Annotated in this window: 55 protein-coding genes and 1 riboswitch (2 of these 56 cut by a window edge); of the genes, 16 read left to right on the forward strand and 39 right to left on the reverse strand. The window is 68.0% G+C overall.

Features of this window, described 5'->3' with window-relative positions; translation table 11 throughout:
* From L3V85_RS29740 to L3V85_RS29765, 6 genes are all read right to left on the reverse strand, one after another.
* Positions 1–458 carry the 5' end (the start) of an acyl-CoA dehydrogenase family protein gene (locus tag L3V85_RS29740; protein WP_237676218.1) on the reverse strand. The gene continues 712 nt to the left of window position 1, outside the view, so 458 of the gene's 1170 nt are visible here — the first part of the coding sequence; its start codon is at positions 456–458; its stop codon lies off the left edge, out of view.
* The gene (locus L3V85_RS29745) at positions 455–1678 is read right to left on the reverse strand and encodes a CaiB/BaiF CoA transferase family protein (protein WP_237676219.1); all 1224 of its coding nucleotides are present in this window, start codon (positions 1676–1678) and stop codon (positions 455–457) included. Before L3V85_RS29745 ends, L3V85_RS29740 begins: the two co-directional genes overlap by 4 nt.
* Before the next feature lie 127 nt (positions 1679–1805).
* Positions 1806–2828, reverse strand: a complete 1023-nt coding sequence (locus tag L3V85_RS29750; protein WP_237676220.1) for a Bug family tripartite tricarboxylate transporter substrate binding protein — start codon at positions 2826–2828, stop codon at positions 1806–1808.
* 33 nt (positions 2829–2861) lie between these two features.
* Positions 2862–3257, reverse strand: coding sequence for a cupin domain-containing protein (locus tag L3V85_RS29755; protein WP_237676221.1), 396 nt, complete (start codon positions 3255–3257; stop codon positions 2862–2864).
* Complete coding sequence (locus L3V85_RS29760) at positions 3254–4003, reverse strand: IclR family transcriptional regulator (protein WP_237676222.1); 750 nt, start codon at positions 4001–4003, stop codon at positions 3254–3256. Before L3V85_RS29760 ends, L3V85_RS29755 begins: the two co-directional genes overlap by 4 nt.
* A 93-nt stretch (positions 4004–4096) precedes the next feature.
* Positions 4097–5017, reverse strand: a complete 921-nt coding sequence (locus tag L3V85_RS29765; RefSeq protein ID WP_237676223.1) for a 2-hydroxyacid dehydrogenase — start codon at positions 5015–5017, stop codon at positions 4097–4099.
* Positions 5018–5098: 81 nt separating this feature from the next.
* On the opposite strand from L3V85_RS29765, the gene L3V85_RS29770 reads away from it, so the two are divergent.
* Entirely contained in the window at positions 5099–5413 is a 315-nt protein-coding gene (locus L3V85_RS29770) for an EthD family reductase (RefSeq protein ID WP_237676224.1), read from the forward strand.
* A gap of 6 nt (positions 5414–5419) precedes the next feature.
* Here L3V85_RS29770 and yfcF read toward each other — a convergent pair whose 3' ends face one another.
* The 10 genes from yfcF to L3V85_RS29820 all read right to left on the reverse strand — a co-directional run bounded on the left by yfcF (position 5420) and on the right by L3V85_RS29820 (position 16749).
* Positions 5420–6040: a glutathione transferase gene (yfcF, locus tag L3V85_RS29775; RefSeq protein WP_237676225.1), complete on the reverse strand. Its 621-nt coding sequence runs from the start codon at positions 6038–6040 to the stop codon at positions 5420–5422.
* A 44-nt stretch (positions 6041–6084) separates the two neighbouring features.
* Positions 6085–7050, reverse strand: a complete 966-nt coding sequence (locus L3V85_RS29780; protein WP_237676226.1) for a DUF4349 domain-containing protein — start codon at positions 7048–7050, stop codon at positions 6085–6087.
* A gap of 58 nt (positions 7051–7108) precedes the next feature.
* Positions 7109–9112, reverse strand: a complete 2004-nt coding sequence (locus tag L3V85_RS29785; RefSeq protein ID WP_237676227.1) for an acetyl-CoA carboxylase biotin carboxylase subunit — start codon at positions 9110–9112, stop codon at positions 7109–7111.
* Between the two features lie 110 nt (positions 9113–9222).
* The gene (locus L3V85_RS29790) at positions 9223–9897 is read right to left on the reverse strand and encodes a DUF4126 domain-containing protein (RefSeq protein WP_237676228.1); all 675 of its coding nucleotides are present in this window, start codon (positions 9895–9897) and stop codon (positions 9223–9225) included.
* Positions 9898–9912: 15 nt separating this feature from the next.
* A complete protein-coding gene (locus L3V85_RS29795) occupies positions 9913–10416 on the reverse strand; it encodes an SMI1/KNR4 family protein (RefSeq protein ID WP_237676229.1) in 504 nt (167 codons plus the stop codon).
* A gap of 1 nt (position 10417) precedes the next feature.
* Complete coding sequence (locus tag L3V85_RS29800; RefSeq protein WP_237676230.1) at positions 10418–11224, reverse strand: enoyl-CoA hydratase/isomerase family protein; 807 nt, start codon at positions 11222–11224, stop codon at positions 10418–10420.
* A gap of 16 nt (positions 11225–11240) precedes the next feature.
* Positions 11241–12107, reverse strand: a complete 867-nt coding sequence (locus tag L3V85_RS29805) for an alpha/beta hydrolase family protein (RefSeq protein WP_237676231.1) — start codon at positions 12105–12107, stop codon at positions 11241–11243.
* Positions 12108–12128: 21 nt separating this feature from the next.
* Positions 12129–13757: a carboxyl transferase domain-containing protein gene (locus tag L3V85_RS29810; RefSeq protein ID WP_237676232.1), complete on the reverse strand. Its 1629-nt coding sequence runs from the start codon at positions 13755–13757 to the stop codon at positions 12129–12131.
* Positions 13754–15433: an AMP-binding protein gene (locus L3V85_RS29815; RefSeq protein WP_237676233.1), complete on the reverse strand. Its 1680-nt coding sequence runs from the start codon at positions 15431–15433 to the stop codon at positions 13754–13756. The genes L3V85_RS29810 and L3V85_RS29815 overlap by 4 nt, the downstream gene beginning before the upstream one ends.
* 143 nt (positions 15434–15576) lie before the next feature.
* Positions 15577–16749: an isovaleryl-CoA dehydrogenase gene (locus L3V85_RS29820; protein WP_237676234.1), complete on the reverse strand. Its 1173-nt coding sequence runs from the start codon at positions 16747–16749 to the stop codon at positions 15577–15579.
* A 140-nt stretch (positions 16750–16889) separates the two neighbouring features.
* Between L3V85_RS29820 and L3V85_RS29825 the strand changes: the two genes are divergently transcribed.
* Positions 16890–17918, forward strand: coding sequence for an AraC family transcriptional regulator (locus tag L3V85_RS29825; RefSeq protein ID WP_237676235.1), 1029 nt, complete (start codon positions 16890–16892; stop codon positions 17916–17918).
* Here the strand turns inward: L3V85_RS29825 and L3V85_RS29830 are convergent.
* The 7 genes from L3V85_RS29830 to L3V85_RS29860 form a co-directional block, all read right to left on the reverse strand.
* On the reverse strand, positions 17915–18370 hold the full coding sequence (locus L3V85_RS29830; RefSeq protein WP_237676236.1) for a putative immunity protein: 456 nt from the start codon (positions 18368–18370) through the stop codon (positions 17915–17917). The genes L3V85_RS29825 and L3V85_RS29830 overlap by 4 nt on opposite strands.
* Entirely contained in the window at positions 18367–19362 is a 996-nt protein-coding gene (locus tag L3V85_RS29835; protein ID WP_237680683.1) for a D-2-hydroxyacid dehydrogenase family protein, read from the reverse strand. The genes L3V85_RS29830 and L3V85_RS29835 overlap by 4 nt, the downstream gene beginning before the upstream one ends.
* A 107-nt stretch (positions 19363–19469) precedes the next feature.
* On the reverse strand, positions 19470–19796 hold the full coding sequence (locus tag L3V85_RS29840; protein WP_237676237.1) for a thioredoxin family protein: 327 nt from the start codon (positions 19794–19796) through the stop codon (positions 19470–19472).
* 54 nt (positions 19797–19850) lie between these two features.
* Positions 19851–20543, reverse strand: a complete 693-nt coding sequence (locus tag L3V85_RS29845; RefSeq protein WP_106936710.1) for an HAD family hydrolase — start codon at positions 20541–20543, stop codon at positions 19851–19853.
* 32 nt (positions 20544–20575) lie between these two features.
* A complete protein-coding gene (gene thiC, locus L3V85_RS29850; RefSeq protein ID WP_237676238.1) occupies positions 20576–22459 on the reverse strand; it encodes a phosphomethylpyrimidine synthase ThiC in 1884 nt (627 codons plus the stop codon).
* 91 nt (positions 22460–22550) lie between these two features.
* Positions 22551–22656: riboswitch (TPP riboswitch) on the reverse strand.
* Between the two features lie 26 nt (positions 22657–22682).
* Positions 22683–23117, reverse strand: a complete 435-nt coding sequence (locus tag L3V85_RS29855; protein ID WP_237676239.1) for a YchJ family protein — start codon at positions 23115–23117, stop codon at positions 22683–22685.
* 55 nt (positions 23118–23172) lie between these two features.
* Positions 23173–24960, reverse strand: a complete 1788-nt coding sequence (locus L3V85_RS29860) for a hybrid sensor histidine kinase/response regulator (RefSeq protein ID WP_237676240.1) — start codon at positions 24958–24960, stop codon at positions 23173–23175.
* Between the two features lie 147 nt (positions 24961–25107).
* Between L3V85_RS29860 and L3V85_RS29865 the strand changes: the two genes are divergently transcribed.
* The gene (locus L3V85_RS29865; protein ID WP_237676241.1) at positions 25108–25872 is read left to right on the forward strand and encodes a helix-turn-helix transcriptional regulator; all 765 of its coding nucleotides are present in this window, start codon (positions 25108–25110) and stop codon (positions 25870–25872) included.
* 19 nt (positions 25873–25891) lie between these two features.
* On the opposite strand, the gene iaaH is transcribed toward L3V85_RS29865, so the two are convergent.
* From iaaH to L3V85_RS29900, 7 genes are all read right to left on the reverse strand, one after another.
* Positions 25892–27412, reverse strand: coding sequence for an indoleacetamide hydrolase (gene iaaH / locus L3V85_RS29870; protein WP_237676242.1), 1521 nt, complete (start codon positions 27410–27412; stop codon positions 25892–25894).
* 117 nt (positions 27413–27529) lie between these two features.
* The gene (locus L3V85_RS29875; protein WP_237676243.1) at positions 27530–28660 is read right to left on the reverse strand and encodes an acyl-CoA dehydrogenase family protein; all 1131 of its coding nucleotides are present in this window, start codon (positions 28658–28660) and stop codon (positions 27530–27532) included.
* 49 nt (positions 28661–28709) lie between these two features.
* Complete coding sequence (locus L3V85_RS29880; protein WP_237676244.1) at positions 28710–29960, reverse strand: glutamate carboxypeptidase; 1251 nt, start codon at positions 29958–29960, stop codon at positions 28710–28712.
* A gap of 86 nt (positions 29961–30046) precedes the next feature.
* On the reverse strand, positions 30047–31231 hold the full coding sequence (locus tag L3V85_RS29885; protein ID WP_081269637.1) for an acetyl-CoA C-acyltransferase: 1185 nt from the start codon (positions 31229–31231) through the stop codon (positions 30047–30049).
* 59 nt (positions 31232–31290) lie between these two features.
* On the reverse strand, positions 31291–33111 hold the full coding sequence (gene aceK / locus L3V85_RS29890) for a bifunctional isocitrate dehydrogenase kinase/phosphatase (protein ID WP_237676245.1): 1821 nt from the start codon (positions 33109–33111) through the stop codon (positions 31291–31293).
* A 40-nt stretch (positions 33112–33151) separates the two neighbouring features.
* The gene (gene can, locus L3V85_RS29895) at positions 33152–33892 is read right to left on the reverse strand and encodes a carbonate dehydratase (protein WP_237676246.1); all 741 of its coding nucleotides are present in this window, start codon (positions 33890–33892) and stop codon (positions 33152–33154) included.
* 30 nt (positions 33893–33922) lie between these two features.
* A complete protein-coding gene (locus L3V85_RS29900) occupies positions 33923–34318 on the reverse strand; it encodes a MerR family transcriptional regulator (RefSeq protein ID WP_237676247.1) in 396 nt (131 codons plus the stop codon).
* 120 nt (positions 34319–34438) lie between these two features.
* On the opposite strand from L3V85_RS29900, the gene L3V85_RS29905 reads away from it, so the two are divergent.
* From L3V85_RS29905 to L3V85_RS29920, 4 genes are all read left to right on the forward strand, one after another.
* Complete coding sequence (locus L3V85_RS29905) at positions 34439–35509, forward strand: MBL fold metallo-hydrolase (protein WP_237676248.1); 1071 nt, start codon at positions 34439–34441, stop codon at positions 35507–35509.
* 29 nt (positions 35510–35538) lie between these two features.
* Complete coding sequence (locus L3V85_RS29910; protein ID WP_237676249.1) at positions 35539–36849, forward strand: leucine-rich repeat-containing protein kinase family protein; 1311 nt, start codon at positions 35539–35541, stop codon at positions 36847–36849.
* The gene (locus tag L3V85_RS29915) at positions 36846–37766 is read left to right on the forward strand and encodes a pseudouridine synthase (protein ID WP_237676250.1); all 921 of its coding nucleotides are present in this window, start codon (positions 36846–36848) and stop codon (positions 37764–37766) included. The genes L3V85_RS29910 and L3V85_RS29915 overlap by 4 nt, the downstream gene beginning before the upstream one ends.
* Positions 37767–37834: 68 nt before the next feature.
* Positions 37835–38605 carry an SDR family oxidoreductase gene (locus L3V85_RS29920; RefSeq protein WP_237676251.1) on the forward strand — a complete coding sequence of 257 codons (771 nt, stop codon included), beginning with the start codon at positions 37835–37837 and terminating at the stop codon, positions 38603–38605.
* A 21-nt stretch (positions 38606–38626) separates the two neighbouring features.
* Here L3V85_RS29920 and L3V85_RS29925 read toward each other — a convergent pair whose 3' ends face one another.
* From L3V85_RS29925 to glyQ, 7 genes are read right to left on the reverse strand one after another with little or no spacing between them, the layout of a single operon-like run.
* Positions 38627–39607 (reverse strand): M48 family metallopeptidase, encoded by a 981-nt coding sequence (locus L3V85_RS29925; RefSeq protein ID WP_237676252.1) that lies wholly within the window; start codon positions 39605–39607, stop codon positions 38627–38629.
* Between the two features lie 17 nt (positions 39608–39624).
* The gene (locus L3V85_RS29930) at positions 39625–40395 is read right to left on the reverse strand and encodes a lysophospholipid acyltransferase family protein (protein WP_237676253.1); all 771 of its coding nucleotides are present in this window, start codon (positions 40393–40395) and stop codon (positions 39625–39627) included.
* Entirely contained in the window at positions 40395–40973 is a 579-nt protein-coding gene (gmhB, locus tag L3V85_RS29935) for a D-glycero-beta-D-manno-heptose 1,7-bisphosphate 7-phosphatase (protein ID WP_237676254.1), read from the reverse strand. Before gmhB ends, L3V85_RS29930 begins: the two co-directional genes overlap by 1 nt.
* A complete protein-coding gene (locus L3V85_RS29940; protein ID WP_237676255.1) occupies positions 40970–41524 on the reverse strand; it encodes a DUF6036 family nucleotidyltransferase in 555 nt (184 codons plus the stop codon). Before L3V85_RS29940 ends, gmhB begins: the two co-directional genes overlap by 4 nt.
* A complete protein-coding gene (locus L3V85_RS29945; protein ID WP_237676256.1) occupies positions 41493–41822 on the reverse strand; it encodes a hypothetical protein in 330 nt (109 codons plus the stop codon). Before L3V85_RS29945 ends, L3V85_RS29940 begins: the two co-directional genes overlap by 32 nt.
* Before the next feature lie 25 nt (positions 41823–41847).
* A complete protein-coding gene (gene glyS, locus L3V85_RS29950; protein ID WP_237676257.1) occupies positions 41848–43980 on the reverse strand; it encodes a glycine--tRNA ligase subunit beta in 2133 nt (710 codons plus the stop codon).
* A 15-nt stretch (positions 43981–43995) separates the two neighbouring features.
* Entirely contained in the window at positions 43996–44904 is a 909-nt protein-coding gene (glyQ, locus tag L3V85_RS29955) for a glycine--tRNA ligase subunit alpha (protein WP_042582889.1), read from the reverse strand.
* A gap of 182 nt (positions 44905–45086) precedes the next feature.
* Between glyQ and L3V85_RS29960 the strand changes: the two genes are divergently transcribed.
* Entirely contained in the window at positions 45087–45899 is an 813-nt protein-coding gene (locus tag L3V85_RS29960) for a phosphatase PAP2 family protein (protein WP_237676258.1), read from the forward strand.
* A gap of 87 nt (positions 45900–45986) precedes the next feature.
* Here L3V85_RS29960 and L3V85_RS29965 read toward each other — a convergent pair whose 3' ends face one another.
* Positions 45987–47057 (reverse strand): asparaginase, encoded by a 1071-nt coding sequence (locus L3V85_RS29965; protein WP_237676259.1) that lies wholly within the window; start codon positions 47055–47057, stop codon positions 45987–45989.
* Between the two features lie 148 nt (positions 47058–47205).
* On the opposite strand from L3V85_RS29965, the gene L3V85_RS29970 reads away from it, so the two are divergent.
* Both L3V85_RS29970 and L3V85_RS29975 read left to right on the forward strand, forming a co-directional pair.
* Entirely contained in the window at positions 47206–47898 is a 693-nt protein-coding gene (locus L3V85_RS29970; protein WP_295173901.1) for a TetR family transcriptional regulator C-terminal domain-containing protein, read from the forward strand.
* Positions 47899–48051: 153 nt separating this feature from the next.
* Complete coding sequence (locus L3V85_RS29975) at positions 48052–49170, forward strand: hypothetical protein (RefSeq protein WP_237676260.1); 1119 nt, start codon at positions 48052–48054, stop codon at positions 49168–49170.
* 23 nt (positions 49171–49193) lie between these two features.
* Here the strand turns inward: L3V85_RS29975 and L3V85_RS29980 are convergent, their stop codons facing one another.
* Positions 49194–49517 (reverse strand): hypothetical protein, encoded by a 324-nt coding sequence (locus L3V85_RS29980; protein ID WP_237676261.1) that lies wholly within the window; start codon positions 49515–49517, stop codon positions 49194–49196.
* Positions 49518–49686: 169 nt separating this feature from the next.
* On the opposite strand from L3V85_RS29980, the gene L3V85_RS29985 reads away from it, so the two are divergent.
* The 6 genes from L3V85_RS29985 to L3V85_RS30010 form a co-directional block, all read left to right on the forward strand.
* A complete protein-coding gene (locus L3V85_RS29985; protein ID WP_237676262.1) occupies positions 49687–50274 on the forward strand; it encodes an NAD(P)H-dependent oxidoreductase in 588 nt (195 codons plus the stop codon).
* A complete protein-coding gene (locus tag L3V85_RS29990; RefSeq protein WP_237676263.1) occupies positions 50271–51548 on the forward strand; it encodes an amidohydrolase family protein in 1278 nt (425 codons plus the stop codon). Before L3V85_RS29985 ends, L3V85_RS29990 begins: the two co-directional genes overlap by 4 nt.
* 17 nt (positions 51549–51565) lie before the next feature.
* Positions 51566–52429: a creatininase family protein gene (locus L3V85_RS29995; RefSeq protein ID WP_237676264.1), complete on the forward strand. Its 864-nt coding sequence runs from the start codon at positions 51566–51568 to the stop codon at positions 52427–52429.
* A 75-nt stretch (positions 52430–52504) separates the two neighbouring features.
* Positions 52505–53488: an ABC transporter substrate-binding protein gene (locus L3V85_RS30000; protein WP_237676265.1), complete on the forward strand. Its 984-nt coding sequence runs from the start codon at positions 52505–52507 to the stop codon at positions 53486–53488.
* A 64-nt stretch (positions 53489–53552) separates the two neighbouring features.
* Positions 53553–54389 carry an ABC transporter ATP-binding protein gene (locus L3V85_RS30005; RefSeq protein WP_237676266.1) on the forward strand — a complete coding sequence of 279 codons (837 nt, stop codon included), beginning with the start codon at positions 53553–53555 and terminating at the stop codon, positions 54387–54389.
* Positions 54386–54778: the beginning of an ABC transporter permease gene (locus L3V85_RS30010; protein WP_237676267.1), read on the forward strand. The gene runs 414 nt beyond the window's last position; only the first 393 of its 807 coding nucleotides appear in the window; its start codon is at positions 54386–54388; the stop codon falls past the right edge of the window. The genes L3V85_RS30005 and L3V85_RS30010 overlap by 4 nt, the downstream gene beginning before the upstream one ends.

Below are 54778 nucleotides of genomic sequence, written 5' to 3' on the forward strand. Positions count from 1 at the left end.
TGCAGCAGATAGCCGCCGCCGGGCTGGCGCACCGCCTGCGTCTTGAGGCTGGTGGTGTCCAGCCCCGCGTCGGGCTCGGTTACCGCGAAGCAGGCTTTCTCGGTGCCCGCGATGAGCGGCGGCAGGAACCGCTGGCGCTGCGCCTCGCTGCCGAACACAACCACCGGGTTGAGCCCGAAGATGTTCATGTGCACCGACGACGCGCCCGACATGCCCGCGCCCGACGCGCTGATGGCGCGCATCATCAGCGCCGCCTCGGTGATGCCGAGCCCCGCGCCGCCCTGCGCCTCCGGCATGGCGATGCCGAGCCAGCCGCTTTCGGCCACGGCGCGGTGGAACTCGTGCGGGAACACGGCGCGGTCGTCGTGGTCGCGCCAGTAGTCGGCGGGAAAGTCTTCGCACAGCCGTTCGATGGCCGCGACCAGCGAGCGCTGGTCTTCGTTCAGTGAGAAATTCATTCGCTGTCTTTCGTTGGTTCCGGTTGCAGCGTGACGCCGCGCGCCAGCATGCGTTCGATGGCTTCTTCGTCGTAGCCCGCCTCGCGCAGCAGCTCCACGCTCTGTTCGCCGATGCGCGGCGCGGGCCGGCGGATGGCCGTGGGCGTGGCGCTGTAGCGGCCCACCGGCGCGAGGGTGCGGATGCGGCCCTCGCTCGGATGGTCGAACTCCGGGTAGAAGCCGACGGCGCGCAGGTGCGGGTCGTCCAGCAGGCTGTCGGTGCTGTGCAGCCGCGCCACCGGAATGTCGGCGGCGGCCAGCGCGGCAAACCACTCGTCGCTGGTGCGCGTGGCCATCACTTCGGCCACGAAGGCATACACCGCGCCGATGTTCGCGGCGCGCGCGGTGTGCGTGCCGAACATCGGCGAGTCGCGCAGTTCGGGCCGGCCGATCACGTCGAAGAAGGCCTGCCAGTGCTTGTCGTTGTAGATCAGCACGCTGAGGTGCCCGTCCGACGTGGCGTAGGGCTTGCGGTGCGGCGCGAGCAGCCGTGCGTAGCCGGTGGGTCCGAGCGGCGGCTCGAAGCTGTGGCCGCCGAGGTGGTCGCCCATGACGAACTGCGAGAGCGCCTCGAACATCGGCACCTCGACCGCCTGGCCCTTGCCGGTGCGCTGCGCATGCAGCACGGCGGCGAGCAATGCGATGGCCGCCTGCAGCCCCACGGCGCGGTCGGCCAGCGTGACGGGCGCGTAGCGCGGCTCGCCGCCGCTTTGCTGCGCGAACAGCGAGGCGATGCCGGCCGCGCCCTGGATGAGATCGTCGTAGGCGGGCTTGCCGGCGTAAGGCCCCTGCTCGCCGTAGCCGAAGGCGCCGAGGTAGACGATCTTCGGGTTGACGGCCGCCACGGCCTCGTAGCCGAGCCCGAGCCGCGCCATCGCCTGCGGTCGCGTGTTGTAGATCAGCGCATCGCAGTCCGCCGCCAATCGCAGGCAGGCTTCGCGGCCCTCGGGCTGCTTGAGGTCGAGCACGATCGAGCGCTTGTTGCGGTTGAGGTGCATCGCCATCGCGCCCATACCGGCATGGCGCATCGGGCCGACGGCGCGCAGGTTGTCGCCGCCGGGCGGCTCGACCTTCACGATGTCGGCGCCGAGGTCGCCGAGCGTCTGCGTGGCGTAGGGGCCCATCACCACGGCCGTGAGGTCGAGGATGCGGATGCCTTGGAGAGGTCCGGAGGTATTCATGTCTTGGTCTTCGCTCCTTCCCCCTCTGGGGGAAGGCTGGGATGGGGGCAGGCAGAGCGCGCATCGGGTACGCCGCTTGCCCCCACCCCTGCCCTCCCCCAGCGGGGGAGGGAGAAATTCAGCTCGCTCATTCGGGTTGAATGCCGGCCGCCTGGATCAGCTTCTTCCACTTCGCCAATTCGGACACGGTGAACGCGCCCAGCTCTTCCGGCGTGCTGCCGAAGGCATCGAAGCCCAGTTTCGCCACGCGCTCGCGGAAGACCGTGCCGTTGGCCATGTCGGCCAGCACCTTGTTGAGCTTGCGCACGATCTCGCGCGGCGTTCCGGCCGGTGCGAACACGCCGTTCCAGGAAGTGATGTCGAAGCCCTTCAGCTCCGGCGTGTCGGCCAGCGGCGGCAGTTCGGGGAAGAGCTTGGTGCGCTCCTGCGTGGTGACGGCAATCGCGCGCATCTTGCCGGCCTTCACCGTGGCAAGACCCGCGGCCAGGTCGACCACCATCATCGACACCTGCCCGCCGATCAGGTCGGCAATGGCGGGCGGCGTGCTCTTGTAGGGCACGTGCAGCATCGGCACGCCGCTCATGCGCGACAGCGTGGCGCCGCAGACGATGCCGGTGCTGTTACCGCTCGCGTAGGTCAGCTTGCCCGGATGCGCCCGGCCCCAGGCCAGCAGCTCGGCCACGTTCTTCACGGGCAGCTCGTTGTTCACCACCAGCATGAACGGCAGGTTGCCCATGCGGCTCACCGGCGCGAAGTCCTTCACCGGGTCGTAGGGCAGCGACTTCATCAGGCTCGGGTTGGCCGAGTGCGTGGTGTTGGTGGTCATGAACAGCGTGTAGCCGTCGGGCGGCGCCTTGGCCACCGCCTCCGCGGCGATCACGCCGTTGGCGCCCGCCTTGTTGTCCACGATGACCGAGCCCTTGAGCGCGTCGCCGAGCATCTGGCCGGTGATGCGCGCCACCGCGTCGGTGCCGCTGCCGGCGGCGAAGGGCACGACGATGCGTATCGGCTGCTTCGGGTAGCCGCCGCTGTCCTGCGCGAAGGCCCAGGGCATGGTGCCCGCGAGGCCCGCGGCGGCGCCGATGGAAATGAAACGGCGACGGTTCGCCATCGCGGCCGGTTGCCCGGTCGCGTTCTTCGTTGTCTGCATGTGGTTTGTCTCCGGTTGTAGTGCTGTCGGTTCTCAGGGCCGGATCACGCGCTCCGGCGATTCCTCGTACGGCGGGCTGTAGATCACCAGCACGCGCACCGGCTCGTCGCTCACCACCGTGAAGGTGTGCATTGCGTCGGCCGGGAAAAAGCAGCTGTCGCCTGGGTGCAGCTCCTGCCGCTGGCCGCCCACCTCGGCCACCGCGCGGCCTTCGAGCATGTAGCAGACCTGCTCGATGCCCGGGTGCGCATGCGGCAGCGCGCCCTTGCCCTTCTGGATGTGGCCGACCAGCACCTCGAGCTGCTTCGCGCCCACCGTCTCGGGGCCGATCAGCCGCTTGTTCAGCGTGCCGGTGTGGTTGGCGGGGTGGTAGCCGGCGATGTCGGCTTCCCGGACGAAGTAACGGGCGGTGGTGGAGGTGGTGGTCATCGGGGGTTCTCGGTCTTGGGTTCGATGGCGAGGCAGGCGGAGCGCAGCATCGCGGCGATGTCTTCGATGCGCGGCTCCATGCGGTAGCGCGGCCCCGCGACCGAGATGGCGTAGGCCTCGCCGCCGATGCGCAGCGGCCAGGCCAGGCCGATCAGGTCGGGAATGCTCTCGCCGAGGTTTCCGTACCAGCCGCGCGCGGCGCCGCGCTGCAGCTCGGCCTCGATGGCTTCGGCGGTGGTGAGCGTGGCTTCGGTCAGCGGCGCGAGCGCCATGCCCTGCAGCAGCTGGCGGCGTGCTTCGGGCTCCAGCGTGGACAGCAGCGCGCGGCCCAGCGAATTGGCGTAGGCCGGGCGGGTTTCGCCCGACTCGGCGGAATAGCGGATGGCCTGCGGCGCGCTCAGCACCTCCAGGTACACCACCTGCCCCGCGTCGCGGAACTTGCCGAAGACCACCGTCTCGCGCGCCGCGTCGCGCAGCTCTTCCAGCGTGGCCTTCACCCGGTCGAGCACCGGGTCGTGGGCGGCGATGACCTGCGCCATCGCCAGCAGCCGGCCGGTCGGGTAGTAACCCTGGCGGCGGCCGGTTTCGTACATGTAGCCCTGCTCCTCGAGCGTGCGGATCAGGCCCAGGCAGCTCGACACCGGCATGTCGAGCAGCCGCGCCATCTCGGAGAGCGCCAGCGGCTGCTTCTCCCTGGCGAACAGTTCGACGATCTCGATCACCCGAAACGCAGTTTTCACAGTCATGAAAAGATTTTCATACTTGTGAAAAACTCGCGCTTCAGGGTTTCCCCTGCCCGCGCCGCATTCCGGCGGGGCCGGAAGCGGTGGCGCGTGCCGTCAGTAGCCGCGTGCCGGATCGACCACGCCGGCGATCGGCAGGCCCTGCTCCATCGCGCGGATCTTCCCGGCGATCTGCGCAATCGACTCCTCGCGCAGCGTGCGCGCCGAGCCGTGCGGCGTCACGGTGATCTTCGGATGGCGCCAGAAGGCGTGATCGGCCGGCAGCGGCTCGACCTGGAACACGTCGAGCGTGGCGCCCGCGAGCTGGCCGGCGTCGAGCATCGGGATCAGGTCGTCTTCCACCAGATGGCCGCCGCGCGCGATGCTGATCAGGTAGCCCTCGGGCTTGAGCTTGCCGAGCGTCTTGCGGTTCAGGATGCCGCGCGTGGCCTCGGTCAGCGGCAGCAGGTTGACCAGCACGCGCGTGGACGACAGGAACTCGTCGAACTGCGACTCGCCGCTGAACACCTGCACGCCGTCGATGTCCTTGGACGAACGGCTCCAACCCAGCACCGGGAACTCGAACTGCGCCACGGCCTTGGCCACGCGCTCGCCGAGCACGCCCAGGCCCATGATGCCGACCGGGAAGTCGCGCCGCATCCTGGGCTTGCGGTAGCTCCACTTGCCCTCGCGCGCGTCGGCCTCGTAGGCGTCGAACTCGCGGAAGTGGCGGATGAGCGTGTGGCACACGTATTCGGCCATCTGCACCGACATGCCCGCGTCGTCGAGCCGCACGATGCGCGTGTGCGCCGGCACCTTCAGCTTGAGCAGCGCATCGACGCCCGCGCCGATGTTGAAGATGCCGCGCAACTGCGGCTGCTCGTCGATGAGTTCCTGCGGAGGCGCCCACACCACGGCATGGTCGGCCTGCGGCGCGCCGGGCTTCCACGGCTCGATGACGGCATCGGGGAGTTCGGCCTTCAGGCCTTCGATCCAGGGGTCTGGGCGGTTGTCGGTGAGGTAGACGGTGATTCGCATGGGGGCGAATCTTAGTGAAGCCGCTGACGCGGCGCGCGCGGATGGCTATGCTCGGACGACCCACCCCATCAGGAGACACCCATGATCAAAGTCAGCGTGATGTACCCCTACGCCCCCGGCGCGCGCTTCGACCACGACTACTACCGCGACAAGCACATGCCGCTGCTCAAGGCACGCATGGGCGACGCCTGCCTCTCGTACACCATCGACAAGGGCCTGGGCGGCGGCGCGCCGGGCTCGCCGCCCACGTACGTCGGCATGTGCCACGTGTTCAGCGAATCCGTCGATGCCTTCCAGAAGGCCTTCGGCCCGCACATGAAGGAGATCATGGGCGACGTGAAGAACTACACCGACATCGCGCCAGTGATGCAGATCAGCGAAGTGGTGGTGGGCTGACGCGGGTCAGCGCGCCAGCTTCACCCATCGCTGAACCGAAGGCCGCTGCCACTGCCGCGCGGCATACGCGGCCAGCCGCTGCGGCACCTCGTCGCCGTTCAGCACCAGCCTGTTGAGCATCAGCGCCAGGTCCGTGTCGGCGATCGACCATTCGCCGAACAGGTTCTGCGCATCGGCCGGCAGCAGCGCTTCCGCCGCGTCGAACAGCGACTTCGCCGATACCTTCGCCGCCGTGGACAGCGGTGCGCTCGAGGGCTTGAAGAACACGACCTCGGTCGAGCGCTCCTGCCGGATCGGCGCCAGGTCGCTGCGGATCCAAGCCTGCAGCTGGCGCGCCCTGGCCTTGGCGCGCGGGTCGCCCGGATACAGCGGCGTGCCTGCAAAAACCTCGTCGATGTATTCCGTGATGGCCGACGACTCCGACAGCGCGAAGTCGCCCTGCACCAGCGTCGGCACGCGCTGCGTCAGCGACAGCCGCGAGAAGCCCGACGCCCGGTGCTCGAGCGCCGCGAGGTCGACGGGCGTCATCTCGAAGTCGATCTGCTTTTCATGCAGCGCGACGAACACGGACATGGCGTAGGGGCTGGCGAATTGCGCGTCCACGTAGAGACGGATCGGGTCCTGCATCGGAAATGGCTCCTGGGTTCGGCGGGCAGACCCGAGTATGGGCCTCACGCCATCTTGGAACGGCGGCGGCGCCACAACACCCGCACCAGCCAGCCCAGCGGCAGCACCACCAGCACCAGCCACGGCAGCACCGCCGCGACGAAGGTGATGAGCGCGCCCACGCTTTCCGCCAGCACCGAGCCCGCGTTGCGCAGCGCATGCCGCATCGGGCTGTAGCCGTCGCCGTTGCTCACCAGCGCGCGCTTGGGCGTGAACTGGATCTGGATGTGCTGCTTGCTGGTTTCCTGTGCCAGCACCTTGCGCTGCGTGGCGATGGCGTCGAGCTCGGCCTGGGTGTCCGACAGCGTGCGCTGGATCGCCAGCAGGTCGACCATGGTGCGCTTGGTGACGGTGTCGCGCAGCATGACGCGCAAGCTGTCGCGGAACTCGGTGCGGTTCTTGATGCGGGCCTCGACATCGATGACCTCGGCGGTCTTGTCCTCGCTGGTGGTGGTGTGCGAGACCACGTTCGCCACGCCGGCCAGCCCGCCGAGCAGCTTGTCCACATCGGCGGGTTCCACCCGCATCTCGAGCATGGCGTTGCCGGGCTGCTGCGGCGTTTCGCGCAGCAGCGAGGACGACAGCAGCTCGCACTTGAGCGTGCCGCACAGGTCGCGCACCTTGCCCCAGGCGTCGGCCAGTTGCTCGGCCGGCACTTCGACGTTCAGGTCCTGCCGCACGGCCAGGAAGCGCTGCAGCGGCGAATCTTGCGGCGACGCCTCGGACGCGGAGGGCTCCGCCGCCGTGTCGGCCATGCGCGCGCGCGACTCCTTCATCGCCATGCCGCCGCCATAGCCGGCGGGTGCCTGCATCGGCGCGGGCGGCGGCGCCGGGCGGGCGAGCGATTCGTCGTGGCCGTTGTTGCGGCCGCAGCCGGCCAGCGACAGGGCGGCCGCCAGGGCCAGCAGCGCAAGGCCCGACCGGTGGCGGGCGAAGAAAGAAGAAGAGCCGGAAGGCGTGCGAGCGGTCATGAAGATCCCTTGAAAGAATGACTACCGCAGCTGATACGGGCCAGCGCCCGGAACGGGGTTAAACCGTTGCCGCGGCCATTCGCAACAATTCGTCGCCTTCGGCCACCTGCTCGCCGGGGGCGAACAGCAGCTCCTCCACGGTGCCGTCCGCCGGCGCGGCGATGGTGTGCTCCATCTTCATGGCTTCCATCACCGCCAGCGGCTGGCCGCGGCTGACCTTGTCGCCAGCCTTCACCGCGAACGACACCACCTTGCCGGGCATCGGCGCGGTGAGCCGGCCGCCTTCGGCCTGCGCGTCGCCCGCGTGCGCGAGGCGGTCGATGGTGGTGATCTTCGTGGCGCCCTTCGACGCGAAGACGTGGGCGGTGGCGCCGTCCAGGTGCACGTCGAGCGTCTGGCGGTTGCCCGCGAACTCGACCTCGAATTCACCGCCGGGGAACTGGCCGATCACCAGCGGGCCTTCAGCGCCGCCGGCTTCCAGCCACAGGCTGCCATCGCGCTTGTAGATCAGCACGGCCGTCTGCTCCGCACCGCGGAACTCGAAGTCGAAATGGCGCCGGTATTCGCCCAGCGAGCGCCAGCCGTCGCGGCGCGCGAACGGGTCGGGCATCTTCCCGGGCCATTCGGTGATCAGCGTGCGCGTGATGGCGGCGGCGGCGGCCAGCGGCAGGCCCAGCGTCTCGCGGTCGAACAGCACCGCGCGTTCGCGCTCGATCAGCGCGGTGTCGAGGTTGGCCTTCGAGAACGATTCGGTCGCCAGGATGCCGCGCAGGAACTGCACATTGGTCGAAACGCCCACGATCTGCACCTGCGCCAGCGCGGCATCGAGCCGCGCCAGCGCCTCTTCGCGCGTGCTGCCGTGCACGATGAGCTTGGCGATCATCGAGTCGTAGAAGGGCGAGATCTCGCCGCCCTCGCGCACGCCGTCATCGATGCGCACGCGGCTGCGCTGGAAGGCCGTGGCAGTCGGCTTGCGGTACACGCGCAGCGTGCCGGTGGCGGGCAGGAAGTTGTTGTCGGGGTTCTCGGCGCAGATGCGCGCCTCGATGGCGTGGCCGTGGATCTTCAGGTCGGCCTGCTTGGCAGGCAATGCTTCGCCCGAGGCCACGCGCAGTTGCCATTCGACGAGGTCGAGCCCCGTGATGGCTTCAGTCACAGGATGCTCCACCTGCAGTCGCGTGTTCATCTCCATGAAGAAAAAGTTCATCTCGCCGCCTTCTCGCTGCTCGACGATGAACTCGACGGTTCCCGCGCCCACGTAGTTCACGGCGCGCGCTGCCGCCACGGCCGCATCGCCCATCTGCTTGCGCATGGCCTCGGTCATGCCGGGCGCGGGCGCTTCTTCCAGCACCTTCTGGTGGCGGCGCTGCACCGAGCAATCGCGCTCGAACAGGTAGACATAGTTGCCGTGCGTGTCGCCGAACACCTGGATTTCGATATGGCGCGGGCGTTGCACGTATTTTTCGATCAGCACCGCGTCGTCGCCGAAGCTGTTGATCGCCTCGCGCTTGCACGAAGCCAGCGCGGCGGCAAAGTCTTCCGCCTTGTCGACCGCGCGCATGCCCTTGCCGCCGCCACCGGCACTGGCCTTGATGAGCACCGGGTAGCCGATGCGGTCGGCCTCGCGCTGCAGCAGCGCCGGGTCCTGGTCATGGCCGTGGTAGCCGGGCACCAGCGGCACGCCGGCCTTTTCCATCAGCTGCTTCGACTCGGCCTTCAGGCCCATCGCCTTGATGGCCGAGGGCGGGGGCCCGATGAAGACCAGCCCCGCTTCGGCGCAGGCCCGCGCGAACTCTTCGTTCTCGCTCAGGAATCCGTAGCCCGGGTGCACCGCTTCCGCGCCCGTGGCCTTGGCGGCTTCGAGAATCTTTTCCCAGCGCAGGTAGCTGTCTTTAGGCGCACTGCCGCCGAGGTGCACCGACTCGTCGCATGCGCGCACGTGGTTGGCATGCGCGTCGGCATCGGAATACACGGCGACCGTGCGAATCGCCATGCGGCGGGCAGTGGCCGCGACGCGGCAGGCAATTTCACCGCGATTAGCGATAAGTATCTTTTTAAACATGGAGGGCCTTCGCGGTGAAATCGCCTGCGCACGCTGCGCGTGCCCGGCAATTTGGCTTCGCCACTGCGCCGCTTCGCGGCTGGTCGCCACGATTGGCGATAAGGATCTTCTTAAACATTCGGAGTGTCTCCCGGAGGATTCTTTTTCAGTTGAAACGCGGGCACCACGCCCGGATCGGGTCGGCCGCTGAAGATGCGGGCCACGCGGGCGAACAGCGCCTTGAGGAAACGCCAGCTCTTGCGGATGAGCCACACGCTCAGCACAAGCACCAGCACGAACAGCACGAGAAAGACGACAGGGTGCGCCACCGCCAGCCACAGCCCCGCGGGCACCATGGAGTCTTCGACCAGCGAGGCGCCCACGTTCGAGAACGGCTCGGGCGAGGTGTTGATGGCCGCGCGCGTGGTGGCCTTGGCCGCATGCGCCGTGGCCGCGAAGCCGCCGCCCAGCAGCGCCGCCACGATGGCCATCACGCCATGGTCGGCGCCGAACACGCTGGCCGCGAGCGCGGCGCCGGCCGGAATGCGGATGGCGGTGTGCACCACGTCCCACAGCGAATCGAGGCCGGGAATCTTGTCGGCGAAGAACTCGATGAACACCATGAAGCCGCTGGCCGCGATGACCACCGGATGCGCCAGCAACTGCAGCCCGCTCGGCAACGGCACCCAGCCGAAGTAGCCGACGATGCCCGTCAGCAGCACCACCAGGTACAGCCGCACGCCACTGGCCCAGCCGATGGCGGCGGCCAGCGCGATGAGCTGGGGCATGTCGAGGCCGGTGTTCATGGCGTTGCCCCTTCTTCAGTCGAACTCGATGGTGCCGGCTTCCATGGAAGCCACGAGGTCCGCGAGCCACGCCTCGACCGACGCATGCTCGACGGGGCGGTCTTCGTCCGCCTTCCAGAAGGCGACGAGCTGCCCCGGCTGGCCGCCGCCTTCGGCATCGATGTCCACGCACAGGTAGCTGCCGCCGCCATTCGACAGGAAAGGCACCCAGCCGCGTCGCCAGGTGGCGGGGTCTTCGAAGTCGCTGCCGATCATGTCGTCGAGCATCTCCTTGGTGTCGGCGATGTCCTCGAGCGCGCTGAACATGCGGTTGTCCTGCAGGCTGTCGAAGCTGCTGTTCGGCTGGCCGTTGCGCCAGCGGTAGAGCGCGCGGAAGGCCTCGGGCAGCTTCAGCGAGAACCTGGCTTCGAAGGCGTCGAGCTCGTCGTCGCCCACGCCCGGTTGAAGCGCGGCGCGATAGTCGGCGCGGTTCGCGGCCAGCCAGGCGTCCATGCGTTCGATGAGTGGGCGCTGCGGCATCTCAGGCCTTGCCGGTGTCCAGCCACGACGGCTTGCGCTTCTGCAGGAAGGCCTGCACGCCCTCGCGGCCTTCTTCGCTCGCGCGGATGTCGGCGATGCCCTCGACCGTCTTCGCGATCAGCGCGGCGTCGATCTCGCGGCCGGCCACGTCGTCGATCAGTTGCTTGCAGGCGCGCACGGCCGCAGGGCTGGCACCCGTGAGCGCCTTCAGCAGCTCGTCGACCTTGGCATCGAGCGCATCGGCTGCCACCACTTCATGCACGAAGCCGATGCGGTGCGCCTCGGCGGCGGTGAAACGCTCCGCCGTCAGGAAGTAGCGCTGCGAGGCGCGCGTGCCCATCGCCCGCAGCACGTAGGGGCTGATGGTCGCGGGCACGAGGCCGATCTTCACTTCGCTCAGGCAGTACCAGGCGGTGTCCACGCTCACGGCCATGTCGCATGCGGCCACGAGCCCCATGCCGCCCGCATACACGTCGCCCTGCACGCGCGCGATGGTCGGCTTGGGGCATTCGGCGATGGTGCGCAGCATCCCGGCCAGCTTGCCCGCGTCGGCGATGTTCTCGTCGCGCGTGTAGTCGGCCATGCGGCGCATCCAGTTGAGGTTCGCGCCCGCGCAGAAGGCCGAGCCGTTGGCGCCCAGCACGATGGCCTTGACCTGCGGCGCGGCGCCGGCCTCGGTGAAGGCCCGCGTCAGTTCGGCGATGACGATGTCGTCGAAGGCGTTGCGCGCGTCGGGCTGGTCGAGCCAGATGCGGGCGATGGCGCCGTCGATGCGCAGTTGCAGCTTGCTGTAGTGGTTGTCGCTCATGTCTCTTGTCGTCTGTTCATTGAAGGCGCTGCGGCAGTCCCAGCTTCGCGAGGAACTGGTCCACCATCGGCACCCAGATGGCCGCGTTGCCGCGTCCTTCGAAGAAGGAATGGCCGTCGTCGCCGTAGGGCGGCACGCCCTCAAAGCGCACGTCGACGCCCTTGGCCTGGTAGGCGGCCAGCAGCCGGCCGGCCAATGCGGGGCCGAAGAAATGGTCGTTCTCCGAGTAGACCCACAGCATCGGCACCTTCGTGGTCGAGGCATAGCGGCCGAAGGCATCGACCAGGCTGGCTTCGTTGCACACGTCGTCGGGTCCGCGCGAACCGCGTCCGCCAGCGAAGTTGATGGTGCCGATCACGCCGGCCGGGTTCAGGCTCGACAGCGCCAGCACGCCGAAGCCGCCGGCCGACTTGCCCAGCAGCACGATGTGCTGCGCGTCGGCATAGGGCAGTGCGCGGGCGTAGTCGAGCGCGGCGGAGATGTCCTTGGCGCTTTCGAGACCGGCCTGCACGTAGTCGGGCTTGCTGCAGCTGAAGTAGTTCTCGGCCCACGGCCCGTCGGACTTGCCGTAGCCGCGCCGCATCGGGTTGATGACCAGGAAGCCGTGCCGCGCGAACAGCTCGGCTTGGCGCGCATAGCGGTCCTGCATCTTCGCGAAGTCCGAAGGCGAACGCGGCGTGCCGTGGTTGATCACCAGCACCGGGAACGGCCCATCGCCCGCGGGCTTGTATTCGGTGGCCGCGAGCTTGAGCCGCGATTCGCCGAAGAGGCCCTTGACCGCCATCGGAATCTCGATGTCGCGGCGCGCCACGTCCTGCGCCTGCGCGCCGAGCGCGAAGCACAGCAGTGCGGCGGCGATGAACCCGAGCTTGCGCAGCGTCATGACGGACTCCTTCGACGCTTCCTACATCCGGAAGATGCCGAACTTCGGCTCGGGCACCGGCGCATTGCGCGCGGCCGCCAGGCCCAGCGCCAGCACGCGACGGGTGTCGGCCGGATCGATGATGCCGTCGTCCCACAGCCGCGCGGTGGCGTAGTAGGGGTGGCCCTGGTCTTCGTACTGCTGGCGGATCGGGGCCTTGAAGGCTTCTTCCTCTTCCTTGCTCCAGCTGCCGCCCTTGAGCTCGATGCCGTCGCGCTTCACCGTGGCCAGCACGCTCGCGGCCTGCTCGCCGCCCATGACGCTGATGCGCGCGTTGGGCCACATCCAGAGGAAGCGCGGGCTGTACGCGCGGCCGCACATGCCGTAGTTGCCGGCGCCGAAGCTGCCGCCGATGATGACGGTGAACTTGGGCACGTTGGCCGTGGCCACGGCCGTCACCATCTTGGCGCCGTGGCGCGCGATGCCTTCGTTCTCGTACTTGCGGCCCACCATGAAGCCGGTGATGTTCTGCAGGAACACCAGCGGAATCTTGCGATGGCAGCACAGCTCGATGAAGTGCGCGCCCTTCTGCGCCGATTCACTGAACAGGATGCCGTTGTTGGCGATGATGCCCACCGGCATGCCTTCGATCTCGGCGAAGCCGCACACCAGCGTGGCGCCGAAGCGCGCCTTGAACTCGTGGAACTCGCTGCCGTCGACGATGCGCGCGATGATCTCGCGCACGTCGAAGGGCTTGCGCGTGTCGGTGGGGATCACGCCGTACAGCTCTTCGCGCGGGAACTCGGGGGCGCGCACCGCCTTGCCGTCCGCGGCCTCGGCGCCCGCGTTCTTCGCATTGAGGTTCGCCACCGCAGTGCGCGCGAGCGCCAGCGCATGCAGGTCGTTCTGCGCGAGGTGGTCGACCACGCCCGACAGGCGCGTGTGCACGTCGCCGCCGCCCAGGTCTTCGGCGGTGACGACTTCGCCCGTGGCCGCCTTCACGAGCGGCGGGCCGCCCAGGAAGATCGTGCCCTGGTTCTTGACGATGATCGATTCGTCGCTCATTGCCGGCACGTACGCGCCACCCGCCGTGCACGAGCCCATGACCACCGCGATCTGCGGGATGCCCTGGGCGCTCATGTTGGCCTGGTTGTAGAAGATGCGGCCGAAGTGGTCGCGGTCGGGGAACACCTCGTCCTGGTTCGGCAGGTTGGCACCGCCCGAGTCGACCAGGTAGATGCAGGGCAGGCGGTTCTGCTCGGCGATCTCCTGCGCGCGCAGGTGCTTCTTGACGGTCAGCGGGTAGTAGGTGCCGCCCTTCACCGTCGCGTCGTTGCACACGATCATGCAGTCGACACCGTTCACGCGGCCGATGCCGGTGATGATGCCGGCGCCCGGCGCGGACTCCACGCCCTTGCCGTCGAGGTACATCGCATGCGCGGCCAGCGGCGCGATTTCGAGGAATGGCGTGCCCGGGTCGAGCAGCTCGGCCACGCGGTCGCGCGGCAGCAGCTTGCCGCGCGCCGTGTGCTTGGCGCGCGCGGCCTCGCCGCCGCCCTGTTCCACTTTCGCGAACTGCTTGTGCAGGTCGTCGACCAGCGCGCGCATGGCGGCTGCATTGGCCTGGAAGTCGGCCGAACGCGCGTTCAATTTCGTTTCGATTTTGCTCATGCTGTCTTTTCTTGCTGGAGGCCGAGTTGCTCGGTCATGGCATCGCGGATCTTGAATTTCTGGATCTTGCCGGTCACGGTCATCGGGAATTCGGTGACGAACTGGATGTACTTCGGCACCTTGTAATGCGCGATCTGGCCCTTGCAGAAGTCGCGGATCTCGGTGTCGGTCGCGGTCTGGCCGGGCTTGACGATGATCCAGGCGCACAGCTCCTCGCCGTACTTCCTGTCGGGCAGGCCGACCACCTGCACGTCCTGCACCTTGGGGTGGCGATACAGGAACTCTTCGATCTCGCGCGGATAGATGTTCTCGCCGCCGCGGATCACCAGGTCCTTGATGCGGCCGACGATGTTGACGTAGCCCTCGGCGTCCATGGTGGCGAGGTCGCCGGTGTGCATCCAGTGCTCGGCGTCGATGGCTTCGCGCGTCTTGGGCTCGTCGTCCCAGTAGCCGTGCATCACAGAGTAGCCGCGCGTGCACAGCTCGCCCGACTGGCCTGGCGGCATGATGGCGCCGGTCTCGGGGTCGACGATCTTCACCTCGAGGTGCGGCTGCACCGTGCCCACGGTCGACACGCGGCGGTCCAGCGGCGTGTCGGTGCTGCTCTGGCAGCTCACGGGGCTGGTCTCGGTCATGCCGTAGGCGATGGTGATCTCGCTCAGGTGCATCTGGCTGACCACGCGCTTCATCACCTCGATGGGGCACGGCGAGCCGGCCATGATGCCGGTGCGCAAGGTCGACAGGTCGAACTCCTTGAAGCGCGGATGGTCGAGCTCGGCGATGAACATGGTGGGCACGCCGTGCAGGCCGGTGCACTTCTCGGCCTGCACCGTCTCCAGCACGGTGAGCGGATCGAAGCCGTCGTTCGGGTACACGATGGCCGAGCCGTGCGTGAGGCAGGCCAGGTTGCCCAGCACCATGCCGAAGCAGTGGTACAGCGGCACCGGAATGCACAGCTTGTCGACGGGCGACAGCTTCATGCATTCGCCGATGAAGAAGCCGTTGTTCAGGATGTTGCGGTGCGTGAGCGTCGCGCCCTTGGGAAAGCCCGTGGTGCCGCTGGTGAACTGGATGTTGATGGGGTCGGTGGCCTTCAGCGTCTTCTGGATCTGCGCGATGCGCGGGTCGGCCGCATCGCCGCTGGCCAGCAGCTGGCTGAAGCGCTGCATGCCGGGCTGTTCGTCGCCCTGGCCGGGCTTGTCGATCCAGAAGGTGTGCTGCAGCAGCGGCAGGCGCGCGGGGCCCAGCTCGCGCAACATGCCCAGGTAGTCGCTGGTCTTGAACTGCGCCATCGTCACCAGCACCTTGCAGCCGACCTTGTTGAGCGCGTATTCGAGCTCCGAGGTGCGGTAGGCCGGGTTGATGTTGACGAGGATCAGGCCGACCTTGGCGGTGGCGATCTGCATCAGCACCCATGGCACGTTGTTGTGCGACCAGATGCCGACGCGGTCGCCGGTCTTCAACCCCAGGCCGAGCAGCGCACTGGCGAGCTTGTTGGATTCGGTCTGCAGTTCACGGTAGGTGAAGCGCTGGCCTTCGTGGCGGCTGATGAGCGCTTCGCGGTCGGGCTGCTTCGAGACCATGTCGTCGAAGAAGTCGCCGATGGGTTGTTCGATGAGGGGGACGTCGGTGGCGCCCTTGCCGTAGCTCTCGGTCAGTGCTGCAGTCATGTTCATTTCCTTGTCTCCTTGTCTGGCCCCTTCCCCTTCCGGGGGAAGGTTGGGATGGGGGCAAGCGGCACTTGTTCAGCCCAAGGCCTCATCGAACACCTCTTGCCCCCACCCCTGCCCTCCCCCGGAAGGGGAGGGAGAAAAACAGCTTATGCCGTTTCGGCGAACAGCTCGCGACCGATCAGCATGCGCCGGATCTCGCTCGTGCCCGCACCGATCTCGTACAGCTTCGCGTCGCGCCAGAGCCGCTCGACCGGGAACTCTTTCGTGTAGCCCACGCCGCCCAGCGTCTGGATCGCCTCGCCGGCCATCCAGGTCGCCTTCTCGGCCGAATACAGGATGGCGCCGGCAGCGTCCTTGCGGAAGGTGCGCGCATGGTCGTTGCGGTCGCAGGCCTTGCCCACGGCGTACACGTAGGCGCGCGTGGCCTGCCAGGTGGAGTACATGTCCGCCAGCTTGCCCTGCATCAGCTGGAACTCGCCGATGCTCTGGCCGAACTGCTTGCGGTCGTGAATGAAGGGCAGCACCGCGTCCATGCAGGCGGCCATGATGCCCAGCGGGCCGCCCGAGAGCACCGCGCGCTCGTAGTCGAGGCCGCTCATCAGCACCTTGGCGCCCATGCCTTCGCCGCCCAGCACGTTCTCTTCGGGCACTTCGCAGTTGTCGAAGAACAGCGGGAAGGTGTTGGAGCCGCGCATGCCGAGCTTGTCGAGCTTGTTGCCGGCCGAAAAGCCCTTGAAGCCCTTCTCGACGATGAAGGCCGTCATGCCGCGCGCGCCCATCTCGGGTTCTGTCTTGGCGTAGATGACCAGCGTGTCGGCGTCGCCGCCGTTGGTGATCCACATCTTGCCGCCGTTGAGCACGTAGTAGCCGTTCTTCTTCTCGGCCTTGAGCTTCATGCTCACCACGTCGGAGCCGGCATTGGGCTCGCTCATGGCCAGCGCGCCCACGTGCTCGCCGCTCACCAGCTTGGGCAGGTACTTCTTCTTCTGCGCGTCGCTGCCGTTGCGGTGGATCTGGTTCACGCACAGGTTGGAGTGCGCGCCGTATGAGAGGCCTACCGAGGCCGAGGCGCGCGACACTTCTTCCATGGCCACGATGTGCGCCAGGTAGCCCAGTTCGGTGCCGCCGAACTCTTCCTTCACCGTCATGCCGTGCAGGCCGAGTTCGCCCAGCTTTTGCCAGAGGTCGTGCGGGAACAGGTTGTCGCGATCGATGTCGGCGGCGCGGGGGGCGATCTCGTTGGCGGCGAAGTCCTGGATCGCGCTGCGCAGCGAGTCGATGGTCTCGCCCAGATCGAAGTTCAGGCCGGGATCGTGCATGTGTCTTGTCTCCTCTGAAGGGGTCGGCGCGCAGTGCTACCCGCGCTGGATGGCGCTTGAAAGATCGCAGCTTACGCCTGGGCGCTGCGCAATTGGCGCCACAATGGTTGCAAATTGCGCCACGACCGATCCGCCCAGCCATGTCGTCCCCGTCCTTTCTCAGACCCGCCCGCGCCGTCACGCCGATGGCCTTCGTGAGAGCCATCGTGCAAGGCTACGAGCGCTACGGCGTGGACCCGGCCGAAGCCCTGAAGGCGGCACAGATCACGCCGCGCGAGCTGGCGCGGCCAGGCGCGCGAGTGACCGCCGCGCAGTTCGAAGCGCTGTCGGAGCACGCCATGCAGGAGCTGGACGACGAGGCCCTGGGCTGGTTCTCGCGGCGCCTGCCCTGGGGCAGCTACGGCATGCTGTGCCGCGCCTCGCTCACCTCGCCCGACCTGGGCGTGGCCATCAAGCGCTGGTGCCGCCACCACCGGCTGCTGACCGACGACATCGGCCTGGCGCTCGAGGTAGCCGGCGGCGTGGCCACCCTGCGCATCACCGAGAACCGCCCGCTGGACGACGCCTTCCGCGAGTTCTGCCTGGTGACCAGCCTGCGCTTCATGCACGGCTACATGTGCTGGGCGATCGACTCGCGCATCTCGCTGCGCAGCGCCAGCTTTCCGTTTGCCGCGCCGCCGCACAGCGACGCCTATGCGCCGATGTTCACGCCCGAGGTGCGGTTCGACGCGCCGCAGGCGGGCATCAGCTTCGACGAGCGTTATCTCGCCCTGCCGCTGCAGCGCGACGAACGCGCTTTGCGCACCATGCTCAAGCGCGCGCTGCCGCTCACCATCCTGCAATACCGCCGCGACCGGCTGCTGGGGCAGCGCGTGCGCGAACTGCTGCGCTCGCGTGCCAGCGAGGCGACCACGGCCGAGGCGCTGGCGGGGCTGCTGAACGTGTCGGGCCGCACGCTGCACCGGCAGCTGCACGAGGAAGGCACCTCGCTGCAGACGCTGAAGAACGAGGTGCGCCATGAACTGGCGGTGGAGTTGCTGCGACGCACCACGCGGCCGATCAAGCAGGTGGCGCTGGCGGTGGGGTTTCGTAACGAGAAGAGCTTTTCGCGGGCGTTCCTGCAGTGGACGGGGCATGCGCCGCGGGACTTTCGGCAGCTGGGGCTCTAGCAGGCCTCTTGTGCGACGAGCATGCGGAACGCCGAAACCTGCCACGCGAACTCTTCCGCGAACGCATCGGGGTCCGCCAGGGCATAGGCGCCGTAGGCATAGACCGTGGCATAGGCGGCGTACTCGGCCGCCTGCAATGCATGGCCGCTCACCGCGCGGAACACGGCATAGGTCGCGGAGACCGCCGCGTGCGCCGACGCATCGATGGATGCCGAGCCCGGGTGGCTGCGCGCGACGTTTGCCATGCGCGCCTGCACCTGCGCCAATGCGGCCTCATCGCATCGGCCTTCGACGCAGGCGCCGAGGGTGTCCAGAGCCTCCACGGCTTCCGGCGACTCCAGCAGATGTCGCACGCGCTGCACGCAGGCAAAGCCGAAGCGCAGGCGCAGCGGCATCTGGCGCTCCGACTGGAGGTCGGCCTGCGCTGCCAGCCGCTGCAGCTCGGCGTTCATGGTCCGGGAACGCCCCGCATGTGGCTCAGCACGTCGGGGTTGACCACGTTGATCGGATGACCGCCGGCAAAGGCGGTGATCTGGTCGAAGACATCGGAGAACTGCAGGTCGTATTCCTCGCGCGTGACATAGCCGATGTGAGGCGTGCACACGACGTTGGGCATGGAGATCAGCGGGTCGGCCGGATCGGTGAGCGGCTCGGTTTCGTAGACATCCACGGCCGCCATTCCCGGGCGGCCCGCCTGCAGGGCCTGGACCAGCGCACCGGGCTCGACGAGCCCCGCGCGGCTGGTGTTCACGAGGATGGCGGTGGGCTTCATGCGCGCCAGGTCCTCTCGGCGCACGATGCCCCGGGTATCGGGCACCAGCCGCATGTGCAGGGAAATGGCATCGCATTCGCCGAAGAAGGTGTCGCGGTCCGGCGCCGGTTGCCGGCCGTCCGCCAGCGCACGCTGCAGCGAATCGGGCCGCGCCCACACCAACACCTTCATGCCGAAGGCTTCGGCGTAGCCCGCCACGGTGGCGCCGATGCGCCCGTAACCGTAGATGCCCAGCGTCTTGCCCCGCAACGTGGAGCCCACGCCGGCCTGCCAGTCGCCCCGCTGCAGCGAGGCCATTTGTTGGGGAAGCCGCCGGGCCGCGCACAGCAGCAGGGCCCAGGTCAGCTCGGCCGCCGCATAGGACGGGGTGCCCGGATGCTGGTCCGACGACACCACGATGCCGAGCCGCGTGCAGGCCTCGATGTCGATGTGCGGATACACGCTGCGCTGGCTGATGAGCCGCAGGCGGGGCAGGCGTTCGAGCAACGCGGCCCGCAGCGCGGTGCGTTCGCGGATCAGCACCACCGCGTCCGCATCGGCGAGCCTGCTTGCGAGCAGGTCGGGGTCGTCGACATGGTCGTTCCAGACCGTCACGCGGTGGCCGTCCAGCTTGCGAAAGCAGGGCAGCGTGCGCAGGGTGTCGAAGTAGTCGTCCAGTACCGCGATGTTCATCGTCATGAACGCGGATTCTGGACGCGACCGGCGCCCGCGAGAAATGAATTTATCTGCGCGATTGCTTCCAGTTTTTCATGAAAGCAACCGGCGTTCCGGGCGGTGCGTCAGGCCGGCTGGGTGATGGATGCGAGTGCGTCGGCAATGGACTGGCTGTCTTCGGGACGCACCAGCTTGGCGACTTCCTTGCCGTCGCGCATGAACACCAGCGTGGGCCACAGCCGCACGTTGAACGAGCGGCCCAGCGGCCGGCCGCTGCCGTCTTCGACCTTGATGCGGCGCACGTCCGGATACTTCGCGAAGGCCTCGGCGATGTTCGGCTGCGCGGCCTTGCAGATGCCGCACCAGTTGGTGCCGAACTCGACCACGGCGGGGCCGGTGAGCGCATCGATCTCGGTGCGGTCGGGTTGCTCGGTCTTGTATTCGGAAGTCATGAGGTGATGTTCCTGTGCTGAAGGGCTGTGGTTGCCCTTCATTGCACCAGAAACTCAGGCCGCCTGCAGGTCGTAGCCCGAAAGCAGCGCGGGCAATTCGGCCATGTCGCTGAACACGCGCACCACGCCCACGCTCAGCAGCGGCCCCGGCCCGCTGTGGCCCGATTCGCCGGTGCTGTAGCCGAACACGGTGGCGCCGGCGGCCACGCCGGCCATCGCGCCGGTGACGGTGTCCTCGACGATGGCGCAGCGGCGCGGATCGACGCCCAGCGCCTCGGCCGCCGCCAGGTACACGTCGGGGTGCGGCTTGGAGCGCGGCATTTCATGCCCGCTGAAGATGCGGCCCTGGAAGCAGTCGAGCAAGCCCACCTTGGCCAGTTGCAGCTCGACCTTGTGGCGGTCGGCGCCCGAGGCGCAGGCGATGCGGCCCTTGAGCCGCGCATGGATCGCGCGAATCGCGGCCGGTGCGTTCGGAATGGCGACGAGGTCGCGCTCCAGCGCTTCGTTGCGGCGCGCGCGGAAGCTGCGCAGCCACTCGTCGGTGATCTTCACGCCGGTCTTCGATTCGATGAGCGCGGCCTCGTCCTTCACCGCCTTGCCGGTGAAGGTGTTCATCGATTCCTCGGTGCTGAGATGCCAGCCCAGCTCGCCGAGCATTTCGGCGAGCACGCGGTTGGTGATGGGTTCGGAATCGACGAGGACGCCGTCGCAGTCGAACAGGACCGCGGAAAAGGGAAAAGGGGTCATGCCTCCATGGTAGCAACGACCCCGCGACAAGCTCAGGACACGGCCTTGATCGGGATGTAGATCTCGCCGCCGCCCGCCATGAATTCCTTCGACTTCTCTTCCATGCCCTCGGTCATGGCCTCGGCTTCGGCCACGCCCTTCTTCGCGGCGTACTCGCGCACTTCCTGCGTGATCTTCATCGAGCAGAACTTGGGGCCGCACATGGAGCAGAAATGCGCCACCTTGCTGGAATCCTTGGGCAAGGTCTCGTCGTGGAATTCGCGCGCGGTGTCGGGGTCCAGGCCCAGGTTGAACTGGTCCTGCCAGCGGAACTCGAAGCGCGCCTTGCTCAGCGCGTCGTCGCGCGAGCGCGCCCCCGGGTGTCCCTTGGCAACGTCGGCCGCATGCGCGGCGATCTTGTAGGCAATGATTCCCTGCTTCACGTCGTCGCGATCGGGCAGGCCCAGGTGTTCCTTCGGCGTCACGTAGCACAGCATCGCGGTGCCGGCCCAGCCGATCATGGCCGCGCCGATGGCGCTGGCGATGTGGTCGTAGCCCGGCGCGATGTCGATGGTCAGCGGCCCGAGCGTGTAGAACGGCGCTTCGTGGCAGTGCTTGAGCTGCTCGTCCATGTTCGACTGGATCATGTGCATCGGCACGTGGCCCGGGCCTTCGATCATGGTCTGCACGTCGTGCTTCCAGGCAATCTGCGTGAGTTCGCCCAGCGTGCGCAGCTCGGCGAACTGCGCCTCGTCGTTCGCGTCGGCGCCCGAGCCGGGGCGCAGGCCGTCGCCGAGCGAGAAGCTCACGTCGTAGGCCTTCATGATGTCGCAGATGTCCTCGAAGTGCGTGTAGAGGAAGCTCTCCTTGTGATGCGCGATGCACCACTTGGCCATGATCGAGCCGCCGCGCGACACGATGCCCGTCATGCGGTCGGCCGTCAGGTGGATGAACGGCAGGCGCAGGCCGGCGTGGATGGTGAAGTAGTCGACGCCCTGCTCCGCCTGCTCGATGAGCGTGTCGCGGTAGATCTCCCAGGTGAGGTCTTCGGCCACGCCGCCCACCTTCTCGAGCGCCTGGTAGATCGGCACCGTGCCGATGGGCACCGGCGAATTGCGCACGATCCAGTCGCGCGTGGTGTGGATGTTCTTGCCGGTCGACAGGTCCATCACGTTGTCGGCGCCCCAGCGGATGGCCCACACCAGCTTCTCGACCTCTTCCTCGATGCTCGAGGTGACGGCGGAGTTGCCGATGTTGGCGTTGATCTTCACCTTGAAGTTGCGTCCGATGGCCATGGGCTCGACTTCGGGGTGGTTGATGTTGGCCGGAATGATGGCGCGGCCGCGCGCCACCTCGTCGCGCACGAACTCGGGCGTGATGATGCGCGGAATGCTCGCGCCCATCGGGTTGCCCATCACGCGCTTGGCGCGCTCCTCGTTGGCGAGGTACTCGGCCATCCACTCGCGCTTGCCGTTCTCGCGCAGGGCCACGTATTCCATCTCGGGCGTGACGATGCCGCGGCGCGCGTAGTGCATCTGCGTGACGTTGGCACCCGACTTGGCGCGGCGCGGCTGGCGCTGCAGCGCCGAGGCACCGGCGCGCAGTTCGGCCAGGCGCTGGGCGTCGCGGTCTTCGTTCTTGGCGCCGTCGTCCAGCGCGTGGTGCGTGCGGCCTTCGTAACTTTCCGTGTCACCGCGCTCGACGACCCAGGCGCCGCGCACGTCGGGCAGGCCGCGGCGCACGTCGATCTCGACCTTCGGGTCGGTGTAGGGGCCGGAGGTGTCGTAGAGCGAGACGGTCTCGCCGTTGGTCAGCCGCACGTCGCGCACGGGCACGTTCAGGTCGGGCCGGCTGCCCGGAATCAGGCACTTGTGGGACGCGGGAAAGGGCTCGCGCGTGAGCGAAAGCAGCGAGGTGAACTTGTCGGGGGCATTCATCGGGAGGCACTCCTTGTAAGGGAAAGGGTGCTCCGCAATCGCTCGGTGGACTTCGGGAAACCCGCCACGAAAAAGGCAGTGGCGGACCGGAGTCAGGGAGTGCAGCTCTTCTTACGCCGGTATGACCCGGATCAAGTTCGCGGGTCGGCAGCTTTGCCATCTCAGCACGCCACATGCGTGCACCCCGGAGCGGGGACGATTGTGCGAGCCGCCGACCGGCGCGTCAAGCCAGGGGCTGCTGCAGGTCGCCGTCGAGGTAGAACCAGCGCGCGCCCTCGCGCACGAAACGGCTGCGCTCGTGCAGCCGGGTGGCCGCGCCGGTGGCCGCGCTGCGCTGGCGGGCGACGAACTCGACCTCCGCGTGGTCGGCGTCGAGCACCGAGCGCGAGCGGATGTCCAGCCCCAGCCACTTGACGCCGGGCTCGAACTCGATGGAGGCCGGCCGTTTGGACGCGTCCCAGGTGGCGAGCAGGTAGGCGCCGCGTTCGAGCACGAAGGCCGAGTAGCGCGAACGCATCAGCGATTCGGCGTCTGGCGCCGGCGTGTTCTCGAAATCGTCGAGATAGCGGCCGCAGCACAGGGCGTAGCCGATGGGCTTGTCGCGGCGGTCGGTACGGCCGCAGGGGCAAGGTCCGGTGGTGGGATCGATGGCACTCATGAAGACCGCTATTGGAACACCTCGCGGGCCGGGTGCCGACAGGGCAAGCCCGCGGCTATGCGGGCAGGCTGTCGGCAATGGCCTCGCGCAGGGCGCGCGCGTCGGCCGGCTTGTAGATCAGCGCATAGCCGGCGCGCTCCACTTCGGCCCTGTTGGCATGGGCCGTTTCGCCCGTGAGGATGACCACGTTGCGCGCCTTGCCGACCGCCTGCAGGGCCTGCGCGGCGGCCAGCCCGGAAAGGCCGCTGCCCAGGCGCAGGTCGCTCAGCATCAGGTCGAAAACGCCCGCCTGCTGCAGCGCCTCGCGCGGGTTGGCGGCCAGCACCACCTCGTGGCCCCAGGCGGACAGCAGCGAGCGCATGGCCTCGCGCACCGGCTGCTCGTCGTCGAGCACCAGGATGCGGATGGCGCCCGCGGGCTCCGGTTCGGACGGCATGGGCATTTCGGCGACGCCGCGCGGCGCGGCCATTTCATCCAGCACCAGCGAGAAGGTGCTGCCCCTGCCAGGCGCGGTCCGCACCTCGATGCGCGAGCCCATCACGCGCGCCACGCTGGCCACCAGAGACAGGCCCAGGCCGAGCCCCCGGCTGCGGTCGCGGCCGGGATTGTCGACCTGGAAGAATTCCTCGAACACCTGCGCCTGATGCCGCGCATCGATGCCCACACCGGAGTCGCGCACCTCGATGCGCCAGCGTCCCCGGCCGGCGCGCCGTGCACAGACCAGCACCGTGCCGGAGGGCGTGTACTTGATCGCGTTGTCCACCAGGTTGCCGAGCAGCCGCGCGAGCATGCGCGCGTCGGCCCGCACCACGGCGCGCGTGGCACGCACGCGCAGCCGCAGCCCCTTGGCCGCGGCCAGCGCCGCGAAACGGCCATGCAGCGCATCGAACAGCGGCTGCAGGGGCAAGGGCTCGAGCCGCACGGGCGCCACGCCGCCGTCGAGCTGCGCGATGTCCAGCAGCGCGTCGATCGATCCGCGCAGCGCATCGACGCTGTCGCGCATGAAGCGCAGGTTCTCGGCGGTGGGCGGGCTGCGCGTGTCGAGCACGTCGACGAAGATGGCCAGCGCATGCATCGGCTGGCGCAGGTCGTGGTTGGCGGCCGCGAAGATGCGGGCGCGCTGCGCGGCCAGCTGCGCCACATGCTCGAGCTGCCGCCGCAGCGCCTCGGCCAGGCGCGCGTTCTCGAATCCGTTCTCGATGGAGCCGACGATCAGCCGGTTCTGCTTGCGCGCGTAGTGCAGCGCCGCGACCAGCTGCGACACCGCAAGGCAGCCCATGATGACCGTCACGCTGCCCGGCTCGAGCACCAGCCGCAGCGCCAGGCTCAGGAACACCGGCACGCCGAAGCACAGCGCGGCCAGCCACCACTGCGCGAGCGCGGCGATGATGACGCTGGTCGCGCCGCTCACGAAGAAGTACATCAGCAGGATGTACGCAAGATCGCCATGCGGAAAGAACAGCCACGGCGCCAGTGACCACACCAGCCCCGGGAACAGCATGCGCAGCTCCAGCCGCCGGCGCGTGCGCGCGGCCGAAGCGGCGTCGATGGCGGCCGGGTCCAGCCGATGCAGGTGCCGATGCATGTTCCATTGCATGGCGTGCACCAGCACGGCCCAGACCAGCGTGCCGCGGTCGCCGGTCAGCACGAGGAACAGGATCCAGAAGACCGCCGCGGTGACGGCCGCCGACAAGGGCGTGTCTCGCGTATCGACCACATAGGCCCGCGCCAGGCTCTGGTCGACCAGCGGATTCGCATTGGGCGCCTCGACCCAATAGTCGCGCAGCCGCTGCAGGAGCGGCCTGGAAGGGGATTCGGTGCCGGAAGGGAGTGTCGGAGGCATGGGCGGGCTGGCACCGATTCTGCGCGTTCCATGTGACCGTGCATGCGCCACCGTGCGGCCACGCGAACGCACGCCCGAGGGCATCCACCCTTGGCGCGGCGCTTGCTAAACGTTAGCGTTACAGCGGCTCCAGAAAGAAAGTCGGCGATGTACCTCACAGCCCCGGAACAGCACGCGTTGCGCGGCGTCTTCACGCTGCTGGCGCAAGACCATCGCGAGCACGAGCTGCGCGAACGATTGGGCCGGGCGCTGCTCGACCTGCTGCGCGCGGACCAGTTCGCCTCGTTCGTGTGGGATGCCGCGAGCCGCAGCTTCGGCGGTCGCGTGGCGATCAACATGGAGGCCGCCAACCTCGACCGCTACGCCCAGTGGCACCAGCACCACGACCCGATCACCTTCGTGCTGCAGTCGCGCCGCCGCGCCACGCGCGTGACCGAGGTGATGCCGCAGCGCGCGCTCATGCGCACCCCGTTCTTCAACGACTTTCTCTCGCGCGACGGCCTGCACTGGGGCATGAACCTGCATGCGTTCGACGGCGACCGCGCGCTGGGCGACCTGCGCATCTGGCGGCGCAGGGAGCGCGGCGATTTCGGCGACCACGAGAAAGCGCTGCTCGACCTGATCGAGCCGGCGTTCGCGGGAGCGTTGCAGCGGGCGCAACGGGCAGCGGCCGCCGCCGTCGCCCTTCCCCCACCGCAGGAGGCGCCAGACGCCGCCTGGTGCCTGCTGAGCGAGCGCGAGCAGCAGGTGGCGCGCTGCGTGCGCGAAGGCCTCACCGACAAGGAGATCGCGCGGCGCATGGCGGTGGGCGTGCCCACCGTGCGCACCTACCTGCGGCGCATCTTCGACAAGCTGGGCATCGAGCGCCGCGCGGCGCTCGCGGGCTGGAGCGCGCCGCCGGCCGGGCGCTGACCGCGCACGCCGGCTTCGCTTACTTCGGCGCGGGCAGGCGGCCCAGCACCCGCTCCACGGCGAGCCCCACGGCCAGCAGCTTGCGGTCGCTGCCGGCCGGGCCGTCGAGTTCCAGCCCCACGGGCAGGCCCGTCGTCGCGCCCAGGCCCGATGGCAGCTGCACGCCCGGAATGCCGGCGTTGCTGCCGGGGTCGGTGTTCTGGATCAGCGCGCCGAAGTTCTCCGGGCTGCTGGCTTCAGGCGCCGCGGCCAGCGCCACGCGCGGCACGGTCGGGAACACCAGCGCGTCGAGCCTGTTCTTCGCAAAGGTGTCGCGGTATAGCTTCTGCAGCGCGGGCCGCGCGACGCGCATCGCGTTGTCGTAGACCGGCTTCGCATCGACCGTGCCGGCGGGCGCGGGCAGCTTGCGCGGGATCACGAAGGCGTCGAAGGTGCCCTTGACGTCGGGGCTGGCGATGCCGGCCGCGAGCTGCGCGATGTCGATGCCGGTGCGGTACTTCGCCAGGTAGGCCGCCATGTCGTCGTGCGCCTCGTAGAGCGCGAGCGGAAAGCCGATCGCGCCGTTGAGCTCCATGAGCTTGGGCATCTCCACGTCCACCAGCGTGACGCCGGCGCCGCGCAGCCTGGCGAGCGCGGCGTCGGTGGCGGCGCGCGTGTCGGCATCGAGATTGGCGTAGAAGGCCTGCGCCACGCCCAACCGCACGCGCTTCAGGTCGGCGGGCCTGATCGGCGCGCCGCCGGCGATCACGCCGTCGAGCAGCGCCACGTCGGCCATCGATTGCGCCATCGGCCCGGCCGTGTCCCGCGTGTGCGAGATCGGCGCGATGCCCTGCTGCGGATAGCGGCCCATGCTCGGACGCAGCGATGCGCAGCCGTTGAACGCGCACGGAATGCGCACCGAGCCGCCGGTGTCGGTGCCGAGCGCGGCCGGCACCATGCGCGCACCGAGCGCCGCACCGTTGCCCGAAGACGAGCCGCCCGCGATGCGGCTCGCGTCGTAGGCGTTGCGCACGCCCACCTCGGGGCCGCTCTGGAACGCGGGGTTGTAGCCGGTGACGCCGAAGGCCAGCTCGTGCATGTTGGTCTTGCCCAGCACGACGGCGCCGGCCGCGCGCAGCCTGGCCACCACGGGTGCGTCGGCGCCGGGCACGAAGCCCTTGAGCGCGGGCGTGCCGGCCGTCGCGGGCAGGCCCTGCACCTGTATGTTGTCCTTGATGGCCACCGGCAGCCCCGCGAGCGGCTTGCACGCGCCGCCACGTTTGCGCAGCGCATCGGCGGCGCGCGCCTGCTTCAGCGCGCCGGCTTCGTCGAGCGCGATGAAGGCATTGAGATTCGCCCGGGCCTTGGCCTGGGCGATGTAGGCCGCGACCAGCTGCTCGCTGGTGATGGTGCCGGCGCACAACTGCTTCACGGCGTCGCTCGCGGTCAGCGTGGCGATGTCGGGCGCGGCGGCGGGCTGCTGCGCCTGCGCCGGCAGGCCGAGGCCGCCCAGGCACAGCAAGGCCAGGGCGGCGGCGGGAACGGATCTTGAAATGGACATGGCGAAGGCCTCCGACAAAAGAGGCCGCCATGCTGCGCTCGCGGGGCGCGGTTGTCTGTCATCGAAACCGATGACAGGCGGACGGGTGGGTCACCGGCTATCGGGCGCTGCTCCGCTTCAAGCGAGCGCGCGCTGAATCAGGAGCTTCTGGATGTCCGAAGTGCCTTCGTAGATCTGGCACACGCGCACGTCGCGGTAGATGCGCTCCAGCGGAAAGTCGTTCACGTAGCCGTAGCCGCCCAGCGTCTGGATGGCGGCGCTGCACACGCGCTCGGCCATCTCGCTGGCGAACAGCTTGGCCATGGCCGCTTCCTTCAGGCAGGGGCGGCCGGCGTCGCGCAGGGCGGCGGCATGCCAGATCAGCTGGCGCGCGGCCTCGAGTTGCGTTGCGCACTCGGCGAGGCGGAAACCCACGGCCTGCTGGTCGAAGATCGAGCCGCCAAAGGCCTGGCGTTCCTTGGCATAGGCCAGCGCCACGTCGAAGGCGCTGCGCGCCATGCCCACGCTTTGCGCGGCAATGCCGATGCGGCCGCCTTCCAGCGCGCCGAGGGCGATCTTGTAGCCCTCGCCTTCGGCGCCGATGAGGTTTTCCACCGGGATGCGGCAACCGTCGAAATTGATCTGCGCGGTGTCGCTGCTGTGCTGGCCCAGCTTGTCCTCCAGGCGCGCGACGTTGTAGCCGGGCGCGTCGGTCGGCACGAGGAATGCGCTCATGCCGCGCTTGCCCGCGCCCTTGTCGGTCACCGCGATCACGATGGCCACCTGGCCGTTCTTGCCGCTGGTGATGAACTGCTTGACGCCGTCGATCACGTAGGCGTCGCCGTCCTTGCGCGCGGTGGTGCGCAGGCTCGACGCATCGCTGCCGGCCTGCGGCTCGGTGAGGCAGAAGGCGCCGAGCATCTTCCCCTGCGCGAGCGGCTCGAGCCACTGCTTCTTCTGCTGCGCGTTGCCGTAGCGCATGAGGATGGCATTGACGGGGCAGTTGGTCACGCTGATGGCGGTGCTGGTGCCGCCGTCGCCGGCCGCGATTTCTTCCAGCACCAGCGCCAGCGTGAGGTAGTCGAGGCCGGCGCCGCCATGCTCCTCGGGCACGCAGATGCCGTAGGCGCCCAGCGCCGCGAGGCCCTGGTGCGCTTCCTTCGGAAAGCTGTGCTCGCGGTCCCACTTCGGGGCGTTGGGCCAGAGTTCGGCTTGCGAGAAATCGCGCACCGCGTCGCGAATGGCTTCCTGGTCTGCGTTGAGCAGCATGGCGTTGTCTCCGGTTTTCTTCTCTTGTCTGTCTGTCTGTCTGGCTGGCTTACTTGCCGGCGCCCAGGTCCATGATCAGGCGCGCTGCCATGTACAGGCGGCGCGGAATGGCGCTGATATCGACGTACTCGGCCTTGTCGCTGTGGTAGCCGAAGCCGGGCAGGCCCAGGCTTTCGATCACGGGCTTGCCGGAGAGCGCCGCGTAGGCCGCGTCGGTGCCGCCGCCGGTGCGTTCTTCCACGCCCAGCGTGCCGCCGGCTTCCTTGTAGTACGCCACGGCCTTGTCGACCAGCTTCTTGCCGCCTTCGCCGGCGTTGAAGGCCGGGCGGCCGCGCGTGACGATCACCTTGACGTCGGCCTCGGGCAACTTCTTCTGCTGCGCGCGCTCTTCCAGCGTCTTCATGGCGGCGTCGAAGTCTTCGTTGCGCGCATAGCGCACGTCGGCGTTCAGGGTGGCGGTGGCCGGGATGATGTTCGACACGTTGCCGGCCTTGGCGATGGTCCAGTTGAAGCGCAGGTTCTTCGACTTGTCGTCGATGTTCATGGTGCGCAGCACGAGGTCGGATGCCTCGACCAGCGCGTTCACGCCCAGCTCGGGCGCGGCGCCGGCATGCGATGCTTTGCCCGTGATGTTGACCTGCACGTAGGCGATGCCCGAGGTGCCGAGCGACAGCTTCTCGTCGCCGGCGCTGGTGGGCTCGAAGGAGAGCACGTAGTCGGCCAGCTTGGCTTCTTCCTGGATCAGGTCGCGCGAGCCGAAGGAGCCTTTTTCCTCGTCGGTGTTGAACAGCACGGTGATGGTGCCGTAGTCGCGCACGCCGTAGTCCTTCAGCAGCTTGAGCGTGTGCAGGATCACGGCGTTGCCGCCCTTGTCGTCGGCGATGCCGGGGCCGTAGGCCTTGTCGCCTTCGACGCGGAACGGCGCCTTGGCCAGGATGCCCTTCAGGTACACGGTGTCCATGTGCGACAGCAGCAGCAGGTTCTTGCCGCCGCGGCCCTTGATCTTGCCGACGATGTTGTCGCCGACCACGATGCCTGCCGACTTGCTGCGCGTGACGGTGAAGCCCAGGTTCTTGAGTTCGCCTTCGAGGTAGTTGCCGGCGGCGGCAATGCCTTCGGCGTCCCCGGTGCCGGTTTCGATGTTGACGAGCTTTTCGAGCGTCTTGATCACCGCGGGCTGCTCGTCGGTGGCAGCCTGGAACAGCACGTTGTCGCGCTTCTGGGCCCAGCTGGCGGCGGGCGCCAGGAAAGCGGTGGCCAGCAAGGCGGCAAGGGCGGTACGGTGGATGGATGGGCGCATGAAATCTCCTGCTCTACGCATTTATTTGAATATCTGGATGAAAAAAAGCCGGGAGCGCCCGTTACCGGACGCTCCCAGCCCGGCTCTTATAGCAATTCGAGTGCCACGGCGGTACCCTCGCCGCCCCCGATGCACAGCGTGGCCACGCCGCGCTTCTTGCCGCGCGCCTTCAGCGCGTGGATGAGCGTGACCATGATGCGCGCGCCGCTGGCACCGATCGGGTGGCCCAGCGCGCAGGCGCCGCCGTGCACGTTGACGATTTCGTGCGACACGTCGAGCTCGTGCATCAGCGCCATCGGCACCACGGCGAAGGCTTCGTTCACTTCCCACAGGTCGACGTCCTTCACGGCCCAGCCGGTCTTCTTGAACAGCTTGGCGACGGCGCCGACCGGCGCCGTGGAGAACCACTCGGGCTGCTGCGCGTGCGTGGCATGGCCGACGATGCGGGCGATGGGCCGGGCGCCGATCTTCTTCGCGTGCGACTCGGTCATCATGACCAGCGCGGCGGCGCCGTCGTTGATGGACGAGCTCGACGCGGCGGTGATGGTGCCGTTCTCTTTCTTGAACGCGGGCTTGAGCGTGGGGATCTTGTCGAGCTTGACCTTGCCGGGGCCTTCGTCGACCGAGATCACCGTGTCGCCGCCGCGGCCCTTGACCGTGACGGGCACGATCTCGTCCTTGAACAGGCCGGTTTCGGTGGCCTTCTTGGCGCGTTCGACGCTGGCGATGGCGAAGGCGTCCTGCTGTTCGCGCGTGAACTTGTACTTGGCGGCGCAGTCCTCGCCGAAGGTGCCCATCGAGCGGCCCGGCTGGTAGGCGTCTTCCAGGCCGTCGAGCATCATGTGGTCGAAGATGCGGTCGTGGCCCATGCGGTAGCCGCCGCGGCCCTTGAGCATGAGGTAGGGCGCGTTGGTCATGCTTTCCATGCCGCCCGCCACGATCACGTCGTGCGTGCCGGCCAGCAGCAGGTCGTGCGACAGCATCGCGGCCTTCATGGCCGAGCCGCACATCTTGCTGAGCGTGACGGCGCCCGCGCTGTCGGGCAGGCCGCCCTTGTAGGCCGCCTGGCGCGCCGGCGCCTGGCCCTGGCCGGCCATCAGGCAGTTGCCGAACAGAACTTCGCCCACGCTGTCGGGCGCGATGCCGGCGCGCTCGACGGCGGCCTTGATGGCGGCGCCGCCCAGGTCGTGCGCGGAGAGCGACGAGAAGTCGCCCTGGAAGCTGCCCATGGGGGTGCGGGCAAGGCCGACGATGACGATGGATTCGGACATGGTGAGGTCTCCTTCAGGAATGATGCGAAAGCGAAAAAATCTGGGTGGCCGGTCGGGTCTCAGAAGTGCGTCGCGTGCCCTTCGTGCTGGAAGCGCTGCGACTCTTCGTAAGGGAACACATCGAGCATCTGCCCGGCCTGGATGCGTTCCTTGTGGTGCTGCCAGAAGGCGGCGTCGAGCAGGTCGGCGTGGTGGGCCATGAAGGCCTCGCGCACGTCCTTGTTGCCCAGCAGGAAGGGCTCGAAGGTCTCGGGGAACACGTCCTTCGGGCCGACCGAATACCAGACTTCGCCGCTCATCTCTTCTTCCTCGTTGCGCGGCGTGGGCACCTTGCGGAACTTGCAGTCGGTGACGTATTCGATCTCGTCGTAGTCGTAGAACACCACCTTGCCGCCGCGCGTGACGCCGAAGTTCTTCCACAGCATGTCGCCGGGAAAGATGTTGGCCGCGACCATGTCCTTGATGGCATTGCCGTACTCCACCACCGCATGCTCGAGCTGGTCCTTGGCGCGCCTGGCGTGGGCCGGGCTCTCGGGGTGGGCCAGGGTGTCGAAGGCTTCCTGCAGGTAAATGTTCAGCGGGATCATGCGGCGCTCGATGTAGACGTGCTTGACCACCAGCTCCATTTCCCCGTTGCCGTCGCGGTCGCCGATCTCGAGCTGGCTGGGCGCGAACTTGCGGATTTCCTCGATCAGCCCGGGCTCGAAGCGGTCGAGCGGAAAACCCACGTCGCTGTACTCCAGCGTGTCGGCCATGCGGCCCACGCGGTCGTGCTGTTTCACGAGCATGTACTTGCCCTTGATCTGCTCGCGCGTGGTGTCCTTCTGCGGCGGATAGAAGTCCTTGATGACCTTGAACACGAACGGAAACGACGGCAGGTCGAACACCAGCATCACCATGCCCTTGATGCCGGGCGCGATGCGGAAACGGTCGCTCGAGTAGTTCAGGTGCGAGAGGAAGTCGCGGTAGAACAGCGTCTTGCCCTGCTTGGCGAGGCCGAGCGCGTTGTAGATCTCGGCGCGCGGCTTGCGCGGCATGAGCGAGCGCAAAAATTGCACCCAAGCCGAGGGCACTTCCATGTCGACCATGAAGTACGCGCGCGCGAAGCTGAAGAGCATCTGCAGGTCGTCTTCGCCGAACAGGGCCGCGTCGATGTAGAACCTGCCGCGGCTGTCGTGCAGTATGGGCAGCGAGAACGGGATCTCGGCGAAGCCGTTCATGATCTTGCCGACCACGTACGCGCCCTTGTTGCGAAAGAACAGGCCCGACAGCACCTGCAGCTGGAAGTTGGCGCGCAGCTTGACCTGGTGGAAGCGGTTCAGGATGACGTGCGCCACGCGCTCCGCGTCGCGCCGCTTGTCGGCGAAGCTGCCGAGCAGCGAGAAGTCGTCGAGCATCTGCTCGACGGTGTCGGCCAGCGTGTCGGGCGACGGGTAGTAGGGGCGATAGGTGGGCGCGCCGCGCGGCTCGATGTACTCGGTGCTGATGGCCGGGCGCACGAAGATGAAGTCGTTCTGGAAGTACGCGCGGTGCAGGATCTTGGTGGTCACCGAGTTGAAGAAGCTCTCGGCCAGCTCGGGCTGGTGGTGGTCCACCAGCAGCCCGATGTAGTGCAGCTTGACCTGATGCCACACGTCCATGGGCTGATCGCCGGCCTTGAACTCTTTTTCGAGCCGGGCCACGGCCTCGCTCACGCGCAGGTCGTAGAACTCGATGCGCTCGCGCTGCGCCCGCTGCTGGCCGTGCCAGTCGGCGGTTTCGAAGCGGTGCTTGGCACGCGCCGACTCGGCCCGGAACAACCGGTAGTGCCGGTTGAAGCCGTCCATCATCGCCTTCGCGACGTCATAGGCCAGCGGCGAATCGAGACGCTGCGGGAACATGGCGGGACGGACGGGAAAAAGACGTCGGCGCTGCCGCCGCTCAGGTGCCGGCCGTGCCGCCCGCCTCGGGCTGCGGCGCTGCCGCGAGCGACTGCACCGATGCTGCGCCGGGCTTGCCCCACTTGTAGCGGATGCGCTGCACCGCGGCCTTGTAGACGCCCTCCAGCGGCTGGGTGCCGTCGACGCTCAGGCCGAGGTCCTGCAGCAGGCCGTCGTGCACGCCGAAGGTCCAGCCGTGGATCTTGACCTTCTGGCCGCGCGCCCAGGCATCGACCATGACGGTGCTGACGGCCACGTTGACCACCTGCTCGGCCACGTTGAGCTCGCACAGCGCGTCGACGCGCGCTTCCTCGTCGGGCAGGCTCTCGAGCATCACGTGGTGGCGGTCGCGCACGTCCTGGATGTGGCGGATCCAGTTGTCGGCCAGGCCGATGCGCTTGCCGCTGAGCGCGGCCTTGACGCCCGCGCAGCCATAGTGGCCCACCACCATGATGTGCTCGACCTTCAGGTGCTCGACCGCGAACTGGATCGCCGAGAGCGCGTTGAGGTCGGAGTGCACCACGATGTTGGCCACGTTGCGGTGCACGAACACTTCGCCAGGCTCCAGGCCGGTGATCTGGTTGGCGGGCACACGGCTGTCGGAACAGCCGATCCACATGTAACGCGGTGTCTGCTGCTTGACCAGGCTGGTGAAGAAACCGGGGCGGTCGCGCTCCATCTGGGCGGACCAGGCACGGTTGTGGGCGAAGAGGTCGTCGAGGGTGTCGGATTTTTCGGACATAGTCAGCTATTGTCGATGAGTCGTGTGTTTTCAGGCCTTGGCGGCCTTTTGCGCCCTGGCCAGCGTGGCGCGCCCCTTCTTCTCGTGCTCGCGGACTTCCGCGAGGTTGGCCTGCAGCTCGGCCAGCTGCGCCTCTAGCTGGGCCCGATGGCTGCCCAGCACGCCGAGAAATTTTTCCAGCTGCGGCACGGTGTCGCGCGGGCTGTCGTACATGTCGAGGATGTCCTTGGCCTCCGTCAGGCTCAGGCCCAGGCGCTTGGCGCGCAGCGTGAGCGTGAGCCGGGCGCGGTCGCGCGCGCTGTAGATGCGCTGCAGCCCGGCGCGCTCCGGCGTGAGCAGGCCCATGTCCTCGTAGAAGCGGATGGCCCGCGTCGTGAGGTCGAATTCCTTCGCGAGCTGGCTGATGGTGAAGGTTTGCGCAGGCATGACGACGGTGGTGGCAAAAGGAACGCCGGAAGGAAGGTTACCGGGGCGACAGCAGGTTTGCGCCGCGATCCATACAATGGTGCACCCATTCCATGACGTTTACGTAAACGTCAATCTTACATGAACCTCCTCGAACGCGAACTCCACTACCCCTTGGGCGATACGCTGCCCCAGCCCGGCGAAGCCATGGAAGTGGCGCCCGGCGTGCGCTGGATCCGCATGCGGCTGCCCTTCGCGCTCGACCACATCAACCTCTGGCTGCTGCGCGACACCATCGACGGCGTGGCCGGCTGGACGGTGGTCGACTGCTGCATCGCCCACGACGAGGCCCGCGCGCAATGGGAACAGATCTTCGAGACGCAGCTGCAGGGCCTGCCGATCCTGCGCGTCATCGTGACCCACATGCACCCCGACCACATCGGCCTGGCCCACTGGCTCTGCGAGCGCTGGAATGCGCCGCTGTGGATCAGCTCGACCGACTACCACGTGGCGCGCGTGCTCAGCACCGCCGGCGACACGCTGGCTGGCGGCGAGCAGGCGGCGCGCTTCTTCGCCTCGCACGGCCTGACGGACCCTGAATCCATCGCCAAGATCCGAGCGCGCACCAACTACTACGCGAACATGGTGCCCTCGGTGCCCGACAGCTTCGTGCGCATGCTCGACGGCGATATGGTGACCATCGACGGCCACGCATGGCGCTGCATCAGCGGCTACGGCCACGCGCCGGAGCACATCGCGCTGTACTGCGACGAACTCAAGCTGCTGCTGGGCGGCGACATGATGCTGCCGCGCATCTCCACCAACGTGAGCGTGCACGCGGGCGAGCCCGAAGCCAATTCGCTGCGCCTGTTTTTGGACAGCATCGACCGGTTCAAGGCGCTGCCCGCCGACACGCTGGGCCTGCCCTCGCACGGCAAGCCATTCACCGGCATCCACCGCCGCGTCGACCAGTTGCAGGAGCACCACCGCGACCGCCTGGCCGAACTGCTCGAGGCCTGCGTGGCGCGCCCGCTCACCGCGGCCGAAGGCCTGCCGATCCTGTTCAAGCGCGAACTCGACCTGCACCAGATGACCTTTGCCATGGGCGAGACCGTGGCCCACCTGCACCTGCTGTGGTTCTCGGGACAAGTCAAGCGCGAGCTGGGCAAGGACGGCATCTACCGCTTCGGCGCGAAGGCGGGCGCCGCCTGAGGAAATGGCCGGCGATTTAGACTCGCCGGATGAACGACGACACGCTGGCTGAGCTGCGCGCGGGCCGGCTGGCAGGCGCAAGAAGAATCGACCTCTCGTGCGGACTCAACGAGTTTCCGCGCGAGGTCTTCGAGCTTGCCGATTCGCTGGAAGTGCTGAACCTGTCGGGCAATGCGCTCGATGTCCTGCCCGACGACCTGCACCGGCTGCACAGGCTGCGCGTGCTCTTCTGCTCCGACAACCGCTTCACCGAACTGCCCGAAGCCATCGGTAGGTGCCAGGGCCTCGACATCGTGGGCTTCAAGGCCAACGCGATTCGCAGCGTGCCGGCCGCCGCGCTGCCGCCTTCGCTGCGCTGGCTGATCCTCACCGACAACCAGATCGAGGAACTCCCCGAAACGCTCGGCGCATGCACCCGCATGCAGAAGCTGATGCTGGCGGGCAACCGCCTGCGCGCGCTGCCGCCTTCGATGGCCGGGCTCGAGCGGCTCGAACTGCTGCGCATTTCGGCCAACCGCTTCGAGACGCTGCCCGCATGGTTGCCCACGCTGCCGCGCCTGTCGTGGCTCGCTTGCGCGGGCAACCCCTTCGACACGCAGGCCGAGGACGCCGCCATCGCCGCGAAGTCGGTGCCGCACGTCGACTGGCATGAACTGACGCTGGGCAAAAAACTCGGCGAAGGCGCGTCGGGCGTGATCCACCAGGCGACGCTCGGCGCATCGCAACAGGTGGCGGTCAAGCTCTTCAAGGGCGCGGTCACCAGCGACGGCTGGCCGCACAGCGAAATGGCCGCCTGCATCGGCGCCGGTGCGCACCCCACGTTGATCGCCGCGCAAAGCCGCATCGACGGACATCCCCAAGGCACCGAAGGCCTGGTGATGGGGCTGGTCGATCCCAGCTTCACCACGCTCGCCGGGCCGCCGAGCCTGGCCTCGTGCACGCGCGACGTCTATGGGGACGATGCCCGCTGGCCCGCTGCCGTCGCCTTGCGTATCGCGCGGGACATCGCCTCGGCCATGCAGCACCTGCATGCGCGCGGCATTCTTCACGGCGACCTGTATGCGCACAACATCCTGCGCAGCCCCGAAGGCGACGGCCGGCTCGGCGACTTCGGCGCCGCCTGGATGACCGGCGCGCTCGACGAGTCACAGGCACGTGCGTTCCAGGCACTGGAAATGCGCGCCTTCGGCTGCCTGCTGGAAGAACTGCTCGAGCGCTGCACCGACGCCGCGCCGGCATCGGTGGGCGCCTTCAAGGACCGCTGCCTGCAGCCCGTTCCCGCCGCGCGCCCGTCGTTCGCCGAAGCACTGGCGCTGCTACAGGAAGAACTGCCCGCATGACCCGCCGGCGCCCGCCGAAACTGCCGCTTCCCACGCGCGACGGCGTGGGCCCCAGTTGCGTGGGCCTGCCCTACGGCCCATGGCCGACCATCGCCGAATTCCTGATCGAGCGCTTTCCCGCCATCACGCGCGAGGCCTGGCTCGAGCGCATCGCGGCGAATGACGTGATCGACGAGCACCACGTGCCCGTGACGGCCGAGCGCCGCTACCAATCGCCGCTGCGCGTGTACTACTACCGCTCGCTCGACAACGAGGTGCACATTCCGTTCGAGGAACAGGTGGTGTTCCGGGACGACCAGTTGCTGGTGGTCGACAAGCCCCCGTTCCTGCCGGTCACGCCCACCGGCAAATACCTGCAGCAAAGCCTGCTGGTGCGGCTCAAGCGCAAGCTCGAGCTCGACGACCTGGTGCCGCTGCACCGCATCGACCGCAGCACCTCGGGGCTGGTGCTGTTCTCGGTGCGGCCTGAAACACGCGGCGCCTACCAGGCGATGTTCCCCGAGCGACGCATCGACAAGCACTACGAAGCGGTGGTGCCCTGGCAGGACGGCGTTTCGTCGGTGCCAGCCACCTACCGCAGCCGGCTGGTCGACGACGAGCATTTCATGCGCGTGCGCGAGGAGCCCGGCGAGCCCAACTCCGAGACGCACATCGAACTGCTGGCGGCTCAGGGCGGCCATGCGCTGCTCAAGCTCTCGCCAGTCACCGGCCGCAAGCACCAGCTGCGCGTGCACTGCCAGGCGCTGGGCATGCCGATCGTCAACGACCCGATCTACCCCGTGCTGCTGCCCGAGAACACCGACGACTTCGACAAGCCGCTGCAACTGCTGGCCAAGTCGGTGGCCTTCATCGATCCGATCACCGGCGAGCAGCGCCGCTTCACCAGCCCCCGGAGCCTGTCGCTGGCACCAAGGTGACGCGGCGCGGGCCCGGTGCGCACTAAGCTCGTTTCCTGAAAATCTTTCATTCAGGAGACAACCGCACCATGGACACCACCCAACTCTTCTCGCTGAAGGGCCGCACCGCGCTGATCACCGGCGGCTCGCGCGGCATCGGCCGCATGATCGCCGAGGGCTTCCTGGCCCAGGGCGCGCGCGTGTACATCTCGGCGCGCAAGGCCGCGGCCTGCGACCAGACGGCGAAGGAGCTTTCGGCCTTCGGCCACTGCGTGTCGCTGCCGGCGGACGTGTCGACGGTGGAAGGCGCGCAGAAGCTGGTCGAGGCCTATGCGAAGCACGAAGGCTCGCTCGACATCCTCGTGAACAACGCCGGCGCGGCCTGGGGCGCGCCCTACGCGGAGTTCCCGGAAAGCGGCTGGGACAAGGTGGTGGACCTGAACCTCAAGACGCCCTTCTTCCTGACCCAGGCGCTCACGCCGATGCTCAAGAAGGCCGCGACGGACCACCTCGCGAAGGTGATCAACATCGCCTCGATCGACGGCATTTCCGTCAACCCGCAGGAAACCTACTCGTACGCGGCCAGCAAGGCCGGCCTCATCCAGCTCACGCGACGCATGGCGCTGCGGCTGGCGCAGGAGCGCATCGTGGTGAGCGCGATCGCGCCCGGCGCCTTCGCCTCGGACATGAACAAGGATGCGCGCGACCACGGCGACGAGGTCAAGGGCCGCATTCCGGCCGGACGCATCGGCGTGCCGGAAGACATGGCCGGCGCGGCCATCTACCTGGCCTCGCGCGCGGGCGACTACGTGATGGGTTCGACGCTGGTGGTGGACGGCGGCGTCACGCACGCGCGTTGACGCCATTCCCCGGGCAAGGCCTCAGGACCAGCGGGGAACCGCTTCGTCCTTGAGCTGCCGGCGCAGCTGGTCGTAGTCGGGCACCACGCTCTCGACCGTTTCCCAGAAGCGGTGCGAATGGTCCATCACGCGCAGGTGGGCCAGTTCGTGCGCGACCACGTAGTCGATCACCGGCATGCGGAAATGAATCAGCCGCCAATTGAGCCGGATCGACCCGTCGGCGCTCGCGCTGCCCCAGCGCGTGGCGGCGTTCGACAGCGACAGTTTCTGCCAGCGCACGCCCAAGAGCGGCGCGAAGTGGTCGAGCCGCTCGATGAAGAGCTTGCGCGCCTGTCGCGTGAGCCAAGCCTGCGCAGCGTCGCGGATCTGCGAAGGCTCGGCGTTCTGCGCCACCGCCAGGCGCAGCACGCGCGGCCCGTCGCCTTCCTTGTCGTCGAGCGTGCCGCCGACACTGGCAAAGCCGTGCTTCGGGTCGAGCCGAATCACCACCGGCTCGCCCAGGAACGGAAACTCCGCGCCGTCGCGCCACTCGATGCGCGTGGCCTCGACGCGCGCATGGCGCTGCTGCGTCTCGGCCAGCTTGCGCAGGATCCAGTCTGACTTCTCGCGGATGGCTGCATCGACATCGCGCAGCGCCACCCAGCGCGGCGCGCGCACCGACAGGCCCTCGGCGCCGACGAGGAAGCCGATGGTCTTGCGGTTGCCGCGCTTGAATTCATAAGCCACCCGCGCCGAGCCGAGCACGATCTCGCGCGTGGCCTGCGGATGCGCGAAGCTGGCGAGCGTCAGGGTGTCGGCCAGTGGCACGGCCGGGGGCGCAGGCACCAGGTCGCGCGGCGCCACGAACGCAGGCGGCGCGGCGGGAACGACGGGCGTAGGCGCGGCCACGGGGCCGGCGGGCTTCTTCGCTCGGCGCGGCGGCTTGGGTGCCGGCGCGCGGGGGGCGAACTCGCTCCCCAGTCCCTCGAACAGGTCCAGCGTGAACCGCAGCAAGCCCCCCATGGCGGGTTCTCTTTCGTTCAGCTCGTCGCTTCTTGCTGCAGCTGCGGCGGGCTGTCGCGATAGGCCTCGGGGTCGAGGCGGCGCATCTCGGCCTCGATCCAGGCTTCGACTTCGCGCATCAGCTCGTCGGGCTTGCGGCCGACGCTCGAGATGGCCGGGCCGATGGACACGTCGACCACGCCCGGACGCTTGATGAAGGCCTTGCGCGGCCACACCTTGGCCGAGGTGACGGCGATGGGAATCACCGGCACGCCGGTCTCGCAGGCCAGGCGCGTGCCGCCGCTCTTGTAGGTGCCCTTCTGGCCGCGCGGAATGCGCGTGCCTTCGGGGAACATGATGATCCAGATGCCCTGCGCCAGCAGCTTGCGGCCCTGGTTCACCACCTTGTTGAAAGCCTGCGCGCGCTGGCTGCGGTCGATGTGGATCATGTCCAGCCGCGCCATCGCCCAGCCGAAGAACGGGATGTAGATCAGCTCTTTCTTGAACACGTAGGCCAGCGGATGCGGCATCAGCGTGGGCATCAGGAAGGTCTCGAGCGTGGACTGGTGCTTGACCAGCAGGATCGCGCCGGCGAGCTTGTCGGTCGGCAGGTTCTCCATGCCGGTCACGCGCGTCTTGATGCCCAGCAGCACGCGCGCGCCGCCAATGGCCCAGCCGAGCCAGCGCTCCGCCATCCAGTAGAGCGGAATGCCGCGCTTCCAGAGCGAGCTGACGCACATGATGATGCCCCAGGGAATCACGGTGACGAGCATCCACAGCGCGTGGAGAACGGAACGGAAAAACGCCATCAGACAGTCACCTGCAACGCGGCCCGCGCTTCGCGCGCGAGCAGAAAATCGACAAAGGCGGCGAGGTCGGTGTGGACCACCGTGTTCGCCGGGTATTCGGAAGGCAGCGGATCGACGCCGCGGCAGGCCGCGCCCATGCCCGTGAGCAGAAGGTGCGGCTCGCAGCCGGCGGCCGCGCCGGCCTGGAGATCGCGCAGGCTGTCGCCCGCGGTCGGGATGCCCTTCAGATCGATGCCGTAGCGGTCGCCGATCTGCAGGAAAAGACCCGGTTTCGGCTTGCGGCAGTCGCAGTCTTCGTCGGGGCTGTGCGGGCAATAGAACACCGCGTCGATCCTGCCGCCCACCGCCGCGAGCATCTTGTGCATCTTGGCGTGCATGGCATTGAGCGAGGCCATGTCGAACAGCCCCCGGCCCAGGCCCGACTGGTTCGACGCGATCACCACGTGCCAGCCCGCATGGTTGAGCCGCGCCACGGCCTCCAGCGCGCCGGGCAGCGGCGTCCACTCGATGTCGCTCTTGACGAAGTCTTCGCGGTGCACGTTGATCGTGCCGTTGCGGTCGAGGATGACGAGTTTCATGAATGCACTCCCGCTTCGATGCGACGCCGTTCGATCCAGTCGCCAATTTGCGCCACCGGGTATTTCGCCGCATCCAGCAACGCGGCGCGCTCGCGCAAGACCACCGGCGACACCAGCTCGAGCCTGAGCAACTCGCGCACGAAATCGGCGTCTTTCTCGCGTCCCGCCACGCACTTGGACAACGTCAGGTCGTGCAGCTCCGGACACACCACCGTCAGCTCACCGACATAGTGAAGGCTGGCGCGCTGCATCCAGTCGACCGGCATCACCGCCGTTTCCGGGCCCACGCCGTCCGCGTGATAGCCGAAGGTGTCGTCGAAGCTCGACAACGCGCCGATGGCGCCGTCGATCAGGTCCGACTTCTCGGGATGCAGCGCCGGATAGAGATCGAGTTCGCGCGAAACCAGCAGGCTCTGCGGCGCATCCGGCAACAGGAAGAGCAGCGCCTGGCTGCCGATCACGACAAACGACTGCTCCTGCGCAATCGCCGCCGCCGCGCGCAGCACATGTTCCGCTTCGCTACGCTGCATGTGCGCCTTGCCGCGCCGCACGCAGGAGTTCGCCGCGTTCGCGCTGCGTCATGAGGACGCCGACGGGAGAAACATTGCGCAGCGCCACGGCGTGGTCGTCGGTGCCGCAAGCAGCGGCCTCGATGGCATCGACACCCGCCGCCAGCATGGCCCGCCACTCGTTCCAGTAGGCGTCGGACCGGGTCGCTCCGGCCTGCGCCTGCCATCGTTCGAGCGTTGCCGAAACATCCGCGATCCGCCCCGGATCGGCGCGCAGTCGCGATACCGCCAGGCGGTGCGCCTGGAGCAGGAAATCGTCGATCTGTTGTTGCCGGTTCATGGGGCGAATTATCGAGCGCGGGAACTCAGACAGCCAGCCGCTCGAGCTGCGCCACCCGGTTCATCGCGGCGTGCAGCGACATCAGCAGGCCCAGCCGGTTCAACCGCAGGTCGGCCTGTTCGGCGTTGACCATCACGCCGTCGAAGAAGGCGTCGACCGGCTCGCGCAGCGCGGCCAGCGTCTGCAGCGAGGCGGTGTAGTCGCCGGCTTCGAACTGCGCGTTGGCGGCGGGCACGACCTGCGCCATGGCCGCGTGAAGCGCCTTCTCAGCGGGCTCCTGCAGCAGCAGTTCGCTGACGTGCGCGTCGGCCTCGGGGGCCTTCTTGAGGATGTTGCCGATGCGCTTGTTCGCGGCGGCCAGGGCGGCGGCGGCGGGCAAGGCGGCAAAGGCGCGCACCGCGGCCAGCAGCTTGGGCACTTCGCCAAGGCGCTGCGGGCGCGGTGCCAGCACGGCATCGACCTCTTGCGCGCTGGCGCCCTGCTCGCGCAGGCTGCCGGCAAGGCGATCGAGGATGAAGTCCTGCAGCTCGACCGTGGCCTTGCTGCTCTCGAAGCCGGGAATATCCTTGAACTGCGCGGCGGCGTCCTGCAACAGGGCATCGAGCCCCAGCGGCAGGTCTTTTTCGATCAGCATGCGGATCACGCCGAGCGCATGGCGGCGCAGCGCGAACGGGTCGCGGTCGCCGGTGGGCAGGTTGCCGATGCCGAACATGCCGACCAGCGTTTCCAGCTTGTCGGCCAGCGCGACCACCAGGCCCACGCTGTTGCGCGGCAGCTCGTCGCCGGCAAAGCGCGGCTTGTAGTGGTCTTCGATGGCGTCGGCCACCGCCACATCGAGCCCGTCATGCAGCGCGTAATAGCGGCCCATGGTGCCCTGCAGCTCGGGGAACTCGCCGACCATGTCCGTCACGAGGTCGGCCTTGGCCAGTTGCGCGGCCTGGGTGGCTTGCGCGGCCAGCGCCGAATCGCCCAGCTTTTGCGCGATGCCGCGCGCGATGCGCATCACGCGCTCCACGCGCTCGCCCTGCGTGCCCAGCTTGTTGTGATAGACCACCTTGCCCAGCGATTCGACGCGCGAGGCCAGCGATTTCTTGCGGTCCTGGTCGAAGAAGAACTTGGCGTCGGCCAGGCGCGGGCGCACCACGCGCTCGTTGCCTTCGATCACCGCGCTCGCGTCGGCGGGGCTGATGTTGCTGACGACCAGGAACTTGTTGGTGAGCTTGCTCGATGCGTCGAGCAGCGGGAAGTACTTCTGGTTGGCCTTCATCGTGAGGATCAGGCATTCCTGCGGCACTTCGAGGAACTCGCGCTCGAAGCTGCAGACCAGCACGTTGGGGCGCTCGACCAGCGCGGTCACTTCGTCGAGCAGCGCGTCGTCGTGGATGGGCACCGAGCCGCCGCCGACCTTCACTGCCGCGGCGGCCAGCTGGCGCGCGATTTCGGCGCGGCGGGCCTCGAAGCCGGCAATGACGGCGCCTTCTTCCTGCAGCTGCAGCGCGTAGCTGTCGGCGTTGCGCAGCACGACCGGATCGACCGCCGCCTCGAAGCGGTGGCCGTGGGTGTCGCGGCCGGCCTTCAGGCCCAGCGCCTCGATGGGCACCACGGTGTCGCCGTGCAGCGCCACCAGGCCGTGCGCCGGGCGCACGAAGCTCACGCTGCTCCAGCCCGGCAGCTCGCAGCCGCTTTCGAGCTGGTAGCTCATGACCTTGGGAATCGGCAGCTTGGCGATGGCCTCGGCCAGCGCCTTCTGCAGGCCTTCGGCCAGCGTGGCGCCCTTGGCGGTGCTTTCGTAGAACAGGGCTTCGGCCTTGCCGTCCATCGCGCGCTTGAGACCGGGCACGGCCGAGGCGTCGGCGCCCAGCGCACCCAGGCGCTTGAGCAGCGCGGGCGTGGGCTGGCCGGAGGCGTCGAGGCCCACGGCCACGGGCATGAGCTTTTGCGACACGGCCTTGTCGGCGGCGCGCTCCGCCACGTGCGTGAGGTGCGCGGCCAGGCGGCGCGGCGAGGCGTACGGCGTGAGCACCGAGCCGGCATCGGCCAGGCCTTGCGCCACCAGTTGGTCGCGCAGCACGCCCGCAAAGGCGTCGCCGAGCTTTTTCAGCGCCTTGGGCGGCAGTTCTTCGACAAACAGTTCAACCAGCAGGGGATTCTTCGTCATGGGAGTCGTCATGGCTCAGGCCGCCTTCTTCGGTGGCATTTGCGCGACCCATTCGCGCGGGGCCATCGGAAAGCCGAGCCGCTCGCGGCTGTCGTAGTAGCTCTGCGCGACGCTGCGCGCGAGATTGCGGATGCGGCCGATGTAGGCCGCGCGTTCGGTCACGCTGATCGCGCCGCGCGCGTCGAGCAGGTTGAAGCTGTGCGCGGCTTTCAGCACCTGCTCGTAGGCCGGCAGCGCGAGCTGCTCGGTCATGAGGTGCTTGGCCTGCTTTTCGTGCGCGTTGAAGGCGGTGAAGAGGAACTCGGCGTCGCTGTGCTCGAAGTTGTAGGTCGACTGCTCGACCTCGTTCTGCTTGTAGACGTCGCCGTAGCTCAGGCCCTCGGTCCAGGTCAGGTTGTAGACGTTGTCCACGCCCTGCAGGTACATGGCCAGGCGCTCCAGGCCGTAGGTGATTTCGCCGGTGATCGGCTTGCAATCGATGCCGCCGACCTGCTGGAAATAGGTGAATTGCGTCACTTCCATGCCGTTGAGCCAGACTTCCCAGCCCAGGCCCCAGGCGCCGAGCGTGGGGTTTTCCCAATCGTCCTCGACGAAGCGGATGTCGTTCTTCTTCAGGTCGAACCCCAGGGCCTCGAGGCTGCCGAGGTAGAGCTCGAGGATGTTGGAGGGCGCGGGCTTCAGCACGACCTGGTATTGGTAGTAGTGCTGCAGGCGGTTGGGGTTCTCGCCGTAGCGGCCGTCCTTGGGGCGGCGGCTGGGCTGCACATAGGCGGCTTTCCAGGGTTCCGGGCCGAGGGCGCGCAGGAAGGTGGCGGTGTGCGAGGTGCCCGCGCCCACTTCCATGTCGTACGGTTGCAGCAGCGCACAGCCCTTGTCGGCCCAGTACGACTGCAGTTTGAGAATGATTTGTTGGAAGGTCAGCATGGCTCTGCGTGAAGGCGGCCGCCCGGTGGGAAGAAAGACCCCGCGGCGCAACGAACCGGCTATTTTACGAGGCAGCGGGCAGTCAGGAACGGCCCGCTATGCTCGTCCTCCCCTTTGACCCGAGACCCGACATTCAGTGATCCGCCCGCACCTGCCATCCGACTCTTCCGCCGCGCCCGCCCATGCCCGTTGATCACGCCGCATTGACCGCCCTGGGCGAACGCATCGGTGCCAATGCCTGGCCCGGTTTTCTGTTTTTATTGCTGGCGCTGGCATTGGTGGCCGGCGTCGCGGCCTGGGGCTTCGAGCACCTGCGCCGCCGGCATGCGGCCCAGCCCGACCCGGGCGCCCGCCTCCTGTTCGGCGGGCTGGCGGTCGGCCTCGTGGCGGTGATCGTGCTGGCCTGGGGCTTTGCCGAGGTGGCGTCCGAGCTGGGCGACGGCCGCCCCATGGGCCTGCTGGACGAGGCGATCAGCCACGCGATGGGCGCGCAGACCCCGCCGGGCGTGCGCCATGTGTTCTCCTGGCTGACCCCTTTCGGCGACGCGGCCTTCATGGGGCTGCTGGGCCTGGCGGTCGCGGCCCTGCTGTGGCTGCGCGGCCACCGCGGCTTCGCGGTCGGTTGGCTGGCGGCGATCGCCGGCAACGCGGTGCTGAACGAGACGCTCAAGCACATCTTCGAGCGCGCGAGGCCGGTGCACGACTTCGGCATCGCGCAGGTCTCGGGCTATTCGTTTCCGAGCGGCCACAGCTCGGGCTCGATGGTGCTCTACGGCATGCTGGGCTACCTGGGGCTGCGCATGCTGCCGCCGCGCTGGCGGGTGCCGTCGGTGATGGCCGCCACGGTGGTGGTGGTCACGGTGGCGTGCAGCCGCCTCTTCCTGCGGGCGCACTACCCGAGCGACGTGCTCGCGGGGCTGTGCTCGGGCGGCGCGTGGCTGGCGATCTGCATCGCGAGCATCGAATACGCGCGGCACCATCGCGGCACGCGCTGACCGGCGCTTCTTCCAGCAAAAAGGCCGCAGTGGAATTCACCACTGCGGCCTTTTTGCATTCAGGGCACCGGGGCGCCCATCGGAAGATCAGTACTCCCAGAAGATACGCTGGAGTTCCTTGGTGTCGCTGGTCTTGGTCAGGGCGACCATCGCCAGGATGCGCGCCTTCTGCGGACGCAGGTCGTGCGCCACCACCCAGTCGTACTTGTCATCGGGCTGCTCTGCGTTGCGGATCACGAAGCCGTCGGGCACGCGCGAGCTGCGGATCACGATCACGCCGTCGGCGCGCGCCTTCTGCAGGTTCGGCACGATGCGGTCGGCCACCGAGCCGTTGCCGGTGCCGCCGTGGATCAGCGCCTTGGCGCCGCTCTTGGCAATGGCGTCGATGGCGATGGACGACACGCCCTCGTAGCCCATCGCGATCTCGACCGGCGGCAGCGCGTTGATGCTGTCGATGTTGAACTCCGAGTTCATGGTGTGGCGCTTGACCGGCGCACGGAACCAGTAGTTCTTGCCCTCGACGATCATGCCCAGCGGGCCCCACTGGCTGGAGAAGGCGTTGGTCTTGATGTTGACGTTCTTGCTCACGTCGCGGCCGCTGTCGATGTTGTCGTTCATCGTCACCAGCACGCCCTTGCCCATGGCGTCCTTGCTGCCCGCCACGTTCACGGCGTCGTACAGGTTGAGCGCGCCGTCGGCCGACAGCGCGGTGCCCGGGCGCATCGAGCCGACCACCACGATCGGCTTGCTGGTGTGCACGGTGAGCGTCAGGAAGTAGGCGGTTTCCTCGAGCGTGTCGGTGCCGTGGGTGATGACGATGCCGTCCACGTCCGACTGCTTCGACAGCGCCGACACGCGCTTGGCCAGCGTCAGCAGGTTGTCGTTGGTGAGGCTCTCCGATGCGACCTGGAACACCTGTTCGCCGCGCACGTTGGCCACCTTGGAGAGCTCCGGCAGGCCTGCGATGAGCTTCTCGACGCCGACCTTGGCGGCTGCGTAGGTGGCGCTGTTGACGGCCGATGCACCGGCACCCGCAATGGTGCCGCCGGTGGCCAGGATCACCACATTGGGGAGCGCCTGCTGTGCCTGCGCGAATGCACTGGCCGCCATCAACGCCGCGCCGGCCGCGAAGGCCCTGAAACGGGGGGAAAGATACATGGAGATCTCCTTGGTTGAAATGAATTATTCGAAGCGGCGAGGAAGATACATGAACCATGCCCGCATGCCCTGCGCGCTCATGCCGGCATGGCATACGGCCATGCGCGAAGGATTACCATCGACCGCGCGCACCGCCGCCACCCTTGCCATGAACGCCGAATCCGCCGCCACCCTCCCCGTCCCGACCGCCGCGAACGCCGCCCAGGAAATGCCCGCGCCCGACGGCCCGCTGTCGCGCGCGCGCCCGGGCCGCGAACGCATCATGGCGGCCATCCGAACGGCCGCGGTCACGGAGTTCAGCCTGCACGGGCTCAAGGGCACGTCCACCCAGGCCATCGCGGCGCGCGCGGGCCTGACCAAGCCCCAGCTGCACTACTACATCGTGGGCAAGGAAGAGCTCTACGAAGAGCTGCTGATGCAGGTGCTGCATGCGTGGAAGGTGGTGTTCTCCTTCGAGGACGCGAGCGACCCTGCCACCGTGCTGGGCGACTACATCCGCAAGAAGCTGGACCACGCGATCGACAGCCCCGAGATGTCGCGCATCTTCACGCGCGAGATTCTCGACGGCGGGCGCAACCTCGACCGCTACTGGCCCAACGCACGTGCGTGGACGCAGAAGAAGGTCGACATCATCAACGGCTGGATCGCGCGCGGGCAGATGCGCCCGCTCGATGCGCGCATTTTGCTGATGCACATCTGGGCCATGACCCAGAGCTACGCCGACTACGCGATCCAGACGCGCGTGATGCTCGGCCTGCCGCCCGACGCGCCGATCGAGCGCGAACCGATCGCGCGCGAGCTCGTGACCTTCGTGTTGGGCGGCTGCGGCATCAAGGCCTAGCCTTTCTTCTTACCTTTCCTGCACGGGCCGTGCGCCCGCCGGCATTCAGTGACTTAAGGCACTGGCGGCCAGGCGCGTGCGCACCTACCTTCGCTGCCTTCGCCGGCGGGCTGTTCCGCCGAAGCGAATCACGAAAACAGGAGATCGAGGATCATGAAGACGAGGTTGTTTCTTGCCGCGCTCGCAACGGCGGCACTGGTGGCTTGCGGAGGAGGAGGCGGCGGCGACGCAGGCAGCTTCCTTCCCGTCGGCGGCCAGCCCATCGGCGTGGCGCCGTCGCCATCGCCCTCCCCCGGGCCCGAACCTCAGCCCGAGAACCCCGCCCCGGCGCCCGCGCCCACGCCGGTCAGCGCCAGCTACAAGTACCTGAGCTTCGCGCAGGACCGCGACCCGGACGTCGACACCGCCACGAAGCGCTTCGACGACTACATCGCCCTGCTGAACCGCGAAGGCGCGGCGGGCTATCGTTACCTGGAGGGCGAGGCCGGAGGCTCCATCTCGCGGCTGCAGGACAGCTTCATGATGGTCAAGGACACCGACGCCACCTACCAGTACGAGTACAAGCGCCTGACCTACGACATCATGCAGAGCACCGCGATCCAGGCGCTGCTTCAGCAGGCGAAGGACCAGGGCGCACAGGGGATGGTGCTGCTGAAGCTCCTGGCGCCCATCGACCTCAACGGCAACCTCGACCCCGAGTTCGCGGTGCTCTACCGCAAGGAGATCGGCTCGCCGCGCACCTATGACGTGACGGCCGAGCTCTACGCGGAGAACTCCTCCGACTACGTGAACCGCGCGAACTCGCAAGGCGCGAACGGCTACCGACCCTGGGCCACGCCCTTCCTGGTCAACCAGGGCAACTATCAGTTCTTCCTGAAGGACCTGAGCAGCGCCGCGCGCTACGACGTGAAGGCGGTGATCAGCCCGCTGAGCGTGGTCGGCGGCACCACGGACGACCTCAAGGCGCAGATCCGCGAACAGGGCTCGCAGGGCTACCGGCTGCTGAAGAACCGCTTCCTGGAAGACGGCAAGAATTTCTACTTCTACGTGAAGGACACGACGCAGTCGAGCACGTTCGAGTACGAGTTCCTCGACAACCCCGATCCGCTGTTCGGACTGCAGGAAGCCAATGCGGTGCAGGCGAACGCGCAGACGGCCAACGGCCTGCGTTACTTCGGCCTCCCCGACTCCCCGGTGTTCTTCAGGTCCCTGGCCTGCACGGGCCCGCTGTGCCTGTCGCCGGACCAGACCGAGACCAGCAACAAGAACTGAGCGCGCACCAAGCCAGGCGCGGCCTACAACCCGTGCACCACCCAGGTCTCGCCTGGCGCCGTCGGCAGGCGCACCGTGCTTTCGCCGACGTGATCGAAGCGGTATTCACGCCCGCCGATGACGACCGACCTCATGTTCGTCCACACCCGGTAGTCATAGCCATCGGGCGCGGGCGTGACCTCGAGCACGCGAAACACCGGCGGCACGGTCACGGCGATGCGCACCCGGGCCGAGGCGCTGCCGCTGCCGGCCGTGGATTCGGCGCCGCACAAGATCGGTGCAAGAAGCAGCACCGCCACCGCGCTTCCAAGGCCGCGGCGGCCGGATTGAAGCCAACTTCCTGTCATAACGCCCGATCCGCAAGAACATGAGTCGCGGGCGCCGCCACGGCGCCAGCCTCCGGATATCGGCCGCTTCGCCAAAAACTGAAGGGCACCGCGCTCCCGCGGTGCGCGCCTGCTGGCACGTCGCTTGCATAACCTGACCACTTGCTCTGATTAAGCGGTCAAACACACCATGCGCGTGCTCGTCGTCTACTGCCACCCGGTCGAAACCAGCTTCCATGCCGCCTTGCACCAGGAGGTGCTGAAGAACCTGCGCGCCGCCGGGCACGAGGTGGACGACTGCGACCTCTACGCCGAAGGCTTCAACCCGGTGCTGTCGCGCGAGGAACGGCTGGGCTACCACGACGTGCCCTCCAACCGGCTGCCGCTCGCGCCCTACGTGGAGCGGCTGCAGTGGGCCGAAGGCATCGTGTTCTGCTTTCCGACCTGGTGCTTCGGCCTGCCGGCGATGCTCAAGGGCTACTTCGACCGGCTCTTCATGCCGGGCGTGGCCTTCGACATCAGCGACCCGGCCAACGTGAAGCCGATGCTCACGCACATCAAGCGCATCAGCGCCGTGGTCACCTACGGCCGCCCGCGCTGGATGGCGATGTACATGGGCGATCCGCCGCGCAAGATCGTCACGCGCTACATGAAGCGGCTCACCGGCCAGCGGGCCCGGGTGGACTACCACGCCCACTACCACATGAACATCGCGACCGAGCCCCAGCTCAAGCGCTTCATGGCGCGCGTGGGCCAGGCCATGGCGCGCTTCGCATGAACGCGCCCGCGCTGATCGACAACCTGCGGCTGCCGCGCTGGCTGCTGCCGACGGACTGGCCGCTGCACGAGGGCGTGCCGGTGCTGGCGCGCCTCGCGATCGAGGCCGGCCGCGTGCAGTCGGTGCGGCCCATGCACGCCGCCGACGCCCCCGTCTCGCAGGGCTGGTGGGATGCCGCCGGCAGGCTGGCGCTGCCCGGCTTCGTCGATGCCCACACGCACCTGGACAAGGCCTTCACCCTGCCGCGCATGAAAGAGGTGCGGCCCGGCCTGCTCGGCGCCATCGACGCGATGCTGGCCGACCGCGTGCACTGGACGCCCGCCGACGTGCGCGAGCGCGCCTCGCGCGGCCTGCAATGGGCCTGGGAATGCGGCACCACGCATGTGCGCACGCACGTCGACTGGTGGGAACCCGAGTCGCTGCCGATGGCATGGCCGGTGATGGCCGAACTCGCACAGGAATGGGCCGGCAGGCTGAAGCTGGAGCAGGTCAGCCTGATCAAGCTGCCGCTGTTCGAGGACGCGGCGCAGGCGATGCGGCTCGCGAAGCAGGTGAAGGCCACCGGGCCGCATGCGCTGCTCGGCGGCTTCGTGCACTCCACCAACTGGAGCGAGAACGCGCTGCGCAACCTGCTGGTGGCGGCGCAGGCCTGCGAGCTCGACATCGACCTGCATGTGGACGAAGAACTCAACGCCGCCGCGGTCGGCCTGCAGACCACGGCGCGCATCCTGCGCGAGATCGGCTACCAGGGCCGTGTGGTCTGCGGCCACATCTGCGCGCTCTCGGCCCAGCCCGAGGCACAGGCCTTCGCCACGCTCGACGCGGTGGCGCGCGCCCCCATCACCGTGGTGTCGCTGCCCGCCACCAACCTGCTGCTGCAGGACGCCGTCACCGGCCGCACGCCGCGGCAGCGCGGCATCACGCTGGTAAAGGAAGCGCGCGAGCGCGGCATTCCGCTGCTGTTCGCGAGCGACAACGTGCAAGACCCCTTCTGCCGGCTCGGCAGCTTCGACCCCGTCGAGGCGCTGGGCACCGCCGCGCTGGTGGCGCAGCTCGACGAGCCCTTCGACACCTGGTCGCAAACGCTGTGCCGCGGCGACTGGCTGCAGCGCGAGCCGGTGGCCGGCACGCCCACGCTGGTCGGCGCCAGGGCCGATCTCGTGCTGTTCACGCAGGCCGACCGCCACGGCTGGCCTTCGCGCACCGCCGACCGCGTGGTGCTGCGCGACGGCCGCGTGACGCACGGCGACGCGACGCCTTTCTTCCCCCAGTAAAGAACACAAGGACTCCCATGCTCCACGGCTACATCCCGCCCCACCGCTTCCTGCCCTACCTGAGCTGGACCGAAATCGCAGCGCTGCCTGACCGCGAGAACACCGTCATCGTGCTGCCCTGTGGCGCCATCGAGCAGCACGGTCCGCACCTGCCCTGCTCGGTCGACAGCGTCATCTCGTCGGGCGTGATGGGCCGGGCGCTCGAGAAGCTGCCGGCCGAGGTGCGCGCCTTCGCGCTGCCGGCCATCACCTACGGCAAGTCGGAAGAGCACCTGCACTTTCCCGGCACCATGACGCTCACCGGCACCACGCTGCTCGCGACCGTGACGGAGATCGGCGAGTCGGTGTACCGGGCGGGCTTTCGCAAGCTGCTGTTCGCCAACGGCCACGGCGGCCAGCCGCAGGTGCTGGAGATGGCCGCGCGCGAACTGCGCCTGCGCCACGGCGACTTCGTGGTGGTGCCGCACGGCGTGTCGCGGCTGCCGAGCGCGGCCAGCAAGCAGGTGAGCGAGCAGGAGAAAAAGCTGGCAATGCACGCCGGCCACTCCGAGACCGCGCTGATGCTCGCGCTGGCGCCCGAGACGGTGCACATGGAGCGCGCGGTGGCCAACTTTCCGCCGCCCTTTCCCATCAAGCTGCTGTCGGCCGATGGCCGCCCGGCCTGCGCCTGGACCGCGCGCGACTTCGGCCCGAGCGGCGTCATCGGCGACCCGACCACGGCCACGCGCGAGCAGGGCGAAGCCATCCTGGAGACGCTCTCCGACAGCTGGGTGCAGGCGCTGACCGAGCTGCATGCACTGCGCTGGGTCGTGCGCGAGGAGGCCACGTGGGAGCGCGGGCACCAGCAGGGCTTTATCCAGCAGCAGTTCGAAGCCGCCTGAGCCTGCTTCTTGCATCGGCCCCTTCACCGCTTTCTTTTTCCCGAAAACTTCCCAGCCTCCGAAAGGTCCCCACCCATGCGCTCCTTCGCACTGTCCCTGGCCGGCGCCGCCGCCATCGCCTTCCTCGCCACCGCGCCCGCGCAGGCCGAGGACAAGTTCACCTACATGACCAACTGGTACGCGCAGGCCGAGCACGGCGGCTTCTACCAGGCGGTGGCGCAGGGCATCTACAAGAAGTACGGCCTGGACGTGACCATCAAGATGGGCGGCCCGCAGGTCAACATCACGCAGATGATGGCCGCCGGCCAGGCCGACTGCATCATGGGCTCGAGCGACATCCAGATGATGCAGGTGCGCGAAGGCGGCGTGCCGGTGGTCAACGTGGCGGCCTTCTTCCAGAAGGACCCGCAGGTGCTGATCGCGCACGACGACGTGAAGAAATTCGAAGACCTCAAGGGCAAGACACTGCTCATCGGTGCGCAGGCGCAGCGCGGCTACTGGCCGTGGCTGAAGGCCAAGTTCGGCTTCACCGACGAGCAGACGCGTCCCTACACCTTCAACATCCAGCCCTTCGTGGCCGACAAGAACACCGCGCAGCAGGGCTACCTGACCTCGGAGCCCTTCGCCATCCAGAAGGCCGGCGTGAAGAGCACCGTGCTGATGTTCAGCGACCACGGCTTCCCGGCCTACGCGACCACCGTGTCGTGCATGGAGAAGACGCTGAAGGACCGCAACAAGCAGGTGGCCGCCTTCGTGAAGGCCTCGGCCGAAGGCTGGAAGAGCTACCTGGCCGATCCGGCGCCCGCCAATGCGCTGATCAAGAAAGACAACCCCAACATGACCGACGAGCAGCTGGCCTACAGCGTCGCCAAGCTCAAGGAGATGGGGATGATCACCGGCGGCGACGCCGCCAAGCTCGGCATCGGCGTGATGACCGATGCGCGCGCCAAGGCGAGCTACGACTTCCTGGTGGCTTCCAAGCTGCTCGACCCGGCCAAGGTCGAACTCGCAAAGACGTACAGCACCGAGTTCGTCAAGGACGCCAAGGTCCTGCCCTGACGCTTGGGCATTGCCCTGAAACCAGGCGGCCGCGCGACGCGGCCGTTCTCGAAAGGCCTCACGAATGAATCGCATCGACCCCCACACGCTGGCACCACCGCCGGAACTCGCGCCCGCGGTGCCCGCCGTCGAGGTGCTCTCGGCGGAGAAGACTTATCCCAACGGCACGCAGGCGCTGCTGCCGGTGGACCTGTCGATCGCCGAGGGCGAATTCGTCACGCTGCTCGGCCCCTCGGGCTGCGGCAAGAGCACGCTGCTGAAGATGGTGGCCGGCATGCTCGAGCCCAGCGACGGCCGGCTGCTGGTCTGGCGCAAGCCGGTGGGCCAGTTGCATGACAGCGCGCGGAAGATGTCCTTCGTGTTCCAGTCGCCCACGCTCATGCCCTGGGCCAGCGTGCGCACCAATGTACGGCTGCCGCTGGACCTGGCCGGCGTGCCCCGCAAGGAGGCCGATGCGCGGGTGACGGAATCGCTCGCGCTGGTGGGCCTGGAGAAGTTCGCCGATGCGCTGCCGCGCGCGCTTTCGGGCGGCATGCAGATGCGCGTGTCGATCGCGCGCGGACTCGTCACGCAGCCCGACCTGCTGCTGATGGACGAGCCCTTCGGCGCGCTCGACGAAATCACGCGCCACAAGCTCGACGCCGACCTGCTGGAGCTGTGGCGCAAGAAGAAGCTCACGGTGATCTTCGTGACGCACTCGATCCACGAAGCGGTGTTCCTGTCGAGCCGCGTGGTGATGATGGCCGCGCGACCGGGCCGCGTAGTCGAGCAGTTCCAGATCGACGAACCCTATCCGCGCAGCGCCGATTTCATGGTGACGCCCGAATTCGCGCGCCATGCAAAAAGGCTGCAGGACAGCCTGCTGCGCGCCAGCAGCACCGACGAGGAGCCCGCGCGATGAAGAAGAACATTCCCCTGATGAGCCAGCCGCGCGTGCAGCGCGTGCTGTACCCGGTGTTGATCGGCGTGGTGCTGGTGGCGCTGTGGCAGTGGATGGTGGTGGCGATGGAGCTGCCCGCCTACCTCGTGCCCTCGCCCTACCTGATGATGCAGACGCTGGTGACCGACTGGGCGCCGCTGGGCAATGCGCTGCTGGTCACGCTGAAGATCACGGTGCTGTCGTTCCTGCTGGCCACGGTGGCGGGCGTGCTGATCTCGTTCCTGTTCGTGCAGAGCAAGCGCATCGAGACCGCGCTCTTTCCGTACGCGGTGCTGCTGCAGGTGACGCCCATCGTGGCGGTGGCGCCGCTGATCATCATCTGGGTGAAGAACCCGGTGGCCGCCATGACG

It is taken from the genome of Variovorax paradoxus, assembly GCF_022009635.1.
Classification (GTDB): domain Bacteria; phylum Pseudomonadota; class Gammaproteobacteria; order Burkholderiales; family Burkholderiaceae_C; genus Variovorax.

Coding starts and splice junctions, on each gene's coding strand:
- L3V85_RS29770 (WP_237676224.1), top strand. CDS start 5,099: ATGATCAAAGTCAGCGTGATGTACCCCTACGCCCCCGGCGCGCGCTTC.
- L3V85_RS29750 (WP_237676220.1), bottom strand. CDS start 2,828: ATGCAGACAACGAAGAACGCGACCGGGCAACCGGCCGCGATGGCGAAC.
- glyS (WP_237676257.1), bottom strand. CDS start 43,980: ATGACGAAGAATCCCCTGCTGGTTGAACTGTTTGTCGAAGAACTGCCG.
- L3V85_RS29795 (WP_237676229.1), bottom strand. CDS start 10,416: ATGCCGCAGCGCCCACTCATCGAACGCATGGACGCCTGGCTGGCCGCG.
- L3V85_RS29855 (WP_237676239.1), bottom strand. CDS start 23,117: ATGAGTGCCATCGATCCCACCACCGGACCTTGCCCCTGCGGCCGTACC.
- L3V85_RS29980 (WP_237676261.1), bottom strand. CDS start 49,517: ATGACAGGAAGTTGGCTTCAATCCGGCCGCCGCGGCCTTGGAAGCGCG.
- L3V85_RS29780 (WP_237676226.1), bottom strand. CDS start 7,050: ATGACCGCTCGCACGCCTTCCGGCTCTTCTTCTTTCTTCGCCCGCCAC.
- yfcF (WP_237676225.1), bottom strand. CDS start 6,040: ATGCAGGACCCGATCCGTCTCTACGTGGACGCGCAATTCGCCAGCCCC.
- L3V85_RS29990 (WP_237676263.1), top strand. CDS start 50,271: ATGAACGCGCCCGCGCTGATCGACAACCTGCGGCTGCCGCGCTGGCTG.
- L3V85_RS29830 (WP_237676236.1), bottom strand. CDS start 18,370: ATGAACGCCGAGCTGCAGCGGCTGGCAGCGCAGGCCGACCTCCAGTCG.
- L3V85_RS29900 (WP_237676247.1), bottom strand. CDS start 34,318: ATGCCTGCGCAAACCTTCACCATCAGCCAGCTCGCGAAGGAATTCGAC.
- L3V85_RS29865 (WP_237676241.1), top strand. CDS start 25,108: ATGTACCTCACAGCCCCGGAACAGCACGCGTTGCGCGGCGTCTTCACG.
- gmhB (WP_237676254.1), bottom strand. CDS start 40,973: ATGAAACTCGTCATCCTCGACCGCAACGGCACGATCAACGTGCACCGC.
- glyQ (WP_042582889.1), bottom strand. CDS start 44,904: ATGCTGACCTTCCAACAAATCATTCTCAAACTGCAGTCGTACTGGGCC.
- L3V85_RS29805 (WP_237676231.1), bottom strand. CDS start 12,107: ATGACGCTGCGCAAGCTCGGGTTCATCGCCGCCGCACTGCTGTGCTTC.
- L3V85_RS30005 (WP_237676266.1), top strand. CDS start 53,553: ATGAATCGCATCGACCCCCACACGCTGGCACCACCGCCGGAACTCGCG.
- L3V85_RS29860 (WP_237676240.1), bottom strand. CDS start 24,960: ATGCCTCCGACACTCCCTTCCGGCACCGAATCCCCTTCCAGGCCGCTC.
- L3V85_RS29785 (WP_237676227.1), bottom strand. CDS start 9,112: ATGTTTAAAAAGATACTTATCGCTAATCGCGGTGAAATTGCCTGCCGC.
- L3V85_RS29965 (WP_237676259.1), bottom strand. CDS start 47,057: ATGTATCTTTCCCCCCGTTTCAGGGCCTTCGCGGCCGGCGCGGCGTTG.
- L3V85_RS29755 (WP_237676221.1), bottom strand. CDS start 3,257: ATGACCACCACCTCCACCACCGCCCGTTACTTCGTCCGGGAAGCCGAC.
- L3V85_RS29745 (WP_237676219.1), bottom strand. CDS start 1,678: ATGAATACCTCCGGACCTCTCCAAGGCATCCGCATCCTCGACCTCACG.
- aceK (WP_237676245.1), bottom strand. CDS start 33,111: ATGTTCCCGCAGCGTCTCGATTCGCCGCTGGCCTATGACGTCGCGAAG.
- L3V85_RS29845 (WP_106936710.1), bottom strand. CDS start 20,543: ATGACCCCTTTTCCCTTTTCCGCGGTCCTGTTCGACTGCGACGGCGTC.
- L3V85_RS29930 (WP_237676253.1), bottom strand. CDS start 40,395: ATGGCGTTTTTCCGTTCCGTTCTCCACGCGCTGTGGATGCTCGTCACC.
- iaaH (WP_237676242.1), bottom strand. CDS start 27,412: ATGTCCATTTCAAGATCCGTTCCCGCCGCCGCCCTGGCCTTGCTGTGC.
- L3V85_RS29875 (WP_237676243.1), bottom strand. CDS start 28,660: ATGCTGCTCAACGCAGACCAGGAAGCCATTCGCGACGCGGTGCGCGAT.
- L3V85_RS29925 (WP_237676252.1), bottom strand. CDS start 39,607: ATGGGGGGCTTGCTGCGGTTCACGCTGGACCTGTTCGAGGGACTGGGG.
- L3V85_RS29905 (WP_237676248.1), top strand. CDS start 34,439: ATGAACCTCCTCGAACGCGAACTCCACTACCCCTTGGGCGATACGCTG.
- L3V85_RS29945 (WP_237676256.1), bottom strand. CDS start 41,822: ATGAACCGGCAACAACAGATCGACGATTTCCTGCTCCAGGCGCACCGC.
- L3V85_RS29915 (WP_237676250.1), top strand. CDS start 36,846: ATGACCCGCCGGCGCCCGCCGAAACTGCCGCTTCCCACGCGCGACGGC.
- L3V85_RS29825 (WP_237676235.1), top strand. CDS start 16,890: ATGTCGTCCCCGTCCTTTCTCAGACCCGCCCGCGCCGTCACGCCGATG.
- L3V85_RS29995 (WP_237676264.1), top strand. CDS start 51,566: ATGCTCCACGGCTACATCCCGCCCCACCGCTTCCTGCCCTACCTGAGC.
- L3V85_RS29880 (WP_237676244.1), bottom strand. CDS start 29,960: ATGCGCCCATCCATCCACCGTACCGCCCTTGCCGCCTTGCTGGCCACC.
- L3V85_RS29840 (WP_237676237.1), bottom strand. CDS start 19,796: ATGACTTCCGAATACAAGACCGAGCAACCCGACCGCACCGAGATCGAT.
- L3V85_RS29970 (WP_295173901.1), top strand. CDS start 47,206: ATGAACGCCGAATCCGCCGCCACCCTCCCCGTCCCGACCGCCGCGAAC.
- L3V85_RS29985 (WP_237676262.1), top strand. CDS start 49,687: ATGCGCGTGCTCGTCGTCTACTGCCACCCGGTCGAAACCAGCTTCCAT.
- L3V85_RS29920 (WP_237676251.1), top strand. CDS start 37,835: ATGGACACCACCCAACTCTTCTCGCTGAAGGGCCGCACCGCGCTGATC.
- L3V85_RS29800 (WP_237676230.1), bottom strand. CDS start 11,224: ATGAGCGACAACCACTACAGCAAGCTGCAACTGCGCATCGACGGCGCC.
- thiC (WP_237676238.1), bottom strand. CDS start 22,459: ATGAATGCCCCCGACAAGTTCACCTCGCTGCTTTCGCTCACGCGCGAG.
- L3V85_RS29790 (WP_237676228.1), bottom strand. CDS start 9,897: ATGAACACCGGCCTCGACATGCCCCAGCTCATCGCGCTGGCCGCCGCC.
- L3V85_RS29835 (WP_237680683.1), bottom strand. CDS start 19,362: ATGAACATCGCGGTACTGGACGACTACTTCGACACCCTGCGCACGCTG.
- L3V85_RS29910 (WP_237676249.1), top strand. CDS start 35,539: ATGAACGACGACACGCTGGCTGAGCTGCGCGCGGGCCGGCTGGCAGGC.
- L3V85_RS30000 (WP_237676265.1), top strand. CDS start 52,505: ATGCGCTCCTTCGCACTGTCCCTGGCCGGCGCCGCCGCCATCGCCTTC.
- L3V85_RS29810 (WP_237676232.1), bottom strand. CDS start 13,757: ATGAGCAAAATCGAAACGAAATTGAACGCGCGTTCGGCCGACTTCCAG.
- L3V85_RS29885 (WP_081269637.1), bottom strand. CDS start 31,231: ATGTCCGAATCCATCGTCATCGTCGGCCTTGCCCGCACCCCCATGGGC.
- L3V85_RS29820 (WP_237676234.1), bottom strand. CDS start 16,749: ATGCACGATCCCGGCCTGAACTTCGATCTGGGCGAGACCATCGACTCG.
- L3V85_RS29975 (WP_237676260.1), top strand. CDS start 48,052: ATGAAGACGAGGTTGTTTCTTGCCGCGCTCGCAACGGCGGCACTGGTG.
- L3V85_RS29960 (WP_237676258.1), top strand. CDS start 45,087: ATGCCCGTTGATCACGCCGCATTGACCGCCCTGGGCGAACGCATCGGT.
- L3V85_RS29760 (WP_237676222.1), bottom strand. CDS start 4,003: ATGACTGTGAAAACTGCGTTTCGGGTGATCGAGATCGTCGAACTGTTC.
- can (WP_237676246.1), bottom strand. CDS start 33,892: ATGTCCGAAAAATCCGACACCCTCGACGACCTCTTCGCCCACAACCGT.
- L3V85_RS29815 (WP_237676233.1), bottom strand. CDS start 15,433: ATGAACATGACTGCAGCACTGACCGAGAGCTACGGCAAGGGCGCCACC.
- L3V85_RS29765 (WP_237676223.1), bottom strand. CDS start 5,017: ATGCGAATCACCGTCTACCTCACCGACAACCGCCCAGACCCCTGGATC.